Genomic DNA, 57,671 nt, shown 5'->3' with positions numbered 1-57,671 from the left:
CCGGGATGGAGCCGACCCAGCTGTCCGCCAGGACGTTCAACGGCACCAGGGTCGTGACCGTGAGGATGATGCCCGCCAGCATCGCCACCGCGGCGAGGACGCCGGCGATCAGCACGACCGGGTCCTTCCTGAAGCTGAGCACCACGACCGCGCTCGACGCCAGCATCCCCACCACGAACAGCGGTGGCACGAACCGCCCGTAGTCCCGGTTCACCGCCTGCCAGTACGACACGTAGGCGCTCGGGCCCATGGAGGCGACCCCCGGGTTGAACGCGATGCCGAAGCACAACCCGGCGTACAGCCCGGTGGCGAGCAGCGACAGCACGATGGAGATCGCGTAGATCGACTTCACCCCGGGCACCTTCCTCTCGGACCCGTCCAGTCCACTACAGGATGGCGATCCCGGCGACCGCATGGATCACCGCCAGCACCGCGCCGCCGCCCATCAGCCCCTTCTCCTTGCGCCAGACGCCGATGCCGACGTCGATCAGCTGGATCGCGGCGGCGACGAAGAGCAACCAGGCGACCCCGCTCCCCCGCTCGAACCAGGGCAGGACCGCGGCGACGAGGCCGAGCGGCACGGCGCGCGCCGCGTACATGTAGGCGTAGAACCGCTCGGCGGCCGAGGTGGTCGTGGAGCCGCTCATGGACGCCGGCCGGGCTCCTGCCGCCGCGGCGAACCCCACGCTGAGCAGCGCGGCCAGTGTGTTCAACACGAGTAGGACGGTCATTGTGTCACCCCTGAATTGTGTACTCACTCAACTGTTGAGCGATGCTACAGTACCGACATGGAAGCGACAACGCACCCGGAAGGGCGACTCTCCGACTCGGTGGCCTTTCGGCTGACCGTGCTCGGAGCGGTCGTGCAGAAGGAGTTCGCGCTGCACCTCAAGGAGGCGGGGCTGACGCCGAAGCAGCTCGGTGTGCTCGACGTCGTCGACCGCGGGCTGGCCCGCACGCAGGACGACGTCGCCACGCTCATGCAGGTCACGCCCGGCATGGTCGTGCGCCTGGTCGATCACCTGGAGCAGCGCGAACTGCTCCGGCGCAGGCGGGACCCGATCAACCGGCGACGGCACATCCTCACCGTCACCGAGGGCGGCACCCGGGTCCTCGCCGAAGCCACCGCCTTCGCCGCCACCGTGGACGCCCGCCTGGTCGCCACCACCGGCCCGGCCCTGGCCGGCCGGCTCGACGAGGCCCTGACCGCGCTGATGCGCCCCCTCACCGGCGACGGCTGACGTCGGTGAGGGGGCGGCGGTCACCCACCGGGGGACCTCCCCCGGGACAGGTCGCGTATTTCCGCATGACGATCGGCGGTCGTCATTGTTCTCGAGCGGTTATCAGGAACCGGCGGTTCCCACCGAATTCCCGTCGCGTCCTCCGCGTGGGAGAAGACCGCGTCAGGCCAATTGGGTGATGACGATGTCGGCGGGGCCGCCGGAACTGGTGACGCCTTCCGGCGTCAAGCACTGCTGCGGCGTGGTGTTGAGCACCACCGCGTTCATGACGACCAGGGCTCCCGTGAACCGGCCCGCGGTCACCCTGCCCTGGTACACGACGACGGTCTCGTTGGCCGGACGCAGCACCACCACGCCGGCCGCGGCCACGGTGGTGGTCTCGCCGGTGTTCCAGGTGATGGTCACCATGATCGAGACGCTCCCGGCCAGGCAGGAGATCAGCCCGGTCACGACGACGTCGTACCCGCCGGACGTGATCGCCGGCGACCCGCTGGACACGCACGGGCCGTAGTCCGCGCGCGAGGTGATCGTGACGGGCCTGATCTGCGCGGTCACGCCGGGCTGGTAGGTGTTGGCGCCGCTGCCCACGCACGACAGCAGCTCGGCGCCCGCCGCCTGGGCCGTAGGTGCGACGGCCACCAGCGCGGTCGCGGCCGTCACCGCGACGACGACGCCCGCGACGGCCCGCCGCAGGTTCGACCAAGAATTCCTGATCCCACCGGTACCCATCGAAGCGCCTCCGCGAACCGGAACGGCAGATGAATCGCCACTCTAACTCCGCGCCACCGCGCCGAAGAGGTGAAATGCCAGGACACTTTCCGTGGGTGTCGCGAGCGGCGGAGCCGCAATTTTCGTTGTCCGCGGTGTCGCCGCCGTGACCGGACCGCGGAATTCCGGTGGCCCGACCGGGTCCTCACCCGGCCGGGCCTCACGGGATCAGGACCGACGGGTGACCGAGTTCGCCACGACGAGCGGGGCGAGTTGGACCCAGTCGACGTTCGGACCCGCACCGGTGGCGTTGCCCAGGGTCAGCGCGCCGCCCGCGGTGGTCAGGTCGAGCGGTGAGGTCTCCGGCCAGAAGCCGTCCCAGGTGTAGTTGTGGCGGTACGGCGCACGGGTCGTGCCGCCACCGGCCTCGGTGGTGTCGAGGAACCTGGTGACCGCGTCGGTGTTGTAGGGGTGGCCGGTGTTCTTCTCGGCTTGGGCGTAGGCCACCGTCAGGTTGTGCCGGCCCGCCTTGCCGACCGCGGCCGGTCGGGGCACGGTCAGGGTGCCGCCGTTGCCGAGCCCGCCGACGTAGGAACCGCCGGAGGCCCACGGGCCGGAGGTGATCGCCGCTCCCCCGCCCAGCTGCCCGCTCTCCGCCTCGACCCGCACCGCGTGCCGGTCGGCGGCGGTGTCGCGGACCTGGGTGAGGGTGCCCAGGACCAGCGGGGTGCGGCCCTCGTTGGAGAGCACGACCTCGGTGACGCCTGCCTTGAGGTGCGCGGTCACCCGGCCCGTCCACGCGCCCGCGCGGTCGGCGGTCAGGTCGCCGCCGGTGACGCGCCGGTCGGACAGGGTCAGGCCCAGCTTGCCGTGGCCGGCGCCGAACCACGTGGTGGACAGCCCGTAGTAGCCGTCCTCCGCGGCCGAGACGTAGGTGGTCACGGTGTCGCCCGACCCCAGGACCACGGCGTTGGGCACGAGCGCCCGCAGTGCCCGGACCCCGCGGTCGACCGAGCCGCCGGTGCGGCGCGAGTCGGTCAGCTGGTAGGTGCTCGTCTCCGGGCCGGTGATCTCGGTGAGGTCGATGCGGTCCAGCGCGATGTCGCCCGGCCGGCCGAGGAAGCCCGTCGGGTCGGTGGTGCGCAGGGAGAGGCGGTGGCGGCCGGCGGTGAGCTGGACCGGCGTGTCGAGCCTGCCGCGGTACTGCCAGTTCAGCGTGGCGGGGAAGGTGAGGGTGGCGTGGTGGGCGTCGTCGACGTAGAGGGCCTGCCTGCCGACGAACCCGCCGGTGCCGTACAGCACGCCGAGCCGGTAGGCGCCGGTGCGCGGGACGTCGACGTCGACGGTGACGCGGGAGCCGGCGTTGTTCATGTAGCCGATGTCCTTGCCGCCGGACGTGGTGTACCGCCAGCCCGACGGGTCCGACTGGTCGACGACCCTGGCGTTCTCCACCAGGCCGGACTCGGCCTCGTGGCGGGCGGTCCACGGCGCGTTCGCGACCGGGGCGGAGGCGAGCCCGGCCGGGGTCACGATCACCTGGTAGGCGGCGAGCGGGTCGCCGCCGGGCACGTTGACGGTGATCTTGCCGTCGGTGACCCGGACGCGTGCGGCGGCCACCACCGGGGGCTGACCGGCGTCGCCCTCGTAGCCGGACCAGGTGGTCTTGGACACGCGCACGTCCACGTGCCCGCCGAAGGTCTTGCGGTCCAGGCCGGTGACGGCGACGTCGACCGCGTTGGCGGTGCCGCCGAGCAGGACGGTCGCCTTGGCGTCGGCGCGGTCGAGCGTGGCCAGGCCCTGGAGGGTGTCACGGGAGCTGGGCTTGGGCGGGGTGACGCGGACGGTGTCGCCGGACAGGTCGGCGTACCACTTGGTCAGCCACCAGCCTCCGTTGGCGCGGGACGTGCGCACGGCGTGGTCGCTCAGGTTGCCGGCGAGCGTCCAGTACGCCATCTGCCCTTCGACCTTGGTGTCCTCCAGCATGGTGAGCCACTGGATCATCTGACCGGGCACGGAGGTGTCGCGGCGGTTGGCGTACTCGGTGATGTTGATCGGGAGGGGACCGATGCCCAGCGACTTCTCGATGGCGCGGTAGTCCTCGTGGTGGGCGCGGTAGTGGTTCAGCGAGTCCGGGCTGAGCTCGTGCCACGTGATGATGTCGGGCAGGACGTCGTTCGCCTTGGCGTAGGTGAGGAAGTCGCGCAACCGGCCCGGGTTGTAACTGGCCTCGCCCGGCCCGTCGATGCGCGCGTCGGGCAGCACGGACTTGACGGTCCGGTAGACCTTGGTCCAGTCGGCGAGGAACTTGTCCTTCTTGGTGGCCCAGTCGCCGTACCAGATCCAGTCCGGCTCGTTGAAGATCGTCCAGACGAACCGGTCGCGGTCCGGCCGTGCGGCGACCTTCTCCAACTGGGGCCGCAACCGGGCGATGTAGTCGTCGATGCCCAGGTCCTGGTAGGGCCAGGCGCTGTAGATGTCCTGCGAGTTGATGTAGACGTCGGCGCCGCCGGAGGTGAAGAGGTCGTCGGCCACGACGAGCGCGTCGCCGTTGGGGTGCTGCTCGCCGTCCGGTGGCTTCTGGGCGACGCTGCAGGGCTTCATGCCGGCGATGAGGTCGTGGGCGGGCACGCCGGGGTCGCCCAGGCCGTAGAGGATGCCGGTGGCACAGCCGCGGAACGCCCCGGTGGAGGCGGCGAGGTCCACGCTCAGGGTCTCGGCGGCGGCGGGTTCGGGTTGGGCGGAGGCGGCCGGGGCCGCCGGTGACAGGGTTGCCACCAGCAGCGCGGCGGCTACCGCGCCAACGGGGATTCGGGATCTTGCCGGTCGGTGTCGCATCGTTGCTCCACAGGGTTTACCGGGGGTGGTGGTTACCGGAACAGGGCGTTGACCTGCTCGTTGGCCTGGGTCAACGAGCCGGGGTCGGCTTGGGAGGACAGCACGGCGTCGATGGCGGGCCCCATCACGGCGGAGATCTCCGGGGCGTGGTCGGTGATCGGGAACAGGTGGGTGGCACCCTCGTCGAGGGGCTTGGTGAAGGCGGTGACGTCCACGCCCTTGGCGGCGAACGCCCGCTCGGCCACGGCGAGGGCCTCGGGCAGGGCGGGGAACACCACGGCCTTCTCGCCCACCGCCTGCTGGCACTCGGCCGAGGCGAGGTGCTTGACCCACTTCCAGGCGCCCTCGCGGTTGTCGGTGCCGGTGTAGACGGAGTCGGCCAGGCCGTTGAAGATGGTGGCGCGCTTGCCGGACGGGCCGGTCGGCGTGGGTGCGACGCCGACTTCGACGCCGTCGTAGCCGAAGTAGCTGTTGATCATCCAGGAGCCGTTGGTGCTCAGCGCGTACTTTCCCGCGCCGAAGCCGTCGTTGACGCTGGTGCCGGAGCGGGCGATGGCCAGGCTGGGCAGGTACCCCTTGTCGATCAGCCCCCGGAACCAGCCCATGGTCTGCTGGAAGCGGGGGTCGTCGTAGTTGAAGCGGCTGCCCCACGGGTTCTTGTCGGTGTAGGTCCAGCCGGTGCTCAGCGCATACATGCTCCACATCTGCTGGCCGACGCCGGCGCCGTTGTTCTCGTCCAGACCGAGGCCGTGGACGGCCACCTTGGACTTGTCGAAACCGGGCTGGTCACCGCGCACGCCGTTGGCGTCGACGGTGAGCCGGGCGATGAGCTTCTCGTAGCTGCCGCCGTCCTGGGGGTTCCAGGTGAGGTTCGCCAGGTCGGACTCGGCGACGCCCGCCTCGGCGAGCATCTTCTTGTTGTAGAACAGCGCGACGGTGTCGAAGTCCTTGGGCAGGCCGTAGCGCTTGCCGTCCTGGGCGGTCCACAGGTCGGCCAAGCCCTCGGGGTAGACGTCGGTGGGCACGCCGTCGCGGGAGACGAACTCGTCCAGCGGCAGCAGCTGGTTCTTGGCCGCGTAGGTCGGGAAGTAGTTGAGGTGGTTGGTGAACACGTCCGGGGCGGTGCCCGCCACGAGGTCGGTGGTCAGCTTGTTCCAGTAGTCGGCCCACCCGAACTGCTCGATCTTCACGGTGGTGCCCGGGTTGGCCTGCTGGAAGGACGTGGCGCACGCCTGGTAGGCGGGCAGCTGGTTGGCGTCCCACAGCCAGTAGGTGATCTCGTCGGAGCCGCTGCCGCCGCTCGGCGCCCCGGCGCAGCCGGCGAGCGCCAACGAGACGGCGGCGACCAGCGCGGCCGGCTTGGACAACTTGTTGTGCACGGTGAAAACTCCTTTGTCCCACCCGTGTCCGGACGGCTACTTGATGCCGGAGAACTGGATGGAGTCGACGATCCGCCGCCCGAAGGCGGCGAACAGCGCGATGACCGGCAGCGCCGCGAGCAGGGTGGCGGCCATGAGGCCGGCCCAGTCGGGACTGCCCTGCGGGGTCTGGGAGCGGAACACGCCCAGCGCCACCGTGAGGACGCGCACGCCCTCACCCTGGCCGACCAGCAGCGGCCAGAAGTACTCGTTCCACGCGGTGACGTAGGCCAGCAGCGCCAGCGTCGCCAACGGTGCCCGGCTCATCGGCAGGATGATCCGGAAGAAGATCCTCGGGTGCCCGGCGCCGTCGATGCGCGCCGCCTCCTCGACCTCGCGGCTGATGCCCAACATGAACTGGCGCATGAAGAACACCGCGAACGGCGTCATGAAGAAGAACGGCAGCACGATCGCCGCGTAGGTGTTGAGCAGCTTCAGGTCGCGCATGAGCACGAAGTTGGGCAGCGCGGTGAAGATCGGCGGGATCATCAGCGCGGTGAGGAAGACGAAGAACACCGCGTCGCGCCCGGGCCAGCGCAGCCGCGCGAACGCGTAGGCGGCCATCGAGCTGAACAGCACCTGACCGGCGGTGATGATCGTCGACGTGAGCACCGAGTTCAGGAGGAAGCGCCCGAAGTCGATCGACGCGCCGGAGCCGCCCTGGGCACGGGCCTGCTCCAGCGAGGCCAGGCCGAGCACGCGCTCGAACGCGCCCAGCGTGAACCCCGCGGGCAGCAGCGAGTCGGCGTTGGCCGCCAGCGCCCGGTTGTCGGACAGGGAGACGCGCAGCATCCAGTAGAACGGGAACAGCGTGACCAGCACCAGCAGGGCCAGCACCGCCCAGCCGAGCGCACGCCGCCACTTCGGGCCGATCGTGGTCGAGGTCATCACCGGCTCCTTCAGTCCAGGTCCGAGCTGCCCGCGCGCAGCAGGCGCAGCTGCGCCACCGCCAAGCCCGCGAGGATCGCGAACAACACGACCGAGAGGGCCGCCGCGTAGCCGAAGTCGAACTGCTGGAACGCCTTCTCGTAGATGTAGAAGTAGATGACGCGCGTGGCGTCGACCGGGCCGCCGCGCGTGGTGACCGCGACGGTGTCGAAGATCTGGAACGACCCGATCATGGTCAGCACGAGCACCATCGCCAGCACCGGCCGCAGCAGCGGCAGCGTGACGCTGCGGAAGACCCGCCACTCCGACGCGCCGTCGATCGCCGCGGCCTCGTACACCGACCTCGGGATGGCCTGGAGCCCGGCGAAGATCAGCAGTGCCGTGTAGCCCATGTGCCGCCACACGTTGACCAGGGCGATGGTCGGGATGGCCGTGGAGGTCTCGCCGAAGAACGCCACCGGGTCGATCCCGACCCACGACAGCAGCGCGTTCACGATGCCGAGCTGGGCGTCGAGCATGTTGTACCAGACCAGCGCCACCACGACGTTGGCGATCAGGTAGGGCAGCAACAGCAGGCCCCGGACGAAGGACGACTTGGTCAACCGGTGCATCAGGACCGCGATGAGCAGCGCCACGACGGTCTGCACGCCGATGTTGACCACGACGTACTCGACCGTGACCAGCAGGGCGTTGCCGAACCTGGCGTCGCCGAGCGCGTCGCGGTAGTTCTGCGCGCCCACCCAGTTCGGTGCGGCCAGCAGGCTGTAGTCGGTGAAGCTCAGGTAGAACGTCTGCACCGCGGGCCAGGCGTAGAACAGGACGAAGCCGAACCCGGCGGGCAGCAGGAACAGCAGGGCCACCCGCAGGTCGCCGCGACGTCGGACCGGGTGGGCGGCGGTCATGCGCGCTCCTCCCGCACCAGGTGCAGCAACAGGGTCTGCTCGGGGTGCAGCGGCGGGATCTGGACGCCCACCTCCGCCAGTTCCAGCCCGGACAGACAGGCCCCGGTGGACAGCCACGGGACCGCGACCAGGGCCGTGGACGGCGGCGGGCCGGCGTGGTCGACGGGCCGGACGGTGAACCGCCGGTCGGGCGGCAGGCCGGGCAGCGTCACCCGTCCCGGCGAGGTGGTAGTCCCCGAGGCCAGCGCGACCACGGCGAACAACGCCTGGGCGTCGTCCTCGGACACGACGCCGTGCACCAGGATCGCCGGGTCCGGCGAGTCCGACCGCACCACCCGCCCGCGGTGCAGCCAGCCGCGGACCCGCCGGTAGAACCCCACCCAGCGCGCCAGCCCGGCCAGCTCCGCCGGATCGGCCGCGGCGAGGTCCCACTCGATGCCCAGGTGGCCGAACAGCGCGGTGGCCGCCCGGAAGTCCAGGTCGTGCACGCGGCCCGTGGTGTGCGACCGGGCGGCGCCGATGTGCGCGCCGATGAGCTCGGGTGGCAGCAACAGGCCCGTCCAGCGCTGGATGCCCTGCCGGTCCAGCGCGTCGATGCAGTCGCTGGCCCACACCCGGTCGGCGCGCTCCAGGATGCCCAGGTCCACCCGCGACCCGCCGGAGGAGCAGGACTCGACCTCCAGCCCGGGGTGGCGGCGGCGCAGCTCGTCGAGCAGGCCGTAGACGGCCAGCGTCTGGGCGTGCACGGCGGCGCGACCGGTGCGCGAGTCACCCGCGTCGACCAGGTCGCGGTTGTGGTCCCACTTGAGGTACGCGATCCGGTACTCGGTCACCAGGGCGTCGAGGCGCTCCAGGAGGTGGGCCCGCACCTCCGGGCGGGTCAGGTCGAGCACGTGCTGGCCGCGCACCAGCGGCGGGCGACGACCGCCCGTGGACAGCACCCAGTCCGGGTGGTTCCGCAGGAGGTCGGAGTCGGCGCTGACCATCTCCGGCTCCACCCACAGGCCGAACTCCATGCCCTGGGCGCGGACGTGGTCGACCAGCGGGTGCAGGCCGTCGGGCCAGACCCGCTCGTCGACGTGCCAGTCGCCCAGCCCGGCGGTGTCGTCGCGCCGGTTGCGGAACCAGCCGTCGTCCAGCACGAACAGCTCCGCGCCCACCTCCGCGCCCCGGTCGGCCAGGGCGCGCAGCCGCTCCAGGTCGTGGTCGAAGTACACCGCCTCCCAGGTGTTGAGCACCACGCGCCGCGGCCCCTTCGGGTGGTGGGGCCTCGACCGCAGGTGGCGGTGGAAGCGGGCCGACAGCTCGTCCAGCCCGTCGCCGCAGGAGCCGAACACCTCGGGGGTCGAGTACGCCTCCCCCGGCTCCAGCCGCACCTCGCCCTCCAGCAGCAGCTCGCCGCCCCCGAGCACGGCTTCGCCGGTGGGCACGCGTTCGGCGTAGGTGCGGTGGTTGCCGCTCCAGGCGACGTGCACCCCCCACACCCGGCCCCGCCGGAAGCCGAAGCCGCTCTCACCCGCCACCAGGACCAGCGTGGCGTCCGAACCGGTCCGACCGCGCCGGCTGTCCCGCACGTGCGCCTCCACGCCGAACGGCCTGCGCTGCGGCGTGCGCTCCCGGCCCCAGCGCCCGGTGAGGTCGAGCAGCTCGGTGGCACGCGGTGGCACGGGCAGCGCGAGCACCACCCCGTCGAGGGTGTAGGCGGTGTCACCGGTGTTGCGCACGGTGGCACGCAGGCGTGCCAGCCCGGAGGGGGTGAGCCCGACCTCCAGGTCCAGGGCGAGACCGGCCTCCGCGTCGACGGCGTGGACCCGGCACGAGTCGCCGTTCTCGACGACCCGTTCGACGGTGAGCAGCGGCGACCAGTCGCGCCCTTCCCGGTGGCCGCGCAGACCGGGCAGCCCCGGCCAGGCGGTCGCGTGCTCCGGCAGCACGGCCACGGCGCCCGGCGTGTCGGTAGCGTTCGGCACCACCGCCGGCACGCTCGTCGCCGCCACCGCGTCCAGACCGGCGTCGGGGCCGAGGTCCGCGCCCCAGTGCAGGACGTGTGGCAACCCGGAGTCCTTGCAGCGCAGCACCAAGCTCACGCCGTCGGCTCGCAAGTGGACGATCCGGCCGACGCCGTCGACGGCCGGCGCGGTGACCGGTGGTGCGGTGGACACACGACCTCCAGGCGGTGGAGCACTCGTCACATTGAACGTTCCATGGAAGATGTCAGCACGATCCGCGGCAGGTCAACGGTGGGGGTGGTAACGAGTAGGCAACATTGAACGTTCAATGCAAGGGGGTCGTCACCTAGGGTGAATGATGTCCCGGTACGAGGAGGTGGACCCGGTGCCCAGAGAGGGTGCGGACCAGGGGAAGCGGCGCGTCGGCATCGTGGACGTGGCCGCCGCCGCGGGCGTGTCGAGGCAGACCGTGTCCAACGTCCTCAACGGGCGCGACGAGTACTACTCCGCCGCGACCCACGAGAAGGTCACCAGCGCGATGCGGGCACTGGGCTACCAGCCCAACCGCGCCGCGCAGACCCTGCGATCCCGGCGGACGATGCAGATCGGCTACCACATCTTCGGCGAGCAGCTGGACCGCGCGCAGGGCTTCACGCTGCACTTCCTGCTCGCCCTGGTGAAGGCCGGCGCCGACGTCGACCACCAGGTGCTCGTCTTCACCCACCACCGCGACGACCCGCTCGGCGTGTTCAAGGACCTCGTCGCCCGGCACGCCGTGGACGCGGTGGTCCTGTCGGAGTCCAGCGTGGAGGACGAGCGGGCCCGCTTCCTGGCCGACAGCGACATCCCCTTCGCCTCCTTCGGCCGCCTCTCCCCCGACCTGCCGCAGCACTGGGTGGACGTGGACAACGTGGCGGGCATGGGCGCGGTGGTGGACCTGCTCGTCGCCGAGGGCCACCAGCGGTTCGCCTACCTCGGCACCGACGGCGACCAGTACTGGAAGGCCGAACGCCTCGACGGCTTCCTGCGGCGGATGTCCCACCACGGCCTCCGCCTGCCCAAGACGTCGGTCTTCCGCGGCCCCGACCAGCGCGTCCGCCGCCGCGCGCACCAGCTGCTCACCGGCAAGAACCCGCCGAGCGCCATCGTGACGGGCAGCGACGCCGTCGCCGCGGTCGTGCTCAGCGTCGCGCACTCGCTGGGCCTGCGGGTCGGCTCGGACGTGGCGATCACCGGCTTCGACGGCGGCGCCGTCGGGCTCGTCACCGAACCCACCCTGACCAGCGCCCGCATCCCCGTCGAGCGCATCTCGCGTGAGCTGGTCGCGCGCTGCCTGCGCCAGGTCGAGCACGGACGTGACGACGAAGCCGGCCTCCTCCTGCCCACCGAACTGGTGCGCGGCGGCAGCGCCTGACCGGGACACGACGCGGGGACGGCCGCTGGGCGCGGCCGTCCCCGGTACAGGTCTTGCGGATGCGGGCACGTGCCCTGTCAGCGGTTCGCCGCTCCGCCGCCAACGGCCGGCTGGACCCGCTCGAACCGCACTCGGTTCAGGCCCCCCGGGAGGTCGCTGAGCGAGTACAGCTCGCCCTTGGCATCGGTGGCGATCGCGGACGGTTGGGTGGGGAGGTGGCCGATCGCGGCCGACTCGTAGGTGCCGTCGAACTTCGGGCGCACGGCGTACACGCGGGTCGAGCAGTAGTCGGCCGCGACGTAGGTCCCCCACGCCTCCGGCGTCCGGGACCCGCGGTACACCACGCCGCCCGTCACCGAGCAGTTGTCGTTGTAGTGGTCGTACTCGAAGACCGGATCGGTGTACCGCCCGCCCGGCTTGCACTGCTGCGGGTCGAACACCGGGGTGCCCTCCTTGCACGACCAGCCGAGGTTCGCCCCGCCCTGCCACGGGCGGATGTGGTTGACCTCCTCGACCAGGCCCTGGCCGACGTCACCGATCCACAGCGAGCCGTCGACCGGGTCGACGGAGAACCGCCACGCGTTGCGCAACCCGTAGAGCCAGATCTCCGGCCGCGCGCCCGACACGCGGACGAACGGGTTGTTGGTGGGCACGCAGTAGGGCTTCGGCCCGCAGGCGCGGTTGACGTCGATCCGCACGATCTTCCCGAGCAGGGTGCCGAGGTCCTGGCCGGACTTGAACGGGTCGTACGCGCCGCCGCCGTCGCCGAGGGACCAGTAGAGGTAACCGTCTCGGCCGAACGCCACCTGGCCGCCGTTGTGGTTGCCGTACTCGGCGTGCTCCTGGGTGAGCAGCACCTGCACGCGGTCAGGAGCGCCGATGGGCACTCGCGCCAGGGTCAGCTCGCCCGCCGGCAGGCTCGTGTACGCCACGTAGAGGATCCCGGTCCGGGCGAAGTTCGGCGCGGGCGTGATGCCGAGGAGCCCGCGCTCGTTGTCCGAGGCGTCGATCCGGGAGGTCAGGTCGAGCACCGGTGCGGCCGCCAGGCCCGTGTCGGGGTGGTAGGCGCGGACGGTGCCCTGCTTCTCGGCGATCAGCATCCGGCCGTCCGGCAGACCGGTGATCGCGATGGGACGCCGCAGGCCGGACGCCACTTGTTCGGACGCCACGGTCAGCTCGGTGAGCGGCGCCGCGCGGGTGTCGGCCGCGGCGCTGCCGTTCACCGACACCGCGGGTAAGAGGAACGCGGACAGGGCCAGAACGAGCAGGCCGGCCGGGAAGGTGACCGGGCGACTACGCCGTCGCAACATGGTTCGGCTCCTAGGGCAGGGGGAAGGCTCATTTCTGGGAGCGCTCCCAACGTACCGCGACTTCTCCGTGACATCCAGTCGCCGTCCAACGGTGCTGCGGGGAGGAATGCGCGCGACGGCCGCGTGGTCGTTTGGAACACTGCGGTGGCGCATGACCCGATGGCGTTCACCGACGCGGAGAACTGGTCCGGCGGCTTCTACGAGCCGGCGTCGGAAATCGGTGACCGCGACGACGAACGCTCCAACGCGCGCTGACCGCGCTGTGGCGGGCAGCCGCCGTCACCGGCTGCTACCCCGGCCGGGACCGGGAACCGGGCGGGCGGCTGAGCTGCACGCCCGCGAACCGCTGACCGATGCACGCGGTCGCTCACGTTCTCGATTCGCCGGCGCCGTTGAGCGTTCGCGCCGGGGCGTTCTTGGCCGAGCACGCCGGCCGGGTCGCCGGTCCGGACGACGATGAATGTCGGGCCGAGATGCGTGCGGCGCTCGGCTATTGCGACGAGCAGGCGCTGGCCGCCTTGCGGTCGGCGCAGCAGCGGTACTCGGGGTTGACCCACCCCGGTCCGCTGCTCGGGAGGATCGTGTTCGGACCCGTCCTCGAAGCGGACACCGGCACCGGTCGCGTCGAGTTCTGGTACGCAATCATGAACGAGCACCCCGACGGCGTGTCCAGCGGCAGCCTGCTCCCGGACGGCACGGTGCTGTTCGGCCTGCTCGACGTGGACCTGCCCGCGTTCCCGTCCCTCGACCACTTCGTGGAGTGCGACGCCCTGCTGGACTTCGCCCACCGCCAGGAACTGCTGTCCGCCGAGCACCCTGAGAGCGTGACGGACCACCCGGCGGAACTCCGCCGTCGCCATCCGTCGCTGCGCAGGCTGGAGCGCGGGTGCCGGACATGAACCGCGCCGGGGCCGTGGTGCGGACCTGGCGCCTGGTCACGCCGCTCACCTGACCCCACAGCGAGGAGCACGGCTCCGGGGCGGTGTCGGTTGATCGACCGATTGACGACGCCGGAGATCGGCGTGCAGGTTGGTGGCCTCACAAGATCAACGCGGGATGGTGGGCACATGAGCACGACGCTGGCGTTCACCCAGGTCACCCCTGGGCAGCTGGACCGGGCGATCAAGGATCCGGAATGGGCGCTGGAGCACCTGCAGGACGAAGACCTGCCCTCCTACTCCCTGGAGAAGTCGTGGGCGGGCATCCAGTTCCTGTTGGACGCCGCCGAGGTGAGGATCGAGCTGCACGAGGACGGCTTCATCATCGACACCGACGGCGTCCTCTCGGGGTGGAGCGACAGCATGGTCGCCGAGGCCGCCACGACGCTGGGTGCGACGCCGTTCGAGGTGTTGGCCGGCCACTACGACCCGCGGCGGCTGAGCGAGCAGGAGGTCTACCCCTGGCGGCAGTTCTGGGACGACGACGGCATCGACGACCTGCGTGACGACTACGTGGACCTCGTCGAGTTCTTCGCGGAGACGGCCGCAGCGGAAGGAGCGCTGATCCGGGTGATCAGCTTCTGATCGCGCTCAGGTCATCGGTGTGGCCTTACCCCAGTGCCCGCAACCGGTCGAGGCTGTCGGCCAGGTAGCGACCGCAGAACGCGAGGTGATCCGGCCCGTAGCCGCGGGGACCGCACTCGATGACGAGCAGCAGGCCCAGGTAGAGCTCGTACAGGGCGAGGCGGTGCCGGAACGCGGGCGTGAAGTCGAGGACGCCGCCGGCTTCGGCGTACCCGGCGACGAGGTCGCTGTCGGGGCCCGCGTCGCCGCCGAAGGCCAGGGAGACCAGTTCGGCCGCCGGATCACCCCAGAACGCCCGCTCGTGGTCGATGAGGCCGACGATCCGGGGCGGCCGGTCCCCGTCGCCGGTGACGTCGACGAAGATGTTGCCCGGCCACAGGTCGAAGTGGACCAGCCGGGGCTCGGTGACCTCGTCGAGGGCGGCTCCGCCCTCCGCCACCAGCGCCCGGATCTCGGCGGGCGTCACGCCCAGCGAGGACTGCCAGCGCGCGGCGTCGTCGAGGAGCGCGTCCACCATGGCGGTGAAGGCCGTCCTCCAGTCCGGCGCGGAGAGCCCGGACTCCGCGGCCGGGTAGCCGAACCGGCCGTCCTCCGGGGCCAGGGTGTGCAGGCGGGCGGTGATCGCGCCCAGTTCGCGGCGCAGCTCACGCCCGGTGGCCGGGGGCACGCGGTCGGCCGCCTTGTCCCACGGTTCGCCGTCCAAGAGGGAGACGGCGAGGAACTCCTGGCCCGCGTAGAGCAGTTCCGGTGTCGGCACACCGCCACCGGGCAGGGCCGCGATCCGCCGGTAGACCATGGCCTCCGTCCCCAGGATGCCGCGCTCGTACCGCAGGACCGGGGCATCGGCCGACGGGGCGACCTTGACGACGGCGAGACGGCCGTCGTCGAGCAGGACGCGGTAGGCGGTGTTGAACCAGCCGTCGGTCAGCTCCGTCTCGAGCCGGCACCCGACGCCGACGGCGCCGGACACGAGGGCATCGAGGTCTTCGGGGGACAGGCGGCGCTTGGTCTGGCTCTGCACGGAGGTCCACTCTCGACGGCGGGATCACGGGAGCGCTCCCACAATGCGGTCCGGTCGCGGTCCAGTCAAGAGCGCCCGGCTCGGCCGGGGCAGGGTGACGACGGATGCCGACAGCCGTTCGCGGCCGCGTGCCGGGAACCCGGCTGCGGGGGGCAGGTGCTGATGTTCGACGGCGTGGAGGAGCAGGACTGGATTGCGGCATCCGCCCCGGGGAGCGACGACGCGCTTCCCCGGGGCGTTACCGGCAGGATCAGCTGCCGCCCTGCTGGACGGCGCTCGCCGCGGGCGTTCCCGGCCGGACCTCCTGGCCCGACTCCGGACCCGTCCGGCCGCCCGCCGGCTCGGCCGGGTCGTCCGCCGGCAGCGTCGGCACGCTCACGCAGTCCGGCGCGGGACCCACGATCAGCGCCGCGGCCAGCGAGACGCTGGTGGGCGACTGCGCCGCCGCCAGCAGCAGCGTGTCGCCCTCGGGGATGCCGTCGGCGTCGAACGACAGCGTGCCGGTGCTGAGCCCGTCCACCTCCTCCACCGTCGAGTTGAGCCCGGTGTCGAAGCGGTCGGTGTCGACCGGCAGGCTGCGCAGGTCGACGCAGCCGTCGCGCATCGGGACCGCGACCGCCCGCACGCCCAGCCTGCGCAGCTCCTCGTTCGCGCCGGTCACGCCGGTGAGGTCGGTGATCGACACCCGCACCACGCCGTCGGCCCCCTTGGTGACCGCGTAGGCGGCCGGCGCCCCGCCGGGGAGCAGCGTGCCGGTCAGCGCGATCACGCCCGCCACGCCCAGCACCGTGCCGCCGATGCCCACCGTTCGGCCGATCGCGCGCCGTCCGGTCGCCGCCCGGTCGGGCACGGTGTCCAGCTCCGCTCCGTGGCTGCGCATCAGGTCTTCGAAGAGCTGGTCCTCGAACTTGGCCATCATCGTTCCCTCCCTGTGGTCTTGCGGAGCTTCGTCCGGGCCCGGAACAGCCGGATGCGCACAGCGCCCGCCGAGACGCCCAACGCCTCGGCGGCTTCCTTCGGGCTCAGGCCGTCGAGGTCCACCAGCTCCACGACCTCGCGGTCGAGCCGGGGCAGTTCGGCCAGTCTGGCGAGCAGCGCGCCCGCCGCCTGCTCGGCGTCGATCCGATCGAGCAGGTCGTCCACCACGTCGGCGTCGAGCGGGCGCTGCCCGGCGATCCGGCGCGTGCTGTCGGCGCGCTGGCTGTGCGCCTCGCAGTGCCGGGCGAACACCCGGCTCGCGATGCCGATCAACCAGGCCCGGGCGCTGCCCTTGACCGGGTCGAAGGTGGCGAACGACGTGATCGCCCGGACGAACGTGTCCGCGGTCAGGTCGGCCACCGTCTGCGGGTCCGCGCTGCGCCGCGCGAAGTAGGCGGTGATCATGCCGACGTTCGCCCGGTAGACCTTCTCGAACTCGGCCGCGGCGCCGGCTCGTCCCCCGGGCGGTGGGTGCTGGAGTGGCTCCACGTGGTCCGCCACCGCGTCTGCCATTGTCTCGGTCACACCACCAGGTTGCCGAGATCCCGCCACACCGTTACGAGGCGTCAGCCGTCCGCCGACTCGTGCCACCGGCCGACCACCCAGCGGGCCAGGGCGCCGAACACCACGAACACCGCGATGCCCAGCGCGCTCGCCAGGATCACCGCGGCGAACATCCGGGCCGACGCGAGCTGGGACCGGTACTGGTCGATCAGCACGCCGAGGCCCGGCTCGCCCTGCCGGAAGAAGAAGTCGCCGACCACGGCGCCGATGACACTCCCGCCCGACGCGATCCGCAACCCGGTGAACATCGCGGGCAGCGCGGCCGGCAGCTGGAGCTTCCACAGCCGCGTCCACCGCCCCGCCCGGTGCAGGTCGAAGAGCTGGTGCTGGGCCGCGGGCACGGACCGGATGCCGAACAACGTGTTGGCCACCAACGGGAACAACGAGAGCAGCACGCACACCAGCACCCGGCTGGAGAACCCGAAGCCGAACCAGAACCCGAACAACGGCACCAGCGCCAGCACCGGGATCGTCTGCACCACCACGACGTAGGGGTAGACCGCGCGCTCCAGCCACCGCGACTGCGCCATCAGCACGGCCAGCCCCACGCCGAGCACCACCGAGATCAGCAGTCCCAACCCCGCCACCCGGCTGGTCAGCGACAACGCCGCGAGCAGCTCGGCGAGGTTGTCGGGATCGGCGAACCCGACCCGCACCACCTCGTCCACCGGCGGCAGCAGGAACCGGCGGCGCGGCGACAGCACGACGTGGCTGACGAACGTCCACGCGCCCAGCACCACCAACAACACGACCAACGGCGGCACCACCGTCCGCGCGACCCGCTTGATCCTCACGAGGCACGCACCACCGTCTCCGACACCGACCCCACCAACGCCGCGTACTCGCCGCTCGACCGCAGTCCCGGCGGGCGCGGGTAGCCGAACGGCACCGCCACCTCGTCCACGATCCGGCCCGGCCGCGGCGACATCACCAGCACCCGGTCCGCCAGGTACACGGCCTCGCTCGCGGAGTGCGTGACGAACAACGCCCCGAACCCGTGCCGGGCGAACAGCCGCAGCAACTCGTCCCCCAGCTCGTGCCGGGTCAGCTCGTCCAGCGCGGCGAACGGCTCGTCGAACAGGAACAGCTCCGGCTCCACCAGCAGCGCCCGCGCCAACGCGACCCGCATTCGCATCCCGCCGGACAGCCGCGCGGGCCGGACGTGGCCGAACTCCTCCAGCCCGACCGCCGCCAGCACCCGGTCGGCGCGGGCGCGGCGCTCGGCCTTGGCCAGGCCGTCCAGCTCGCCGAACAGCTCGACGTTGCGCCGCGTGGTCCGCCAGGGCAGCAGGGTCGGGTCCTGGAAGACGTAGCCGACCCGGTCGGTGCGCCGGGTGACCGTGCCCGACGTCGGGGCGCGCAACCCGGCGGCGACCTGCAACACCGTGCTCTTGCCGCACCCGGAAGGGCCCATCAGCGCGACGATCTCGCCGGCGCGGACGTCCAGGTCCACGCGGTCCACCGCGTGCACCCCGCCGGGGAACGCCACGTCGACCCCGGACAGTGCCAGCAACTCCTCCACCGCCACCTCCCTCCCGGGCAGACTCTCACACCGAAGAACGCAATACGGGAGAACGGCGCACGACCTGGTTCGTCGCTATGCGAAGATGAGCTTCATGGTCTCTGCCCGACGTGCGTCACCACTGCTCGCGCTATCGGTGTTGTTACTGGCGGCGTGCACGACGCCCGATGCCGGCCAGGGCGGTGAGCCGTTGCCCCCTGCCGCCGAGTCGTTGCGCGGGACGTGCCCCGACACCGTCGTGGTGCAGATGAACTGGTTCCCGCAGGCCGAGCACGGCGGCCTGTACCGGCTGCTGGGCAGCGGTTTCACCGTGGACGGTCAGCGCAAGGCCGTCGAGGGGCCGTTGCTGGACGACGGCCGCGACACGGGCGTGCGGCTCCAGGTCCGCGCGGGCGGGCCGGTGACCGGGTTCCAGCGGGTGTCGGCCCTGATGGCGGCGGACCCGTCGATCACGCTGGGCAGCATCGCCACCGACGAGGCGGTGCAGGAGGCGGGGACGTTCCCGACCACGGCGGTGTTCGCGCCGTTGGACAAGAGCCCGCAGATGATCATGTGGTCGAAGGAGCACCACCCGGACTGGGAGTCCATCGCCGACATCGGCCGCACGGACACCACGGTGGTGTACGCCAACGGCGCGTCCTACATGGACTACCTGGTCCAGAGCGGACAGTTGAAGCAGGCGCAGGTGGACGGCTCCTACGACGGCGCGCCGGCGCGGTTCGTCTCGGCCGACGGCGCGATCGCGCAACAGGGGTACGCGACCAACGAGCCGTACCGCTACGAGCGGGAGATCGACGCCTGGAAGCGGCCGGTGGACTTCGCGCTGGTGCACGACAGCGGTTATCCGATCTACCCGGAGACGCTGGCGGTGTCGTCGGCGGAGGTCGAGCGGCTGAGCCCGTGCCTGACGAAGCTCGTGCCGATCCTGCAACGCAGCACGCGTGCCTACTCGGCGGAGCCGAAGGAGACCAACGAGGCGTTGGTGCGGATGGTCAGCGAGCTCAACGCGGGCACCGTGTACAGCGTCGCGCGGGCCGAGTACGCGGGCGAGCAGATCCGCGGCCTGGGGCTGGGCAACGACGGCGTGACGCCGACGGTCGGCGACTTCGACCAAGCCCGGGTGGCGAAGCTCGTCGAGGACCTGAAGCCGTTGCAGGAAGCCAAGCGCCGCGCGGTCCCGGCCGGCCTGAAGGCGGAAGACCTGGTGAGCAACGCGTTCGTCGACCCGACGATCGCCTGGTGACCGCGCACTTCGACATCCTGGCCCGCCGCTACCGACGGTACGCGGAGATCACCGACCTGCTCTACCGGCCGTGGCTGACCGGTGTCGTCGGCGACGGTGCGCGGGCGCTGGACCTGGGGTGCGGCTCGGGCCGGTACAGCGGTCTGCTGGCGGACCGCTACGCCGAAGTCCTCGCGGTGGACGGCGCGGCGCGCGAGATCGCCCTGGCGGAGGCCGACAACGCCCGGCCCAACATCACCTACCAGGCCAGGGACCTGTTCGACGTGACACCGGACCGGGACGGGCGCTTCGACCTGGTGCTGGCGGTGAACACCCTCTTCGCCGTGCGCGACTACGGCCGCGTGCTGCCGCACGTCCGGTCGCTCATCGCGCCGGGCGGCCGGTTGGTGGTGATCGACGTGGTGAACCCGCCGGGACGCCGTCCTTCGTGGCACCGGGCGCAGGCGTTCCGGGTGGCCGCCATGATGGCCGTGCGGCACAGGTCACCCGCCGTGGCGCTGGACGTCCTCCGCCTGCGCCTGCACCCGACGTGGCTGGAGCACGTGACGCGGAACACCCCGCCGACGCGCGACGACTGCCACGCCCACTACCGGCAGGCCTTCCCGGGCGCGCGCTTGGACGACACCCTCGACCGCTACCTGTGCGGCGTGGTCTGGAACGCCCCGGCCTGACTCCGGAGGCGTCAGTCGCGGCGCGCGGCCCAGACGGTGCGCTCGGTGCGCACCACGAGGTCGTCACGGCGCAGGATGCCGTGCGGACTGCCGGTGTCGAGCAGCCGGTCGAGCGCGACGAGGTCCTCCGCCGCGAGCTCCGCGCCGACCGCCTCGCGGAGGCGCTGGAGCACGCCCGAGGCGTAGCGGCCGATCGCGGCGTCGCGGGACCCGTCGATGTCGACCGCCACGGTGAGCTCGCCTTCGACCGCGAAGCCGGCGGCGGTCAACTTCGGTCCCCAGTCCGCGCCGCGGTGGGGCATGTGCTCGGCGTGGCGGCGGTCGGCGGCGGCGTGGAGGCGGCCCTCCAGTCCGGGCCGGTCGGCCGGGGCGTCCTCGGGCAGGAAGCGCGGGAGCCCGGCGAGCTCGACGACGACGAACAGGCCGTCCGGGGCGAGCAGGTCGCGCACGGCGCGCAGGGCGTGGTCCGGGTCGGCCATGTGGTGCAGGGAGGCCGACGCCCACACGAGGTCGGGCGTGCCGAGGTCGGGCCAGGTGGCGTCGTCGAGGTCGGCCGACAGGGTGCGCACGTGCTCGTCCACACCGCGGGCCTGCGCCTTCTCCCGGAGCCGGCGCAGGTGGCCGGGCGAGGCGTCGACGGCGGTGACGTGCGCCTCGGGGAAGCGGTCGAGGAGCGCGAACGTGCCCGCTCCCGTCCCGGAGGCCAGGTCCACGATCCGGCGAGGGCCGCTCTTCACGGGCAGCCACTCGGCGATGGCGGCGATGTGCTCGGCGAGGACTTCCGCGTCCAGGTCGAGGATGTCCGCCTGCCCGCTGTCCGCGCCGCTCTGGTGGTGGTGTCCGTGGTCGTGAATGTGTGTCTGCGGCATACGGCCACGTTAAGCCCATTATGCGTATCAGGCACGACGTCTTGCGCATTGCGCAAGGAACTGGTCCGGCGTGCTGCGGGCCGCGCAAGGTGCGGGCCGCCGGCCTGACTACCGGCCGCCTTGCGCGTCGCCGTTCTCGCGCTGGTCGTCGGTCTCGCGATGTCCACGGCGGGCGTCCCGGTCGAAGATGAACATGATGTCGCAAGGTCGGCCCTCCGCGCCGATGGCGTGCGGCATCATGGTCGGGAACTCGGCGGCCTGGTTGGTCTCGATGCGGAAGCGGCGGTCGCCCAGCATCAGGATCGCGGTGCCGGACAGCACGACGAGCCACTCCCGGCCCGGGTGGGCGCGCATCCGGGACGGGTTGTCGGGTGGCGGCTCGGTCAGCCGCCGACGCATGACGCTCATGGCCGGGTCGCCCTTCATCGGCCAGCTCACGCCGTGGGCGCCGTGGACCATGGGGCGGATGACGACGTCGTCGGCGGCGTTCTCCACGAGTTGATCAAGGGTGGTGTCCAGGGCGCGGGCCAGCGTGACGAGCTGGTCCAGCGCCAGGCGGCGCTGCCCGTTCTCGATGCGGCTCAGCGAGGACTGGCTGAGGTGGGCACGGCCGGCCAGTTCCTCCAGGGACAGGCCCTGGGCCACCCGCAGAGCGCGGATGCGCTTGCGCACGAGGCCGTCCAGCGCACCTTCTTCTTGCGTCATAGGCAACAGGGTATGCCATCGACGCAAGTTCTGCTTACCGTCGGATCCATGAGTACGAACCAGCCCGCGCAGGAACCCACCGCCGGAACCGGCGCACCGGACGCGCGTCAGCTCCGCACCATCCTGATCGCCGTCTCCATCGCGCTGATGGCCGTCATCGCCTCGGTGTCCGGGCTGAACGTCGCCCAGACCCACCTGGCCGTCGAGTTCGGGGCCTCGCAGAACGCCGTCTTGTGGATCATCAACAGCTACACCCTGGCCCTGGCCGCGCTGCTGCTGCCGCTCGGCGCGATCGGTGACCGTTTGGGCCGCAAGCCCGTGCTGATCGCCGGACTCGTCGTCTTCGGCGTCGCCAACGTCGCGGCGGGCCTCGCCCCCACCGCCGAGGTCATGATCGCGACCCGGGTGGCCGCCGGCGTCGGCGCCGCGATGATCATGCCGATCACGCTCGCCGTCATCACCTCCACCTTCCCCGCGGAGCAGCGCGGCAAGGCGATCGGCGTGTGGACCGGCGTCGCGGGAGGCGGCGGCGTCCTGGGCATGTTCCTCTCCGCCCTCCTGGTCGACGTCGCGGACTGGCGCTGGTTGTTCGTGCTGCCGGTGGCCCTGGTCGTCGTGGCACTGGGCCTGACCTCGACTTCAGTGCCCGACTCCCGTGAGCGCTCGGCCCATTCCTTCGACACCGTCGGCGCGCTGGTCTCCACCGTCGCCGTCGTCGGCCTCATCTTCGCCTTGCAGGAAGGGCCCGAACGCGGCTGGGCCGCTCCCGCGACGCTGGTCGGCCTCGTCGTCGGCCTGATCTCCGGCATCGGCTTCGTGGCCTGGGAACTGCACCGCCGCGACGCGTCACTGCTCGACGTCCGGCTGTTCCGGGAGCGCGGCCTGGCCGGCGGCTCGATCACGCTGTCGGCGGTCTTCGGCGTCCAGGCGGGCGTCGCCGTGGTCCTGTTCCCGTTCTTCCAGGCGGTGCTCGGCTGGTCGGGACTGCTGTCGACGGCGGCCATGATGCCGATGGCCGTCATGATGATGGCGACCTCCGGCCTGGCCCCCAAGCTGACCGCCCGCATCGGCTCCCGCCCGACCATCGCGGTGGGCATCGCCCTGGCCGGTGCGGGCCTGGCGCTGATGGCGCTGTTCGTCTCCGTGGACGGCGGCTACCCGGGCATCCTGCCGGGCATGCTCGCCATGGGCATCGGCATGGGCCTGTCCATGACACCCGCCACCGAGGCCATCACCGGATCGCTGCCGCGCGGCAAGCAGGGCGTCGCCTCCGCGCTCAACGACATCACCCGCGAGTTCGGCACCGCGTTGGGCGTCGCCGTGCTGGGCGCGCTCGTGTCCGCCGGCTACCGCAGCGCGATCGACGACCGGCTGCACGGTGTCCCCCAGGCCGCCGCGGACACCGCCCGCGCGGGCATCGCCAACGCCGTCGAGGTCTCGGGCGGCACCGGCTCGCACGAGCGGCAGATCGTCCAGGCCGCCCAGCAGTCCTTCGTCGACGGCTGGCAGCAGGCCATGTGGGCGGGTGTCGCCGTCATGGGCGCGCTGCTCGTCTACATCGTCCTGCGCGGCCCGAAGAACCCCGCGCCGGTGGACGAGGCCGCCGAGACGGTCGGCGCGGGATGACGACCCGCGGCCTCGCGCTCACGCCAGGGTGGAGCCGTGTCCGTAGCGGAACTCCGGCCCGGAACCGTAGGCGGCCATCGCGAACGCCGGGAGGGACTTGTCCCGCTCATCGCGCCGGTCGAACGCCAGGAACTTCTCGTACGCCGGTTCCGGCAGGTGCCGGCGCAGGTCCGTGGCGAGCCGCGTGATGCTGGTGCCCAGCGTCGTGGCGGCGTGGTTGACCGTCGCGAGCACGAAGAGGCTGTTGCGCGGGTCGCCCAGCGTCCGCTCCGCCATCCCCATCCCGACGATGCCGCGGTAGAGAGGCGCCGTCGAGTCGGTCCGCACGGCCATCGTCGCCATCCGCTGACCGAACACGCAGAGCACGCCCGCCGCGCGTGGCCGGATCGCGTCCAGCACCTCCTGCCGCGCGGCGGGCGTCGAGTCGAGGTACCCGGCCACGACCGACTCCACGACGTCGTCCAGCTCGTGCGGCAGCCTGTTCCCTGTGTACCCGTTGAACCGGCGGTCCAGCAGGTGTCCGACCGTAGCCATCGGCCCCCTTGGGTGGCGCTAGTTCGCCTCGCCCGTCAGCGCGAAGGACCGCAGCCGCCGGGTGGCCCCGACCGTACCCGCCACGACGAACACCGACACCATGATCAACGCGGTCGGCACCGACACCGTCGAGGAGATCAGCGGGGTGTCGCCGATCGCGTCCGCGATGGCCGTCGCGTGCTGGCGGATGCTGAACACGCGGGCGCCGTCGACGAACGACACCAGCAGGTTCTCCCACAGCACGATGTAGACGAGGCCGACCGCGACCGGGCGCTTGGTCATCACGCTCAGCGCGAGGAACAGGGCGACGTAGGCCAACGCGCCGAGGGCCGCGCCGACGACCAGGCCGACGGCCAGCGAGCCGGAGCCCGCGATCAGGGCCGCGGCGGCCAGCGGCACGGCGGCGGCCGCGGTGGTCACCGACCAGGCCACCAGCAGCTTCGACAGGATGATCTCCGAGCGCGGCAGCGGCTTGGTGATCAGGTGGGTGATGGTGCCGTCGTCGATCTCCAGGCCGAGCGCGCTGCTGCCGACGATCAGCGCGGTCAGCGGCAGGATCACCGCGAGTCCCAGGTTGGAGAAGACCAGCGGGCCCCAGTCGGACGGGGTCACGTACTCGTCCTCGCTGCTGACGCCCAGCAGGGTCAGCCCGATCAGGATGATCGGCATGGGGAGCAGCAGCAACACGCGCCTGCGGCCGAGCAGCGCCCTCGCCGTGAGGCGGATGATCGTCGGGTTCATGTGGTCACCAGGTAGGAGAAGACCTTCTCGAGGGACTCGTCCGAAGGCAGGATCGTGGTCAGCCGGATGCCCCTGGCCTTGGCGAGCTTGGCCAGGGCACGGGTGAAGGCGCCGTAGTCGCTGGTGTGCACCTGGAGACCCGCCTCGGCGATGCTCACCCCGGAGACCGACGGCTCGGCCATCAGCGCGGTCGCGAGGAGGCGGTCGTCGGAGGAGGCGATGGTGAACACGTGCGGGCGGGTGGTCATCAGCCGCCGGATGTGCCGGTAGTCGCCGGAGGCGGCGAGCCTGCCCGCCACGATCACCTGCACGGTGCCGGAGAGCTGCTCGACCTCCTCCAGGATGTGGGAGCTGAACACGATGGTCCGCCCCGCCGCGGCCATGCCGTCGAGCAGCTCCATCATCTGCATCCGCTGCCGGGGGTCCATGCCGTTGAACGGTTCGTCCAGCAGCAGCACGTCCGGGTCGTGCACGAGCGCCGCGGCGACCCGGCTCCGCTGGCGCATCCCCTTGGAATAGGTGGAGATCCGGCGGTCCTGCGCGTCGCGCAGGTCCACGACGTCCAGCGCGGCGCGGGCGGCGGCCGTCGGGTCGGGGAGCTTGTGCAGCTTGGCACTGGCCAGGACGAACTCCCACGCGGTGAGGAACCCGGGCACGCTCTCGCGCTCGGTGACCAGGCCGAGCTTGCGGTACACGCCGGGGTTGGCCCACGCGGGCTCACCGCCGATCGCGACCTCGCCCTGGGACGGGGCCAGCAGGCCCGCCATCAGGTGCAGCACGGTGGTCTTGCCCGCGCCGTTGGGTCCGAGGAGGCCGGTCAGCCCGGGGCCGATCGACAGGGTCACGTCGTTGACCGCGACCACGTTGCCGTACCAGCGGGAGACGCCCGAGAGTTCGACGGTGTTCATGACTTCATCCCCTTGTACCGCCACACCGCGGCCATCGTGCCCAGCGCGGTCAACGCGACCGCGACCACGCCGTACACCGGTCCGAACGAGCCGATGTCGACGATGTCGAGTTCCAGTCCGAACAGCCACTGGTCCACGCCGTTGAGCAGGCTCGTCGGGTCGAGCAGCCCGGCGAGCAGGCCGATCGTCCCGGAGTCCAGCTCGCTCAGGAGCCCCGAGATCGGGGCGGTGAGCAGGAAGACGCCGATGATCATGCCGGACGCGAACACCCGGCGCCCCGACAGCGACGCGATCGGCAACCCCAGCGCCGCCAGCAGCGCGGCGTGGACGGCCGCCGCCAGGAGGCCGACGAGCAGTCCGCCGAACTCCTCCAACACCCCTGGGACGCCGTTGTCGGTGCCGAAGGCCATGCCGATGAACATGATCAGCATGGGCGCCGCGAACACCAGGAACGTCGCGGTGGCCAGCGCGGCGACCTTGGTCAGCGCGTAGCTCGACCGGCCCAGCGGGCGGGACAAGTAGAGCTGCAACAGGTTCGTGCGCAGGTCCACCGACACCAGCTCGGGCGCGACGACGGCGACGAAGACCGCCGCGGCGAAGGTGAAGGTGGAGGCGATGCCCACGTAGTCGAGGATCGGCTCGGGCACCTGGCTGTTGATGATCACGATGATCAGCGAGGCGATGGAGGCCAGGCCGATCAGCCCGAACGGCAGCACCTTCGCCCACGGGCTGCGGCCGAGGCCGTAGGCGCTGCGAAGGCTGTGCACGTACAGCGCGCGGGCCGAGTAGGCGGGGCCGAGCCTCGGGCCGGTGTAGCGCTGGTAACCGATGTCGTGGATGACGCCGGGTTCAGACATGGGACACCTCCTCGGCCGGGCGGTCGCGGAACAGGTCGGCGACCTGGTGCCGCTGGCGTTCGAGCCGGTGCAGGCAGAGGTCCAGGTCCGCGACGGCGTCGCGGATGAGGTCGTACACCGCGCCGTCGTCCTCGCCGAGGCGGACGGTCAGGACGCGGTTCTCGTGGCGCACGTCCAGGCCTTCGGCGGTGAGCGCGACGGCCAGCCGCTCGGCGCCCTCGTCGATCTCGACGACGAGCAGGTCGTTGTGCTCGGTCATCGACGACAGCGTCGCCGAGCGCAGGAGCGTGCCCGCGTCGATGGCGACCAGCGACGTGCAGATCCGCTCGATCTCGCCGAGCAGGTGGGAGCAGACCACCACCGAGATGCCGAACTCCGTGCCGATGCGGTGCACCAGGTCGAGCATCGCCCGCCTGCCCGCCGGGTCGAGCCCGTTGGTGGGTTCGTCGAGCAGCAGCAGTTCGGGGTCGTGGACCAGCGCTTGGGCGAGCTTGACCCGCTGCTTCATGCCGGTGGAGTAGCCCCCGATCCGGCGGTAGCGCTCCTCGTAGAGGCCCACGTGCCGCAACGTCTCCGACGCCCGCTCCCGCGCCGCCGCCGCGGGCAGGCCGCTGACCTGCGCCATGTGCGTGACGAACTCGGCGGCGACCATGTCCGGAGGCAGGCAGTCGTGCTCGGGCATGTAGCCGACCTTCGCCCGGACCTGCTCCCCGTCGGCGATCGGGTCGAGCCCGAGCACGCGGATCCGGCCGCTGGTGGGCGTGAGCAGCCCCAGCGCGAGCTTGATCAGCGTGGTCTTCCCCGCCCCGTTGACCCCGACCAGACCGACGACCCCGGCCTCGATGTCCAAGGTCAGATCCGCCAGGGCGGTCACTTTGCCGTCGTAGCGCATGCCCAGCGCGGACGTCTCGATGAGTGGCACACGAGGACCCTACGGCCACCCGTCCACCCGCACATCGGGCCGCACCCTGAGTCCGGCGGCCCCACTACCCCTATGGGTCGGCGAGTGCTGGAGGTGGCCACCCGCCGACGCCTTCCGCCGCGCGGCGGAAGGCGTCGTCGTGCCCGGTCCGCGGTCTACGACGGGAGCCGGGCCGCCCGTGGCGCCGCGCCGCAGGTGGGGCGGTACACCACCCGGTTGGCGCAGCTCGCCAGGTTCCAGTTCGTCGCGAGGAACGACCCGGCCGGCGGGGTCGGGTGGAAGTAGTCGTTGACGTTGCAGTCCCAGTAGTAGTCCAGGTTGCCGTTCGGGGACGGGCACACGTTGGAGCGGTAGTTGCCCGAGCGCGGACCGCCGTCCTTGTAGCACATGACGTCGGCGTCGTCGTTGCAGTGACCGGCGCCCGAGCTGTTGGGCGTGTTCGGCAGCACGGCGCCCATCGAGTGCCCCTGCTCGTGCAGCATGTACGTGAAGGGGCACCGCCCGTAGACCACCGCGATGCCGGGCGCGTTGTTGACGCCGTTCTCCACGCCGGGCCGCGTGTCGCCGCTGCCGTAGGCGACGCCGCCGCCGCACCCACCGTCCCCCCAGTACACGACGTTGTCCTGACCGGTGATCCGCTGGCCCTGGCGCGCGACCTCCTGGTCGATGGCGCCGATGTCGCTGTTGTTGTGGCCGCTGCGCATGACCCGGACGGCGGGCCGGCCCGCGGAGTCGCACGCGACGCGCAACGACAGGTCCCCGCCGTACTGCGCGGCGCGGTTGGACACCATGGCGTTGGACTCGGTGAAGTGCTGCCTCATCAACGGCACCATCGTCGACGACGCGTCGGGCGCACCGGCGGGGATCATGTACACGAGCTGGATGCGGTACGAGTCCGTGGCGCAGTGGTGCGAACGCGCGGCCAGGGGCGTGATCGCCGACGAGGTCACCGTGTCCCGCACACCCTTGTGCTCGGCGAGCGGGGCGTCGAAGTGGGTCACGTGGTCGCCGTGGGGCGTGCGCACCTTGAACTCGCCGTTGCCCATCGCGCACACGCGGTCGCCCAGCCCGGCCTTGGGTGTGAACTCATCGGCGTGGTGACAGCGGTCCGCCGCCTGCCTCCCGTGCGAGTGCGGAGCCGCGTCCTCGGCGTGGTCTTCGAGGGTGTGGTCGGCGGCGACGGGAACCGGAGGGCTCGCGGCAGCCGCGCCGGGCAACGACAGGACGGACGCGGCCATCACGCCGGAGGCGATCACCGCGAGGAGCTTCTTCATGGACACTCGGACCTCCAAGGTCGGGCAGGGTCGAGCCGGGTGGCGACGGCGGTCAGTGCGAGGCGGGTCGGCTGCCGGCGGTCGGCAGGGCGGCGATCGCGGCACGCAGATTGGGCAGCGGGCCGATGTTCCCGGTCCCGGGGTTCACCTGCGGGGTTCCGGTGGACTTCAGGACGGCGCGCACCTGGCCGGGGGTGAGGGTGGTGCCCCGCTGCTTGGCGATGCTGGACAGGGAGGCCGCGGCGGCCGCCACGATGGGACCGGCGCTGGACGTCCCGCCGAACGTCGCCGTGTAGTAGGCGTTGGCGCCGCCGCTGTTGTGGAGGCCCCCGTACCCGGTGCTCACCACGCAGTTGCCCCAGCCCTGCACGTCGATGCGGCTGCCGTAGGTGGAGAAGTTCAGCCGGGTGCGGGCGGTGCCGCACCCCGGAGCGGAGCCGGCGCCTTCGATGATGGCGCCGGAGTCGGGCTTGCCGCGCGGGAACCTGCTGCCGAAGCACGGGTTGTCCAGGTTCATCGAGCCGTTGCCCGCCGTCTCGACCACGGTGATGCCCGAGGACGTGGTCGCGACGATCGCGTCGTAGATCGCGGGGACCCACTCGGGGGCGACGTACCCCGTGCAGCCGGCCGGGCCCGACGTCTGCTGCTCGATGAGCAGCACGTCACCGGGCCGAAGGGCGCGGGCCAGCACGATGACGGAGTTCGCGACGTCCCACCCGCGCTCGGCGTTGGCGGCGTTGGTGACGTAGATCGGCGAGTCTGGGACCAACCCGGTCACTCCGCCCGCGTTGACGTCGCCGACGAGGATGCCCGCCACGGCGGTGCCGTGGTTGTTGTCGTCGAACGGGTCCTTCGCGGTGCCGTTGCGGACGAACGCGCCGGGGGCGCGCAGCTTCGACAGGTCCTCGTGGGCGAAGTTCCAGGCGTACTCGATGTCGGCCACGCGCACGTTCGCGCCGGTGCCGCCGGGGATCGTGCGCGCGTAGTCGGCGTCGATGCCGCCGCTCGCCGCGGCGGAGCGGTAGCCCTGGCGAGGGGTGAAGTCCGGCGCGATCGGCGGTGACACGGCGAGCGGTTCGGCGTAGGCGATCTCGACCTCGCGCAGGGCGTTGAGCGCGTCGATCACCGCGGCCGGGTCGGCGCCCGGCCGCAGGTCCAGGCGGTACCACAGGTTCAGGTCGGCTTGCCGGCGGCCCGAGCGTGCCACGGCCTGGTCGGTGAACGTCCGCAACGTCTCCTCGGACGCCGTGAACAGCCGCCGCACCGCCGAGACGGAGCCGGACCCGAGTACGCTCCGGACCGCCGAGAGGTCCGTGCCCGCGGCCGACGTCAGCACGTCGCCACGCAGCCGGACCTGGCTCCCCTCCGCGAACTTCACGTGCACGTGCGCACGGGAGTCGTTCGCCGTGAGGACGGTCGAGACCGGCTTCTCCGTTGCCGCATAACGGTCATCGGAGGTCGGCGAGCCCGGCTCAGCGGCTTGGGCGGGTGTGGTGGACGCGAAGGAGAGCGCCGCCAGGAGACAAAGGACAGTGGTACGAGTCCGGCGTCGGGAACCGGTCGTGCGCAGGTTTGTCAACACGGAGACCTCTTGGTGGAAGCGCAGGGATGAGGCGTGGCGTGAGTGCGACGGCGCGCGGCACCACCGGGCGTGCCCGATCGCGGGTCGCCCGGTGCCCAGCGGTGTTCAGTGCTCAGGCCCGCTGTCAGTGCAGGTAGCTGCCGTACGGGCCGTTGAGGATGGCGCTCTTCCGGCTCTGGTCGAAGTGCGTGTTCGGGTAGATGACCACCCTGGTGAAACGCCTCATCGAATCCTCACATCCTCACGCGAGAGCTGTTCGGTGGGTCCGGAGGCGGCGGAGAAGCATCGTCCACAGAGGACGCATCGACTCGACCACCGGCCCGGCGACCGGCGGCGGGTGCGCTACTCAGCACTGTGGCAGCCGAAAATCCTTTCGGCAATGCTTCCGACCGGCGCCCGTGGTCTTCCGGCGGCACGACCGAAGCACGGCGAACTACAACTCCCGCTCGGCTGATGCCGCCTTGGCGACGACCGCGTTCCGCTCGGCCGTGGTGAACGCGCCGGCGGTGACGAAGGCGTTGGCGAGAGCGGTGACGGCGGCGACGAACCGCCCGTGGGTGGCGAAGGGGGCCTGGTCCCAGAGCAGGTCCAGGAAGGTCGGGCCGTCGTCGCCGGGCGAGGTGACGCCGTCGACGGGGACGTCGTAGCGCGGGAGGCCGTCGTCGCGCTTGCGGTTGGGCACGCCGGTGTCGAGGGAGCCGAAGACGACCGTCGGTTCGACCCGGCGGAAGTACGAGGACGCCGCCTGGGTGTCACTGATGTAGTAGGGCCGGAGCGTGAAGCCGCCCGCGGTGAACGTGAGGTCACCGGCAGGCGTGCGCGGGCCGGCGGTGATCGCGGCGCGGTCGTAGTCCCCGTCCCGCTTGAGGTGCCGGTACAGCGACAGCTCGGGGAACGCCCCGCCGTCCGGGTCACCCATGATCTGCAGCAGCAGCGGGCCCCAGAAGACGGCCTGGGTGTCGGGGCGGTCGATGGCCCGTTCGATCCGGACGCTGAACGGCATCCGGATCTCCACCACGTCGCCGCGGTTCCAGTCGCGGCTCAGTGTCACGTGAGTGCCGGGCCGCGCGTCCAGCTCCTGCGGCAGACCGTTGACGGTCACGTGGAACCCGCGTTGCGCCCACGCGGGGACCCGCAGCTTGAGGTCCAGGCTGCCGTTGCCGTCGACGGTGAGCTTCGTGTGGTCCTGGCGAGGGAAGGAGGTCTGCTGCGTGACGGTGAAGCCCTTCTCGGGCCACGTGAGCGTGGCGGGCGCGTAGAGGTTGACCCACAGCGTGCTGTCGTCGGCGGACCGGAGGAAGACCGTCTCCTGGTACTTCGTGTGGTTCTCCAGGCCGGTGCCGCCGCAGCACGTCCCCGTGTTGCCGTAACCGCGCACGGCGCCCGGTCCGACCGGTTGGAAGTAGGTCACCTGCGGGTCGTGGGTGGCGTCGGTGTCGGCCCGCGACCCGGTGATCATGTTGAGCAGGCCGCGCTCGTAGTAGTCCAGGTACGCCGGGTCGTGCTCGTGCAGGAACAGGTTGCGGGCCAGCTTGAGCAGGTTGTAGGTGGTGCAGGTCTCCGCGCCGCTGGTGGCGACGGCGTTGGCGACGTTGCCGCGGTTCTGGAACAGCTCGAGGTTGTTGTTCGAGCCGGGGTAGTTGCCGCCCACGCCGCCGTGGGCGAACATGCGGTGCGGGACGAGCATGCCGAAGAAGTTCTTCGCCGCGGTGAAGTACTCCTCGCCGCCGCCACGCTCGTAGACGCTGAGGTAGCCGACGAACTGCGGCACGTGGGTGTTGGCGTGCAACCGCTCGGGACGACGGCGGCCGGGGCGGTTCCGCGGGGTGACGACGAGGATGTCCCGGTCCTCCACGCAGGCGCCGAACAGCGACTCGCGGTTGTCGAAGCACTTGGCGGTCGCCAGGTGCTTCGCGTCGCCGGTGAGGTGGCCGATCTCGGGGAAGACCTCGTTCGCGCCGCCGAACTCGCCGCCGATGTAGAGGTCCCACATGTGGTCGAGGTCGTCGCGGGTCAGCGGGCCCGCGTAGTCGGGGTGGTTCTTGTCGCCGACGGTGAGCGCGAGGTGGGCCCAGTCCGCCATCTTCGTCACCACGTCGAGCGCCTGGGCGTTGTCGGTGTGGTAGTACGCGTCGAGCAGGCCGCGCATGATCTTGTGCTGGGTGTACCAGGGCGCCCACGTGTTCGTGCCGGCGTTGCCGCCGTAGACCGCCCAGCGCGGCGGACCCAGCCGCAGCACCGCGTCCTCCGGGATCGCCCCGAGGTAGCCGGGGAACGTCGGGACCCAGTCCGCCGGCCCGTCCGACGAGGCCACCACGACACCGGCGTCGCGGTCGTTCGGCGAGGCGTCCTCCAGCCTCGTGCCGTCGGTCTCGTCGAACCGGTACCAGGCGATGCTCCCGCCACCGGTGGTGCCGGCCGGTGAGTCCAGCAGCGACCGCACCTCGGCCCCGGTCAGCGCCCGGTCGAAGACGTGGAACTCGTCGATCGCCGCGTCCAGGTACGGGTCGCCGTACTGGGACCGGCCGATCCACCGGTTCCCGGGGTTGCCCAGGTGCGACGGGTTCAGCGTCATGGCATTGTTGGCGCCCACGGGTCGGCCGTCGACGTAAAGGGTGCCGGTCGAGCCCGCCAACGTCACCGCGACGTGCACCCACCGGCCGGTGGGCAGGGCCGAGGCGCCGTCGATCCGCTGCTCCCGGCCCGAGCCGCCGGTGGTGATCGCGAACCGCGGCGCGTTGCCCGCCACACCGGCCCGCGGGGTCAGGAACATGGTGACCGTCGTGCTCTGGCCGAAGTCGAACAGCCTGCTCCAACTACCCGTGGAGGCGAGGTTGACCCACGTGGCGATGCTGAAGTCGGTGAGCTGGTTGACCGCCTCCTGCGGCAACGTGCAGTACTGCGCCGCGCTCGGCCCGTTGAGCCTCAGCGCGCTGCCGAACCGCCCGGCCACCCGGCCGACCGACGGCACGGGCCGGTCCCCGCCGCCGGGCTCGGAGTCCAGGCGAGCGGTGATCGCCGACTGGCACGCCGCCAGCTCGGCCACCACCCAGTCCGACTTGGACTTGTAGACCTGCTCCCCGCCGTCGGCGTAGGCCTGGGCGAGCGCGGTCAGGTAGTGCCCCGCCCAGTGGCCGCTGAGCAGCCCTCCGTCCTCCCAACCGCCCGGCACCGCGACACCGGGCGGGTTCGGCCTGCCCGCCTGGTCGTTGAACAGCACGAGGAACCGCCGCTCGTCGTACGCACGCAGGAACGCCTTGACGCGGTCCCGCTTCTCCTGCAGCAGACCCGCACCCAACCGCACGTCACGCAGCGGGAACGGCCGCACCGGCGCCGTCCCGCCCGGACCGGCCTGCGGCGACCCGCCCGGCACGGCGGCGACAGCCGAGTGGGGGCCGAACAGCCCCGCGCCGGCGACGGTGGCGGTGCCGAGGGCGGAGGTCCGGAGGAACAGGCGTCGAGTGAACTGACCCTGGTGAGCTTCGGCCACTGGGGATGGTCCCTTCCCGAGGAGTTCTTCTTGTCCGGCAGGACGAGGGGTCGGTCAGGCGGGTCGCCGGGCGGCCCACTCCTCGATGCCCGCCGCGTCGATCGGCAGCGCGCCCGACAGGACCTCGTTGCCGGAGGCGGTGACCAGGAGGTCGTCCTCCAGGCGCACGCCGATGCCGCGCAGCTCCGGCGGGGCCGTCTCGTCGTGGGCGTGGAAGTACAGGCCCGGCTCGACCGTGAGCACCATGCCCGGCCGCAGCGGCGCGCCCTGGTACCGCTCGTAGCCCGACGAGCCGCAGTCGTGCACGTCCAGGCCGAGGTGGTGGCCGATGCCGCACACCAGGTAGCGGCGGTGCTGCTGGCCCTCCGGGGCGAGCGCCTCGTCGACCGACACCGGCAGCAGGCCCCAGTCGTGCAGGCCCCGGGCGAGGACCTCCATCGCGGCGAAGTGGAAGTCGCTGAAGGTGTTGCCGGGGCGCACCCGGTCCATGCCCGCTCGGTGCGCGGCCTCGACCAGGTCGTGCACGGACCGCTGGGCCGGGGTGAACGCGCCGCCGACCGGGATGGTGCGGGTGACGTCGGCGGTGTAGAGCGAGCGGGCCTCCACGCCCATGTCCAGCAACAACGCCTCGCCGGGCAGGACGGGGCCGTCGCAGCGCACCCAGTGCAGGATCGGGGCGTGCTCGCCCGAGCCGACGATCGTGCTGTACCCGGGGCCGTTGCCGAAGGTGCGGGCGTGCCGGTCGAAGGTGCCCTGCAACCACCGCTCGCCCCAGCCCCGCGACACCGCACGGGGGACCTCGTCGGCGACGGTGGCGAAACCGGCGACGGTCTGGTCGACGGCCTCGCGCAGCTGCCCGACCTCCCACTCGTCCTTGACCATCCGCAGGTCGGAGAGCACGGTGCGCAGGCGCTCCGGGTCGTCGGCCTCCCGACCGTCGTAGTCGGCCACCGGCCGCACGGGCAGGTCCAGCGCGGTCGACCAGGCGGCGAGCCCGGCGGACGGGCCGACCCACAGCTCGCCGCGCGCGGCGCCGGCGTGGAAGTCCCGCTCCGCGGGACCGGCGGGCGGGGGCAGGTAGAGCACCGGGTCGTGGCCGCCGGGGCGCGGGGTCATCACCAGCACGCCGCCCTCGACCTGGCAGGAGGTGGCCCACACGAAGTCGCTGTCGGCGCGGAACGCGTAGTCCGCGTCACCGTTGCGGCGCGGGGCGTGGCCGGCGGCCAGGACGACGGTGCGCTGCGGCAGGGCGGCGCTGAGCCGGGCGCGGTGCTCGGCGGCGGCACGTGCGGCGGCGACGTCGACCGGGGCTCGGACCTCGCGGTCGGCCCAGCCCTGCCCGATGCGGGCCAGGAAGCCCGGGCTGTCCTCGGCCAGGCGAGGTGGTCTGGTCCCGGTGTGCGGTGGGACGGTCGCCCCGGTCATCGCCTCTCCCCTCCGCGGTCGCGGACCATCTCCCGCAACCTGCGCAGCACGCGGCCGTCGCCGATGCCGTCGTGCTCGTACTCGTTGGTCACCCACGCCCGCGCGTTGCCGAGCCTGCCGAGGGTGTCGTGCTGCAGTCCCGCGTCGACGAACAGGTCGTCGTGGTAGACGACGGCGGCGAACGGCACGTCGTTGGCCGCCAGCCGCTCCGGGTCGTAGAGCCGGCTCCACACCTCGACGCCCGCCGGCTCCTCCACCACGGGCGCGAACGGCCGCAGGGCCCGGATCTCCCGGAACATCCAGGGGAAGGTCATCTCGGCGGTGAGCAGCAGCGGCCGGCGGTCCTCGGCGAACCGCGGCCGTCGGTCCCGCTCGCGCTGCGCGGACCAGCGGAACGGGCCGTTCGCGCCGTCACCGTAGATCGACTCCTGGAGCACCCAGAACAGCGGGTTGCCCGCGTAGGACGTCTTGACCGCCACCGTCTCCAGGAACTGGTCGGTGAACCGGCCGTCGCGGCGCAGCGCCTCGGACACCAACCAGTGCAGCCGCTGGTGCCCGGTGGTGAAGCCGAGGTCGCCCCCGAGTAGCTGGAAACGGCGAACGGACAGCGGCGAGCCGTCCGGCAGCTCCACGCCGCCCTCGGCGAGCCGGTCGGCGATCGCGGTGACGGCGTCGACGTCCTGCGGGTAGCGGCGGTAGAAGTCGGCGGTCTTGGCCTCGGCCCGGGTGAAGGTGCGCCGGTAGACCTCGTCGGGGTCGGGCGGGGTGCCGGGCACACCGCCGCACACGTAGCACGCGGCGAGCGCGTGCGGTGCGTGCGAGAGGTAGGCCAGCGTGATCCAGCCGCCGAAGCTCTGCCCGAGCGTGGCCCACGTCTTCCCGCCGTAGCAGCGGGTGCGGACGTGCTCCAGGTCGCGCACGATCGAGTCGGCGCGGAACCGCAACAGGTGCTCGGCCGCGGCGCGCGCGTCCGGGACACCCGCGACGACCGTGCCGTCGACGGGGCTGCTGCGGCCGGTGCCGCGCTGGTCGACCAGCACCACGCGGTAGTGCCGGAGCGCCTCGGCCAGCCAGCCGTCGAGCACGGCGGGACGCGGGTTGGCCCCGCCGGGACCGCCCTGGAGGTAGGTCAGCAGCGGCAGCTCGTCGTGCCTGCGGTCGGGATCGGCGAACTCCCGCACGAACAGCTCGACGGTCTCGTCGCCGGGGGCCGACCAGTCCAGGGGCGCCTCGACGGTGAACTCGCGCACCCACGCGCCGGGCACGGCGTACTCGACGGGGTTCACCCGCACACCCCGCCGGCGCTCGGCGTGGCAAGAGCCCGGAGCACGCTGTCGGACGATCCGCTCGCCGGCTCGCTCATGCGGTGATCCCGTCGTCGGTCCGGTCGCGCGCGACGGCGTCGGCCGGGTCGTGCCGCTTGGCGGCGTTGCGCAGCCGTGCCCGCTCCCAGTCGGGGCGGATGCGCGGCACGGCGGCCAGCAGGGCGCGCGTGTACTCGTGCCGCGGGTCGTCGAAGACCGCGTCCCGCTCCCCCGCCTCCACGACCCGGCCTCCCGTCATCACCGCGACGCTCGTGGCGATCTGCCGGACCACCGCCAGGTCGTGGGCGATGAACAGGCACCCGAAGCCCTCCTCGCGCTGGAGGTCGCGCAGCAGGCCGATGATCTGCGCCTGCACCGAGACGTCCAGCGCGGACACGGCCTCGTCGCACACCAGCACGCGGGGGTTCACGGCGAGCGCGCGGGCGATGCCGATGCGCTGCGCCTGCCCGCCGGAGAACTGCGCGGGGTAGCGGCCGACGTGGTCGGGTGCCAGCCCGACGCGCTCCAGGAGCCCTTGGGCGAACGCCTTGGCCCCGCCGGGGATCGGCCGCTTCTGGTAGCGCAGCGGGGCCGTGACGATCCGCTCCACGGTGTGCCGGGGGTTGAGCGAGGAGAACGGGTCCTGGAACACCACCTGGACCTGGCGGCGCACCTCCAGCAGCTCCTGGCCGGTCGCGGTGGTGATGTCGCGGCCGGCCAGGTGCACCGTGCCGGAGGTGACGTCGACCAGCCGGGTGGCCAGCCGCGCGGTGGTGGACTTGCCGGAGCCGGACTCGCCGACCAGCGCCAGCGTCCGGCCCGCGTGCAGGTCGAAGGACACGTCGTCGACCGCGCGGAACCTGCGCGCGGGCCGCAGCAGGCCCGCGGTGCCCGCGACCGGGAACTCCTTGACCAGGTTGCGGGCGCTCAGCAGCGGTTCCGGGCTCATGACCCTCCTCCTGCCGCGCCCTGGCCCGACGTGGCCTGAGCCGTCGTCGGCGGGGCGTCGATGCGCGGCACGGCGTCCAGCAATGCCTGCGTGTACGGGTGTTGCGGGTCGGAGAAGACCTGCTCGGCCGTTCCCGCCTCGACCACCTTGCCCCCGCGCATGACGACCAGGTCGTCGGCGACCTCGCTGACCACCGCGAGGTCGTGCGTGACCAGGACGAGCGCGGCACCGGTCTCCCGGCGGACCTCGGTCAGCAGGTCGAGGATCTGCGCCTGCACGGTGACGTCCAGCGCGGTGGTCGGTTCGTCCGCGATGATCAGCTCCGGTTCGGCGCCGAGCGCCATCGCGATCATGACGCGCTGGCGCATGCCCCCGGAGAACTGGTGGGGGTAGTCGTCCACGCGCCTGCCCGCCTCGCGGATGTGCACCCGTTCCATCGCCTCGACGGCGGCGGCGCGGGCCGCGCGGCGGGAGACGCCGGGACGGTGCGCGCGGTAGGCCTCGGCGATCTGCGCGCCCACCGTGTAGTAGGGGTTCAGCGAGGACAGCGGATCCTGGAACACCATCGCGATCCGGTCGCCCCGCACCGCCCGCATGCGCCGCTCGGACAGCGCCGTGAGCTCCTGGCCGCCGAACGAGATCGAGCCGGACCGGCTCGCCTCCGGCGGCAGCAGGCCCATGATCGCCAGGCTCGCCATCGACTTGCCCGAGCCGGACTCGCCGACGATGCCGAGCGCACCGCCGGTCGGCACGGAGAAGTCGATCGCGTCGACCGCCGGGCCGCCGTTGAACGACACGGTCAGCCCGCGGACCGCCAGCAGCTCGCTCATGCCGCGGCCCCCACCCGGACCCTGGGGTCGATCACCGGGTACAGCAGGTCGACCACCACGTTGCCGACCACGACGAAGAACGCGGCCAGCAGCGTGACGGCCATGATGACCGGCTGGTCGTTCTTGGTGATGGAGTCCGCCGCGAGCTTGCCGACGCCGTTGATCCCGAACACGGTCTCGGTGATCAGGGCGCCGCCGAGCAGTCCCGCGAAGTCCATGCCCGCGATGGTGACCACCGGGGTCAGCGCCGGGCGCAGCGCGTGCCGCCGCCAGACCAGCGCGGGCGGCAGGCCCTTGGCCCGCGCGGTGCGCACGTAGTCCTCGCGGAGCGTGTCGAGGACGTTCGCGCGGGTGAGCCTGGTGTAGGACGAGGCGTAGCCGATCGCCAGGACCGTCCAGGGCAGCACGAAGTTGAGGAACCACTGGACGGGGTCGTCGGCGAACGGCACCGCCTGCGGGAACGGCAGCCACCGCAACCAGATCACGAAGACGTACTGCAACGCGAGCGCGAGCACGTAGTTCGGGATCGACATCCCGCCCAGGGTGAGCGCGGTGATGAACCGGTCCGCGAACCGGCCCTCCCGCACGGCGCTGACCAGACCGCCGGCCACGCCCATGAGCAGCCACAGGACGGCCGCGCCGATCGCGACGACGGCGGTGACCGGCAGCCGCTGCACGATCATGTCGGTGACGAGCTGCGAGGTCTGGAACGAGTAGCCGAGGCACGGCGCGTGGCACTCGACCAGGGACGGGCCGCTGCCGTAGGTCCGGCCGGCGACCAGCCCGCCGAGGAAGGCCGCGAACCGGGTGAGGAACGGCGCGTCCAGCCCCAGGTTGGCCCGGATCTGGTCGATGCGCTCGGGCGTGCAGTTCTTGCCGCAGATCTGCACCGCCGGGTCGGGCGATAGCGCGAAGAACACCAGGTAGGTGAACAGGCACACCAGGAACAGCACCACGATCATGCCGAACAGGCGGTTCACGACGTGGCGGGTCACCGGTTGCCCCCGGGGTCGAGCGCCGCCCGCACGCGGTCGCCCAGGACCATGAAGGACAGCACCAGCAGGGCCAGGAACGTGCCGGGCACGAGGAAGTACGTGGGCACGACCGAGTACCAGCCCACCGAGCTGGAGATCATCTGCCCCCAGGAGGGCGTGGGCGGCACGACGCCCACCCCCAGGAACGACAGGCCCGCCTCCGTGCCGATGTAACCGGGCACCGCCAACGTCACCATGACCAGCAGGGTCGAGCGCAGGTTCGGCAGGATCTCGGCGAACACGATGGTGGCGCGCGAGGCGCCGGAGGCTCGGGCGGCCTCGACGAACTCGCGCTCCTTGAGCGACAGGGTCTGCGCTCGCACGATCCGCGCCAGGTAGGGCCAGCCGAACAGGGCGATCACGGCGACCAGCAGGTACTGGCGGTCGTCGGCGGGCAGCGCGGACAGCACCGCGATCATGAAGATGAGGGCGGGGAACGCCATCAGGAACTCCATGAGCCGCGAGACCACCATGTCGACGCGACCGCCGAAGTAGCCGGCGAGCAGGCCGAGCAGCACGCCCAGCGCGGTGGTGAGGGTGGTGGCGGCGAGTGCGATGAGCATGGACGTGCGCGCGCCGTAGACGATCCGGGCGAAGATGTCCCGGCCGGTGCCGGGCTCGACGCCGAGCCAGTGCGACGAGGAGATGCCGCCCCACGAGCCGAGCGGCACGCCGCCGAGGTCGGGGTCGATGGCGGTCTGGTCGAACGTGTAAGGGTCCCAGCCGCCGACCTTCACGATCAGCGGCGCGAACACGGCCATCAGCAGCACGAGGGCGATGTAGGCGAGGCAGGCCACCGCCGAGGGTTGGCGCAGGAGCGTTCGGGTGACGCTCCAGCGCGCGTCCGGCGTGGTTCCGACGGTGTCCTGCTCGGCCGCCGCCTGCGCTTGGAGGGCGGGAGGCGTGATGGTCATCCTCAGCTCTTCCCCGCGTCCTTCAGGCCGAGGATGCTGTAGTCGATGTCGCCGCCGGGCGCGTGGAAGCCGGTGATGTTGGTGCCCGGCAGGAAGATGCGGTTCTCGACGTTCAGCGGCACGATCGGGGCCAGCTCCATGATCTTCCTGTCCAGCTCGCCCCACGCGGTGTCGGCCTTGGCCAGGTCGGTCTCGGCGATGCCCGCGTCGATGGCGGCGTTGACGGCGGGGTCGTCGAGCTGGGCGAGGTTCTGGTTGCCCTTCTGGGCGATCTTGCGCCCGTCGAACAGCGGTGGCAGGAAGGTCGAGGCGCTGGAGGCCCAGTCGGGGCACCAGCCCGTGATGGCCGCGTCGTGCTGGACCGCCGGGGTGGCGATGGTCTCGTAGTAGGTCGACACGTCGATCACGTTCAGCCCGACCTCGATGCCCACCCGTCCCAGGGACTGCTGGACGGCCTCGGCCTGGCGCTGGGCGACGGCGTTCGAGCGCACGTCCAGGGTCAGGGCGAAGCCGTCCGCGTGGCCGGCCTCGGCCAGCAACCGCTTGGCCTTGTCGACGTCGCCCGCGTGGTCCTTGCTCGGGTACAGGTCGTACTCGGTGTGCCCGGAGACCGACGTCGGCAGGATGGTGGTGGAGATCGTGGCGAACTGGTTGCCGCCGGTGGCGTTGAGCACCGCGCTCTTGTCCACGGCGTAGTTGATCGCCTGGCGCACCCGCACGTCGCCCAGCGGGCCCTTGGTGGTGTTCAAGCCGATGTAGGTGAGGCAGGTCGAGGGCACCTTGACGGTGCGCTGCTTGAGCTGCGGTGTCTGGATCCGGGCGATGGTCGCGGTCTGCACCTGGCCCGCGACGGCGTTGACGTCGGCGCCCTGGCCGGCGATGAGGCGCTCGTCGATGGTCGCGCCGTCGACGCCGATGGTGAAGTTCCAGGCGTCCGGATAGGCCTTGCGGACGCTGTCGGTGGCCGCGTCCCAGTTCGGGTTGCGGGTCAGCTCGATGCGGCTGCCGGGCGTGAACGACTTCACGTCGTACGGGCCCGAGGCGACGACGTCGTTGATGAACGCGTCACCGCCGCCGGAGCCGACCGGGAACGGGGTGCCGCTCGGCATGGACAGCACCGCGTCGAACTCCGGGAACGGCGCCTTGAGGTGGAAGACGATCGTCCGCTCGTCGGGCGTCTCGATCGTGTCGAGCTCGCCGGAGCGGTAGGGGCCCTGGTAGTCGGCGGGCGCGTCGACGAGCTGCTTGAGGTAGGGCGCGCCGATGCCGATCTCGGGGTCCCAGCCGCGCGTGATGCCGAACTTGACGTCCCGTGCGGTGATCGGCGCGCCGGTGTCGAACTTGATGCCGTCCTTGAGCTTGTAGGTCCACGTCAGGCCGTCCGCCGACGGGGTGCCGAGGCTCTCGGCGAGGTCGGGGATCATCGCGTTGGGGTTCTCGGCGTCGCCGGCCGCCTTGGTGACCAGCTGGCGGTAGACCAAGCGGTAGAAGGCGTTGACGCCGCCGTCGAAACCCCGCGCCGGGTCGAGGTAGGAGAAATCGCTCGTCTGCAGGACGTCGACCGTCCCGCCCTTGGCGGGCGTGCCGCCCGTGCCACCGCCGGTGGTGGCGGCCTGGTCCGTTCCCGAGCACGCCGACAGGGCGAGCGCGCCGGCCGTGAACCCGGCGATCGCCAGGGTGGTGGTTCTCCTCACGGGGTCCTACCTTCCGTCGGGTGCGGTCCGGCGGGCCGTCGCCAGGGGTGGCGGACGGCCTGGTGGAGGCGGCGACTGAGAGAGGCGTCGAGGTCAGGCGCACCCGGGGGAGCGTCGGCGCGCGGTGGGCCGTGGAAGCACAGCGTCGGTCGGTCACGCGGGAGAGGAAGCAGTGACCGGGATCACCGACAGGACCGACAGTAGTATGTCACACCTCGCACCTGAAGACGCCGGCGCGATATTTTTCCGGCCGGGGTGATCCGCCCGGGACGCAGTCACGCGGGGTCGGCCCGCAACGGCCCGATGAAGCCCTTCGAACGGGGACTGCACGACGAGCCCGCCGTGCGCCGGCCAGGTTCAGTGGGCGGACCTGGGCTCGGCGGACCTGGGCTCGGCGGACCTGGGCTCGGCGGACCTGGGCTCGGCGGACCTGGGCTCGGCGGACCTGGGCTCGGCGGACCTGGGCTCGGCGGGCAGGTTCGGCGGGGAACCCGGGCGGACCCGGCTGGCGGACCCCGTGCGGGACCCGGTGGGCGGACCCGGCGCACCCGGTGGGCGCGGCTTGGCGGGCGGGACTTGGTGCGGGGCTTGGTGGGTGGCGCTGGGTGGGCGCGGCTCGGCCGGCGAGGCCTGGTCGGCAGGCGCGGCTTGGCAGGGGCGGTTCGGCCGACCCTGCGGGCGGACTTGGTCTCAGTCCTCGGAGTTGCCGCTCCACCAGCCGAGGACGTGGCCGATGTGGTCCGTCAGCAGGGCTTCCGCGCCCCGCCCGTCCCTGGCCTCCAACAGGTCCACCAGGCTGTGGTGCTCGGCCGCGGACCTGGCCAGTTCGGTCGTGCCGACCATGCCGGCCAGCCCGACCATCCGGGTCTGCTGGCGCAGGTCCTTCACGATCGCGATGAGCCTGCGGTTGCCGTGCAGCTCCAGCAGCCGCAGGTGGAAGTCCAGGTCGGCGGCCAGGTATGCGGCCAGGTCCGCCGCCGCGGCGGCGTCCACGATGGCCTGGGCCTTGACCCGCAGCTCGGCCACCGTCGAGGGCTGCATCGTCCTGGCGATCTCGCGCATCGGCGGCCCCTCCAACTGCTGGCGCAGCCGCACGATCTCCCAGAGGTCCTGCTCGCTGACGTCGGTGATGCGGAAGCCCTTGTTGCGCACCACGTCGACGAACCCGCGCTTCTGCAGGTTGAGCATCGCCTCCCGCACGGGTGTCGCGGACACGCCGAAGCGGGCGGCCAGCGTCGGCGCCGTGACCAGGGTGCCCGGCGCCAGCTCGCCCGAGACGATGGCGGCGGCGACCGCGTCCTCCACCGTGCCGCGCAGGCTCGCGCCCACGGCCAACGGGTTGATGGTCGACGGACTCACCTCTGCGGCCTCCCGCTGTCGTGGGGCACGGCCCCGCACTGCAATGTCACACAGCGCTGACCTTACCGGTATGGAGTTGCCGAGTATCCCACCTCCGTGCCCGCGTGTTCGCGAGTCGGTCCTGAGTGCCCGGTCCGGCGGACACCCCTCAGAACTCGAAACCCGCCGGGTACGGGTCGGTCGGGTCGAGCAGGTACTGGCCGACCCCGGTGATCCAGGCGCGCCCGGTGACGGTCGGCAGCACCGCGAGCCGCCCGCCGACGGTCGTCTCCCCCACCAGGCGGCCGGTGAACCGGCTGCCGATGAAGGACTCGTTGACGAAGTCCTGCCCCAGTGGCAGCTCGCCGCGCGCGTGCAGCTCGGCCATCCGCGCGGACGTGCCCGTGCCGCACGGCGAGCGGTCGAACCAACCGGGGTGGATCGCCATCGCGTGCCGCGAGAACCGCGCGTCCGAGCCGGGCGCGATGAACTCCACGTGGTGGCAGTGGTCGACGCCCTCGATCTCCGGGTGCTCCGGCGGCGCGGAGGTGTTGACCGCGTCCATGATCGCCAGCCCGGCCGCGAGGATCTCGCCCTTGCGGGCGCGGTCGAACGGCAGCCCGACCTGGTCGAGGTCGACCATCGCGTAGAAGTTGCCGCCGAACGCCAGGCTGTAGCGGATCGCGCCCCACCCCGGCACGTCCACCACCTCGTCGAGCCGGTCGCAGTACGACGGGACGTTGCGCAGGGTCACGCCGTCGGCGTGCCCGTCGCGGACGGCCACCTCGGCCACCACCAGCCCCGCCGGGGTGTCCAGCCGGATCGTGGTCACCGGCTCGGTCACCTCGACCATGCCGGTCTCGACCAGGACCGTGGCGACCCCGATGGTGCCGTGCCCGCACATGGGCAGGCAGCCGGACACCTCGATGTAGAGCACCCCGAAGTCCGCGTCGGGACGCGTGGGCGGTTGCAGGATCGCGCCGCTCATCGCCGAGTGGCCGCGCGGCTCGTTGACCAGCAGCCGTCGCACGTGGTCGAGGTGCTCGACGAAGTGCAGCCGCCGTTCGTTCATCGTGGCGCCGGGCACGACCCCCACGCCGCCGGTCACCACGCGGGTCGGCATGCCCTCGGTGTGCGAGTCGACCGCGGCGAACATCCGGGAGGCGCGCACCTCAGGCCACCCCCGCCACGCGCAACCCCTCGATGCCGGCGACCGCCCGGTGCACGTCCGCGCGCACCCTCGCGGCGTGCTCGGCGGTGAGGGGTCCGCGCGGTGGGCGACACGGTCCGCCGTAGCGGCCGACCTCGTCCATGCCGAGCTTGATGGCCTGCACGAACTCGGTGCGCGAGTCCCAGCGGAACAGCGCGACCACGTGCTTGTACAGCTCCCTGGCCTCGGTGAGGCGACCCGCGAGCAGGTGCTCGTAGAGGGCGACCGATTCAGTGGGCAGGGCGTTGGGGAAGCCCGCGAACCAGCCGACCGCGCCGTCGGCCATCAGCTCGAAGAGCACGTCGTCGGCGCCCACGACCACGTCGATGTCGCACAGCTCGGCGATCTCGAAGAGCCTGCGCACGTCGCCGCTGAACTCCTTGATGGCGGACACGTTGGGCAGCTCGGCGAGCTCGGCGACCAAGTCGGGCACGAGGTCGACCCTGGTGTCGATCGGGTTGTTGTAGACCATGATCGGCAGGCCGACCTCGTCGATCCTGGTGTAGTGCTCGACCACCTGCTCGCGGCCGGCCCGGTACATGGTGGGCGGCAGGGCGAGCACGCCGTGCGCGCCGTCCTCGGCGGCCAGCTCCGCCCAGTGCCTGGCCTGGTGCCAGCCGGGGCCGTGCACGCCCGCCACGACGACGCCCCGGTCGCCGACCACCTCGACCGCGACCCGGACGACCTGGCGGCGCTCGGCGTCGGTCAGCGCGGAGTACTCGCCGAGCGAGCCGTTGGGGCCGACGCCGTGGCACCCGTTGGCCATCAGCCAGTCGCAGTGCTCGGCGTAGCGGTCGTAGTCGACCGCCAGACCGGCGGGCGCGGAGGGGTCCTCCTTGAACGGCAGGGCGGTGGCGACGATGACCCCGCGCAGGGAAGCCGGTCCGGAACTCATGGGACGTCCTCTCGGTTGCTGGTGCGGCCGTGGTCGGCGAGCTCACCGAGGCGCAGCGGCACGGCGACGGGGCGGTGGGCGGTGCGGCCGGGGTCGAGCACGCCGGTGAGCAGGTCCTCGACCGCCGGGCCGCAGGTGCGGCCCTGGCACAGGCCGAGGCCCGCGCGGGTGGTGAGCTTGAGCGAGCGCAGTCCCCTGGAGCCGGTCGTCTCGGCCGCCCGGCGCAGGGCTCCGGCGGTGACGTCCTCGCAGCGGCAGACCACGGTGGCGTCGTCCACCCAGGACCGCCAGCCCGGCCGGACGGCGTGGGCGGCGTCGATCCGGGTGGCGAACCCGCGGAGGACCGTGCGGCGGCGCAGGGCGGCGGGCGCGGGCTCTCCCCCGGCGGCGACGGCACCGGCGACCAGGCCCTCGGCGAGCGCGAGGTCGGCACCGCCGATGCCGGTCAGCTCACCCGCGGTGAGGACGCCGGGCACGGACGTGCGCTGCCGGTCGTCGACCTCGACGGCGCCGCCCCCGCCGAGCGCGCAGCCGGCCGCGATGGCGAGTTCGGCGCGCGGGACGAAGCCGTGGCTGACGCAGACGGCGTCGACCTCGACGCGTCGCCCGGTGCCGGGGACCGGCGACCAGTCGGGGGTCAGCCGCGCGACGGTGACGGACTCGACCCGGTCGGCGCCGTGGGCGGCGACGACGCCCGCGCCCAGCCGGCAGGGGACGCGGTGGGCGGCGAGGACCCGCAGGTAGCCCGCCAGCTCGACGGCCTTGCCGCCGGTGGCCGTCAGTCGCCACGGCTTGGCGCCCCAGCCCTTCGCGAGCCGCGCGGGGCCGGATGCCTCGACCACGCCGACGACCTGCGCGCCCACGCGGATCAGGCCGGCCACGGCGGGCAGCAGGAACGGGCCGGAGCCCGCGACGAGGACCCGACGGCCGACCGCCACCCGCTCGCCCTTGGCCAACGCCTGCGCGGCGCCCGCGGTGTAGACACCGGGCAGGTCCCAGCCGGGGAACGGCAGGGTGCGCTCGTGCGCGCCGGTGGCGAGGACGAGCGCGCCCGGGTCGAAGGTGCGCGCCGCGCGGCTCTGCCCGTCGGCCTCGCCGACGAGGGCGTGCACGAGCGGGGGCCTGCCGTCGCGGCGGTCGACGGACCACACGTGGGCGTTCGTGACGACCTCGCAGCCGGGGTCGCGCAGCAGGGCGGCGCGCAGGTCGAGGAAGCGGCGCCAGCCGTGGTGCCACTCCCCCTCGTCGGGGTCGGAGCGCCGGGCGGGCAGGTGCCGCCAGTACTGGCCGCCGACGTCGTCGCCCGCTTCGATGAGGACGACCCGCTGCGCGCCGGTGCGGCGGGCGGCGAGCGCGGTGGCCATCCCCGCGGGTCCGCCCCCGACCACGACGACGTCAGGCACGGTCGTCCTCCTGCACCTCGACCCGGTCGCCATCAGCGGCACGGCGCTGACAAGCCCGCACGTCGCGCAGGCCGTTGACAGTGACCACACAGTCGAAGCACGTGCCGATGCCGCAGAACACGCCACGCGGACGGCCCGCGCGGGTGCGGCGCCAGGACGTGCGGCCGGTGGCGAGCAGGAGCGCGGCGATGCTCTGCCCCGCCACGCCCTCGACCAGGGCGCCGTCGACCTCGATGCGGATCCGCGTCATCAGGCGACCCTTCCGAGGTGTGGGAGCAGGGTCGGGCGGTCCAGGCGGAACTCGGCGGCCAGCGGGTCGTCGCCGTGCCCGCCGCGCAGGACCTGGTCGCGGAGGAGCTCGGCGGTGGCCAGGCTCAGGCCGATGCCCGCACCCTCGTGGCCGGTGGCGTGCCACAGGCCGGGCAGCCGGTGGTCGGGGCCGATCACGGGCAGGTGGTCGGGCACGAACGGGCGGAAGCCGCCGTAGGCGCGCATGACCTGGACGTCGGCCAGGAACGGGAACAGCAGCAGCGCCTTGGCGGCGAGCGCGGAGAGCACCCGGGACTCGATCCGCTCGTCGAACCCGCGCCGCTCGCGGGAGGAGCCGATGAGGACGGTGCCCGCCGCGGTCGACTCGACCACGCCGGAGACCTGGAGGTCGGCCGCGCCGGAGCCGACCGCGCCCACGTAGTCGGCGTCGTAGACCTTGTGCCACACGCGTTGGGGCATCCGAGAGGTGACCAGCACCGTGCCACGTCGGGGCGCGACCGGCAGCACGACCCCGAGCCGCTCGGCGACCGCGCCGGACCAGGGACCGGCGGCGAGCACGACCGCGTCGGCGGTCAGCACGCCGTCCGCGGTGTCGACCCCGACGAGCCTGCCCCGGTCGAGCACCGGCCCGGTGACCTCGATGCCCTGGAGCACCCGGGCGCCTTGGCGGCGGGCGGCGGCGAGCAGCGCTTCGGTGGCGACGACGGGCTGCACCTGCATGTCCTCGGGGTAGAGCACCGCGGCGGTGCGGTTCGGGGTGAGGTCGGGTTCGAGGTCGCGGACGCGGTCGTCGCCGAGCTCCTCGGCCCGGACCCCGGCGGCGCGCTGGGCGTCGGCGAAATCCCGGAGCGCCACCGCGCCCGCCTCGGTGGTGGCGACGACGAGGCCGCCCTTGCGCTCCAGCTCCAGGCCGGGGAAGCCGGGTGGCAGCTCGTCGCGCAACTCGTCCTCGACGCCCAGCCAGGACGTGAGCGAGCGCTGCGCGAGCCGGAGCTCGGGACCGGGTTCCTTGTCGGAGACGAGGAGGTTCCCCTCGCCACTGGCGGACGTGCCGCCCGCGCCGGCACCGCGGTCGACGACGGTGACCGCGCAGTCCTCGCGGGCCAGTGCCCGGGCGATCGCCGCGCCGATGATGCCCGCACCCACCACGACTGCCCGAAGAGGAGTGGACACGCCAGTACCATGTCACATGGTGCGCGGAGTTGGGAAGGGTCACAGGTTTCGGGCTCGGGTTCACCTCTCTTCGCGGCAGTGACATTGCACCATGGGGTTCAGCGCGCCGGACGGAACAGCTAGCGGATCACTCCGCACCGAACTGGAGGCTCCAGGCGTCGATCAGGCCGCCGCTGTGGCCGGTCACCACGTCCCGAACCCGCAACGCCCACGCGCCGTCGGCGGGCTCGGCCGAGGCGTCCACCCAGTACGTCTGCCGCACGTCGTCGCCGGTGTCGCCGTCGGGCACGTCCTCCAACGGGTAGGCGGTGCCGTCCGGCGCGACCAGGTCCAGGGTGAGGTCGCCCCGGTTGGGGTGCTTGACGTTCACCACGACGCGCAGGGTCGTGGGGGCGTTGCCGGTCCGGCCCTCGACGGCGATCACGCTCGTGGCCGGTGAGCCGTTGTCGGCGATCGCGACGTCGCCGGGGTTGTGGTACTTGGTCGGCGCGGGGAACGTGAGGCTCCACGAGTCGATCACCCCGACGTCGCCCAGCGCGGTGTCGGCCACGCGCAGCCGCCACGTGCCGTTGGCCGGTTCGGCCGAGGCGTTGACGCCGTAGTCCTCGACCACGTCGTCGGCGTCGCCCGCGCCGGTGAGGTCTTCGAGCGGGTACACCGTGCCGTCGGGCGCCACCAAGTCCAGCTTCAGGTCGCCCTGCTGGGCGTGCCGGACCACCACCCCCACCCGCAGCCCCGACGGCACCGAGCCGGTGATGCCCGCGATCGACACCGTCGACTCCGCCGTGCCGTTGTCCGGCACCGGCACGTCGGCGGTGTTCTCGAACCGCGTGCCCGGCGCCACGGCCCGCAGGCCGGCCAGGTGCAGGCTCCAGCCGTCGATCGTGCCCGCGTTGCCGGGCACGCCGTCGAGCACGCGCAGCCGCCAGGAGCCGTTGGCGGCCTCGGCCGAGCCGTTGACCACGTAGTTCTTGAACACGTTGTCGCCGGTGTCGGCGTTGACGAAGTCCTCGAGCAGGTAGGCGGTGCCGTCCGGGGCGACGAGGTGCAGCACGAGGTCGCCGCGGTTGGGGTGCTTGACGTCGACCGAGACGCGCAGGTTCGCCGGCGCGGTGCCGGGGACGCCGGCGACCTGGACGTAGCTCTCCGTCGCGGTCCAGCCGTCGTCCTGCAACGCCACGTCGGCGCCGTTGGCGAACTTCGTCTGCGGGCCCGGCGCGGTCGGCACCTGGTTCACCGGCGACCACAGGCTCCACCCGGTGATGTCCACCGTCCCGCTGGAGCTGTTGCGCTGCACCGACAACTTCCACACACCGTTGGCCACCTCCGCCGAGGCGTCCACCGTGAACGACCGCGCCAAACTCGAACCCCGATCGTGCACCGCATACGACGTGCCGTCCGGAGCGACCAACGCGACCTTCAGCTCACTCACCCAGTAGTACGACGTGTCCAACGTCAACCGCAGGTCGGACGGGGCGTTGCCCGGTATTCCCGCCACCCGGACCGACCCGGTGGCGGTCGCGCCCGTGGTGGTGCCGTCGACCTTGAACGGGGCGCCGGACACCTTGGGCCACGCCACGGCCGGGACGGGTGTGCCGGTGGGCGCGGCGGCCAGGCTCCAGGAGTCGACGTGGCCGGTGTCGCCCCACACACCGTCCCGGACCCGCAGCTTCCACGTGCCGTTGGCGGCTTCGCCGGAGGCGTTGACCGTGTAGATCTTGACGAGCGCTTCCGCGTCGCCCGTGCCGGTGAAGTCCTCCAGCGGGTAGGCCGTGCCGTCCGGCGCGACGAGGTGCAGCGCCAGGTCGCCGCGGTAGGTGTGGCTCAGCGCCACGGCGACCCGCCAGTCCTTCGGCGCCATCCCGGTCAGCCCGGTCACGGTGATCGGCGACTCGACGGTGGCGTAGTCGGCGATCGGGGTGTCCGTGCCGTTCTCGACGCGCCAGTCCGCGGGCAGCACGACCTGAGGGCTGGGCAGCACCTGGAGGCTCCAGCCGTCGATGGTCCCGGTGTTGCCGGTTCTGGTGTCGGTGACGATGAGTTCCCACGAGCCGTTGGCGATCTGCGCGACGCCCGGCACGGTGTAGGTGGCGAACACGTCGTCGCCGGTGTCCTGGTCGGGCACGTCCTCCAGCAGGTAGGTCGCCGCCGATCCGGGTGAGCGCAGTTGGAGCTTCAGGTCGCCGCGGTTGGGGTGCTTGACGTCCACGGCCACCCGCACGTCGTTCGCGGCGGCGCCGACGATGCCGGACACCTCGGTGTAACCGCTGGTCGACGACCAGCCATCGTCGACAACGGCCTTGTCGTCGCCGTTGGCGAACTTCGTCCTCGGCCCCGGCGCGGTGGCCTGCTGGTTGACCGAGGACCACAGGCTCCACCCGGTGATGTCCACGGTCCCACTGGAACTGTTGCGCTGCACCGACAACTTCCACACACCGTTGGCCACCTCCGCCGAGGCGTCCACGGTGAACGTCCGCGCCAACGTCGCACCCCGATCGTGCACCGTGTACGACGTGCCGTCCGGGGCGACCAGCGCGACCTTCAGCTCACTGACCCAGTAGTACGACGTGTCCAACGTCAACCGCAGGTCGAGCGGGGCGTTGCCCGGTATCCCGGTCACCCGCTTGGACCCGGTGGCGGTCGCGCCCGTAGCGGTGCCGTCGACCTTGAACGCCGACCCGCGCTGGTCCGGCCACGCCACCGCGGGGGCCAGCACGAGGCCCCACGAGTCGATCGACCCCGCCTCGCCGGTCACCGCGTCCTGCACGCGCAGCTTCCACGTGCCGGCGAACGCGACGGCCGAGGCGTCGAGCCGGAACGCCTTGGGCAGCACCGGTTTGCGGTCGTGCAGCGGGAACGTCGTCGTCCCGTCCGGCGCGACCAGCGTGACGACCAGCTGCTCGGGCTTGGCGTGCGTGATGCCCGCGCGGACGTGCACGCCGTTGGGCACGGCGCCGGTCACGCCGGTCACGGTCAGCGGGCTCTCCGCGGTCTGGAGGTCGGCCACCGGCACCCGCACGTCGGTGTTCGCGCCGCCGAACGAGGGCGAGGACAGGCTCCACGAGTCGATGAACCCGGTGTCGCCCCACACGGCGTCGCGGACCCTGAGCTTCCACACCCCGTTCGCGATCTCGCCGTGGGCGTTGGCGTGGTAGGTCTTGGCGTGGTCGTCGGCGTCCTCGGTGGTGGTGAGGTCCTCCAGCAGGTACCCGGTGCCGTCCGGCGCTTCCAGGTACAGCGCCAGGTCGCCGCGGTGCGTGTGCCTGATCGCGACGTCCACCCGCCACACCGCGGGCGCCATGCCGGTCAACCCGGTGACGGTGACCGGCGACTCGGTCCAGCCGTCGTCGGTGATCGGCACGTCCGCGGTGTTCTCCGCCTTCCACCCGGCGGGCAGCGTCGACTGCGCGCTGGGCAGCACCTGGACGCTCCACTCGTTGAGGTGGGCGACCCAGTCGTTGCGGTTGTCGGTGATCCGCAGGGTCCAGTGCCCGATGGGCAGCTGCGCGGAACCCGCCACGGTGTAGGTCTTGAGCACGTTGTCGCCGGTGTCGTCGTCGGCGAAGTCCTCCAGCAGGTAGGTCGCCGCGCCGTCCGGCGCGACGAGTTCCAGCTCCAGGTCGCCCCGGTCGGGGTGTCGGACGTCGACGGCGACGCGCACGTCGTTGGCGGCCGTGCCGGGCAGGCCGCAGGCGTAGGCCGAGCTGGTCGTCTGCCAGTTCTCGATCGGCGTGTCCGTGGCGTTGGCGAACTTCGTGTTCGGCGCGGCGGTCGAGGCCACGAAGTTGATCGGCGACCACAGCTGCCACGCGGTGACCGTGGGCGCGCCGGTGGCGCTGGTGTGCTTGAACCGCAGTTTCCACACGCCGTTCGCGGGCGCGCTCATCACGTTCACCACGTAGTGGCTCTTGAGGCCGTACGGGTCGACGGCCGGACCGCACGGGTTGGCGGACGCGGGTGGCGCGGGCGCCGCCGGGTCGTGCAGCACGTGCTCCTTGCCGTCCGGCGAGATCAGGCTGAGCTTGGTGTCCGCCGCCGAGGAGTAGGTCTTGTCGATGGTGACGTTCAGGTTGGTCGGCGCCTTGCCGGGGATGTCGGACACGGTCACCGAGCGCTCGGTCGTGGTGTTGCCGCCGACCGTGAACCCGGCGCCGTTGATCCGCCGCCACGGCGCGGAGTGGGCGGGGGCGTCGCTCACGGGCGCGCTCAAGCCCCAGCTGGTGATCGAGCCGGTGTCACCGAGGACCTTGTCCTCGACCCGCAGCTTCCAGTCGCCGTTGACCATCTCGCCGGAGGCGTTGAACGGGTACCTCTTGTCGAAGTCGTCCACGTCGCCGGTGCCGGTCAGGTCTTCGAGCAGGTACTCGGTGCCGTCCGGGGAGATCAGGCGCAGCACGAGGTCGCCGAGGTAGGTGTGCTTGAGCTTGACCGACACCTCCAGCGTGCTCGCCATGTCCGGCGTCAGGCCGATGACGGTGACGACGCTCTCCGCCGTCGCCAGGTCCGCCACGGGCTTGGGCGAGTTGTTGTACGCGACCGGCACGCCGAGGCCGCTGAGCCCGAACACCTGCGTCGGCTTCGCCGCCGCGGCGCTCACCTCCACGTCGTCGACCGTGCCCGACAGGTGGTCGATCGACCCGGCCGCGCCCTGCGCCCGGCCGACCACCAGGCCCCGGTCAGAGCGGACGCCCCCGACGTGGGGCGCGGTGCGCTGGAGCCTGCCGTTGACGAAGATCTGGAGCTGGTCGTCGACGGCGTTGTGGACGCCCGCGACGTGCGTCCACTCCCCCAGCCTGGGCGTGGTCGTGGCCAGGACCGCGCCGTCGGGCACCGTGCCGCCCGTCGCGGTGTCGCCCGCGACCGTGAACGCCCAGGCCCTGGCGTCCTTGTCGTAGTGCAGGCGGAAGCCGCTGCCGTTCGCGCCGTCCTGGCTGATCACGGTCTGGTGGCGGTCGAGTGCGTCCAGCTTCACCCAGGCGGACGCGGTGAAGCTCGCGTCCGTGCCGATCACGGGTCCGGCCGTGTAGGCGTGCCCGGACGTGCCGTCGAAGCGCAGCCCGCCGCTGCCCTCCTTCCGGCCGGAGGCCCAGGACGCGCCGGGCCACAGCGCGAGGGTGTGACCGTGGCCGGTCGCGTCGGCCGTGCTGTCGTCGAGGGCCCACTTGCCGCCCTGGTCGATCCGCTCCGGCGCTTGCGCCAAGGCCCTGACCTCGCCCGCGGCCAAGGCGCCGGGCACGATCCGGACGTCGTCGACCTGCCCCGGCCAGAAGTCGGTGTGCCAGCCGTCGTTCTTCGCGCGCCCCACTTGCAGCGCGCCACCGGCGTACCAGGTGCTGCGGTGCGGCTTGGACGCCGCCTGCCTGCCGTTGACGTACAGCGTGAGCGTGCCCGCGGCGTGGTCGTAGACGCCGGTGAGGTGGGTCCACACGCCGAGCTGCGGCGCCGCCGGTGCGATCACGTAGCCGTCGCCCCCGCTGCCGTCCGCGTCGACGGCGCTCATGCCGAAGCCCCAGCCGCGCGGGTAGTGCGAGTAGCCCAGGACGAAACCGCTGTCGCGCACCCCGTCCTGGCTGACCGCCCACGCCCAGTCGGTCGGGTCGTCCAGCTTGACCCACGCGGAGGCGGTGAAGCTGTCGAACGCGCCCTCCGGCGACCGCGCGGCCACCGGACCGCCCGCGTGGGCGTGCCCGTCGCGCCCGTCGAAGCGCAGCGAGGACTTGCCGGTCCGGTCCGGCGCCCACGACGTGCCGCCCTGCAACGCCAGCACGTGGCCGCTGTCGCGATCGGTGGCGGTCGGGCCGGCGCCCTCGTCCAGCGCCCACTTCGCGGTCGACCCCAGCGCCGGGCCCGCCATCCGCTGCCGCACCTCGAACTCCGACGCGGCCCACGGCAGCAGCTGCAGCTCGTCCAGGTCGCCCGGCCAGAAGTCCTCCGCCTGGCCGCCGTAGCGGGCCCGGCCGAGCGCGGTGGGCCCGGAGGCGTACCACGTGCTGCGGAACCCGGTCCGCGCGGCGAGCTGCCCGTTGACGTAGAGGGAGACCGTGCCCGCGGCGTGGTCGTAGACACCCGCCAGGTGCGTCCACACCCCCAATTGCGGCGAGGCGATCGACGTGGCGCTCACCGGTGCCCGCTCGGCGGTGTCCGAACCGTCCATCTCGAACTGCCACGACCGCGGGTAGGAGTTGTACTTCAGCGCGAACCCGCTCTGGAGGTCGCCGTCCTGGCTGATCACCGCCGCCCACTCCGACGGCCGGTCCAGCTTCACCCAGGCCGCGGCCGTGAAGCTGCCGAACGTGCCCTCAGGGGTCCGCGGCGCCACCGGGGCGCTGGTCACGGCGTGGGCCGCCGTGCCGTCGAGGCGCACCGCGCCGGCGAGCTTGTTGGCGCGGTCCTTGGTCGACGTGACGGCGCCGGAGATCGTGGCGTCGAACCTCGGCTGCCCGGCCAGCTCCTTGGTGTCGACCAGCTTGCCGCCGGACACCGAGTCCGCCTTCCAGTTCCCGTAGGGGGTGCCGGCCGTGGTGGCGATGCCGACCATGAACTGGTAGGTGGTGCTCTTCGCGGACCTGTTGCCCGCCCGGTCGACGCTCTTCACCGAGACGACGTAGGAGCTGAAGGACGACGTGGCCGGGATGTCGGGGGTGAACGCGACGGTGGCGCGGCCACCAGGGGCATCCGCGTCGACCTTGCGGTTCTCCACGGCCGAGATGTACCCGATGCCGTACTCGAAGGAGACCACGTCCGGGTCGCCTCCCGCGTCGAACGTCAGCTGTCCCGCGGTGAAGACGGGCGGGCCCGGCGCCGGCTTCGGCGGGAACTGCGCCGACGAGACCGCGGGCGGCGCGCCGGGTCTGGCGGTGTCCACGGTGAACCGGCACAACGCCTGCCCGGCACTGCTGTCGACCTTGTCGTCGGCCACGGCGGCGAGGGTGTAGGTCGTGCCGTGGCGCAACGCCTTCTCCGGTGGCACCACCGCCTTGCTCCGGCCCGGACCGCTGTAGGAGCCTGCCACGCTCGCCGCGTCCGACGGCGTGGCGCCGGTGCCCTCCCACCACCGGTACACCGCGCGGATCTGCTGGCCCGCCCCGGCGTCCGCGTCGGCGACCGTGGCGGCGAACTCCGGTGTCGGCGTGTTCACCACGACGGGGTCGGCTCCCGTGCAGGGCTGGTTCGCCACGGTCACGTCGGTCGCGGCCTCGGGCACCGTGTTGTAGGTCGCGGCGATGGACAGCAGCGGGTTGCTCTCGCTCCCCAGTCCCAGCTCGGGCACCGGTCGGTTGAGGAACTCCTTGGCGGCGTACGAGGTCGCGTCCTCGCGGGCCTTCAGCGCCAGCGTGGTGGTGGGCCACCGGTTCTCCGCGGCCTCGGCCATCAGGTCCTTGATGTCGAACCCGATCTGCTGGTGCTCGCACCCGGCGTCGTAGCCGTGGGCGGAGGCCACCTCGGCGGCCTTGCGGTGGAACGGGGTCGCGTCGCCCCAGGTCGTGGTGGGGCTGATCGCGCCGATGTGCCACAGCTCCACCGGCTGCGGTTGGCAGGACTCGGCCCACCACTCGAAGATCCGGAACGTCGCGGTCTTGACCCGCTTGCCCGCGAGCCACGCGCTGTCCATCTCGAAGTACGACCGCCAGCGGGTGTCGTCGCCACGGGCGCGACCCACCCGCGGGAGGTGCGAGGAGTCCCAGTACGCCGCCTTCGCGCCGGTGGTGGGGTTGTGGGACAACAGCACCCAATGCCGGTTGCGGCCCCAGTCCGGGCCGTTCACCGACAGCGGGTAGGTCGTGGTCGGGTCGGACAGCTGCGCCTCGTCCAGGCGCAGGGTGACGGCGTCGTCGGTGACGTCCCACCGCGCGGGCGCGGTGGTGTCACCGGCCGACTTCCAGGCCTGCTCGCCGGCCGCCGCGGGTTCGGGGGTGATCTCCTCGGCGGCCACCGCCGTGGCGGCGGGCGCACCGTCGCCGTGCAGGCCGAACCTCAGCTCCCGCAGCCGCGGGTCGCGCACGGCCGCGGGGTCGCGCACGACCACCGATTCGGAGAACCCGGTGGACGTGGCGGTCAGCGCCAGGTCCACGCCGGGCAGGAGGTCGCGGTAGGTGGCGGTGGGGCCGTCGAGCACCGGCGGCGGCAGCGGCGCCGCCCAGTCCAGCCCGGTGACCTCCTCGCCCGCGCCGGTCCTGGCCAGCGGCGCCGAGCCGCCGCCGGAGAACGCGACCGGCACGGCCGCGACCTTCGGCCCGACCGTCCCGTCCGGGCGGGTGACCAGCGTGGTGTCGACCGGCGCCCAGCCGGTCGCGGTGTGCGCCCGGACCGGCTGGTCGTAGGCGGTGGCGGTGAAGTCGCCCTCGGGGTTGGCGACCACCTCCACGTTTTCCGTGCCCAGGGCGTCGACCTCGACCGGCTCGCCGGTCGCGCGCGCCTTCGCCGACGCCGATTCCTCGGCGGACACCGGCGCGGCGGCCTCCGCCCGCGGCGCCTCGGGGCGGACCGCCCCGGTGACGCAGGTCAGCAGCAGCACCGCCACCGCGACGACCGCACGTGCGCGAGGTCGGGCGGCGTCGTGGGGGGGGGGGGCGGGGGGGGGGGGGGCCCCCCCCCCCCCCGGGCCCCCCCCGGGGGGGGGGGGGGGCGGCCCGGCCCGGGCGAGTGGGCCCCCCCCCCGGGGGGGCCACGACGCGAGCCGGGTTGGGCCGCACCGGTGGCGGAGACCATCGCCGGTGCCCTCACTTCTTCTTGGCGGAGCTCTTCGAGCTGCTCTTGGTCTTGGTCGACTTGCCCGACTTGCCCTTGGACGAGTGGGCGGGCCCCGCCTTGCTGTTGGTCTTGGAGCCGCTCTTGGACGTGTAGAGCCCGGGCGGGCTGTAGCCCTCGACCTTGCCCGGCTTGGTGTCGCACGGGTTCCACGGCTTGCACAGGTCGTACTCCCAGTACTCGCGCTCCTCCATGTCCCAGGCCACGTTGTCGAACTCGCCGACCTCGTAGTCGTCGCTCACCGGCCCGAACGGGGCACCCCCGCCGCCCCAGCCGGTGCCGATCGCGTACCCGCCGCCGTAGGACGGCGACTTGACCGGGGTGTAGTGGCAGGTGCGCACGGCGCCGTCGGTCCGGCAGTCCACCCGCCACGAGCCCTCGCCCGGGCTGTGCACCGGGTAGCCGTCGGGCGTCGTGTACCCCGTCGGGTTGGCCGCGGGCGTGGTGGGGATCGGCGGCAGGTTCCCGCTCGGCGGCGGCGTGCTGTAGCCCGGCGGGACCTTCGGCGACCACCCGCCGCGGCTCTCCAGGATCTCCCTGATGACCTCGCCGACGTCACCGGACGCGCCCCGGGTCTCCAGCGCGCCCGCGGTCGGGTGCGGTGTGTAGAGCAGGCGGGTCCCGGCCACGTCGTCGTTCCAGCGGAACGCGGTCAGCGCGCTGTCCCACGTGATCGGCTCGGTCTGCGGCGCGAGCAGGAGCCGCGCGGTGAGACCGGTGGGGTCGGCGTGGCTGACCGGTGAGTTGCCCGCGTAGGCGTAGCCCTGCAACTGCTGCGGGTCCTCGGCG

46 protein-coding genes (2 of these 46 running past the window's edge) are annotated in these 57,671 nt (G+C 72.3%); 7 read left to right on the top strand and 39 right to left on the bottom strand.

Annotated elements, in window-relative coordinates:
• Both LNK82_RS02495 and LNK82_RS02490 read right to left on the bottom strand, forming a co-directional pair.
• On the bottom strand, nt 1-352 hold the 5' portion of the coding sequence (locus tag LNK82_RS02495; RefSeq protein ID WP_230565251.1) for an anthrone oxygenase family protein. 113 nt of this gene lie to the left of the window's left edge; 352 of the gene's 465 nt are visible here — the first part of the coding sequence; the start codon lies at nt 350-352; its stop codon lies off the left edge, out of view.
• Between the two features lie 34 nt (nt 353-386).
• Nucleotides 387-716 (bottom strand): hypothetical protein, encoded by a 330-nt coding sequence (locus LNK82_RS02490; protein ID WP_230565250.1) that lies wholly within the window; start codon nt 714-716, stop codon nt 387-389.
• Between the two features lie 72 nt (nt 717-788).
• Here LNK82_RS02490 and LNK82_RS02485 point away from each other — a divergent pair, with 72 nt between their 5' ends.
• The gene (locus LNK82_RS02485) at nt 789-1,241 is read left to right on the top strand and encodes a MarR family transcriptional regulator (protein WP_230565249.1); all 453 of its coding nucleotides are present in this window, start codon (nt 789-791) and stop codon (nt 1,239-1,241) included.
• 162 nt (nt 1,242-1,403) lie between these two features.
• On the opposite strand, the gene LNK82_RS02480 is transcribed toward LNK82_RS02485, so the two are convergent.
• The 6 genes from LNK82_RS02480 to LNK82_RS02455 form a co-directional block, all read right to left on the bottom strand.
• Nucleotides 1,404-1,970 carry a hypothetical protein gene (locus LNK82_RS02480; protein ID WP_230565248.1) on the bottom strand — a complete coding sequence of 189 codons (567 nt, stop codon included), beginning with the start codon at nt 1,968-1,970 and terminating at the stop codon, nt 1,404-1,406.
• A gap of 207 nt (nt 1,971-2,177) precedes the next feature.
• Nucleotides 2,178-4,784: a carbohydrate-binding protein gene (locus tag LNK82_RS02475; RefSeq protein WP_230565247.1), complete on the bottom strand. Its 2,607-nt coding sequence runs from the start codon at nt 4,782-4,784 to the stop codon at nt 2,178-2,180.
• A 32-nt stretch (nt 4,785-4,816) separates the two neighbouring features.
• Complete coding sequence (locus LNK82_RS02470) at nt 4,817-6,163, bottom strand: ABC transporter substrate-binding protein (protein WP_230565246.1); 1,347 nt, start codon at nt 6,161-6,163, stop codon at nt 4,817-4,819.
• Between the two features lie 36 nt (nt 6,164-6,199).
• Nucleotides 6,200-7,090, bottom strand: coding sequence for a carbohydrate ABC transporter permease (locus tag LNK82_RS02465; protein WP_230565245.1), 891 nt, complete (start codon nt 7,088-7,090; stop codon nt 6,200-6,202).
• 11 nt (nt 7,091-7,101) lie between these two features.
• Entirely contained in the window at nt 7,102-7,992 is an 891-nt protein-coding gene (locus tag LNK82_RS02460; RefSeq protein ID WP_230565244.1) for a carbohydrate ABC transporter permease, read from the bottom strand.
• The gene (locus LNK82_RS02455) at nt 7,989-10,154 is read right to left on the bottom strand and encodes an alpha-galactosidase (RefSeq protein ID WP_230565243.1); all 2,166 of its coding nucleotides are present in this window, start codon (nt 10,152-10,154) and stop codon (nt 7,989-7,991) included. The genes LNK82_RS02460 and LNK82_RS02455 overlap by 4 nt, the downstream gene beginning before the upstream one ends.
• 172 nt (nt 10,155-10,326) lie before the next feature.
• Between LNK82_RS02455 and LNK82_RS02450 the strand changes: the two genes are divergently transcribed.
• Complete coding sequence (locus LNK82_RS02450) at nt 10,327-11,355, top strand: LacI family DNA-binding transcriptional regulator (protein WP_230565242.1); 1,029 nt, start codon at nt 10,327-10,329, stop codon at nt 11,353-11,355.
• Nucleotides 11,356-11,432: 77 nt separating this feature from the next.
• Here the strand turns inward: LNK82_RS02450 and LNK82_RS02445 are convergent, their stop codons facing one another.
• The gene (locus LNK82_RS02445; protein ID WP_230565241.1) at nt 11,433-12,665 is read right to left on the bottom strand and encodes a PQQ-dependent sugar dehydrogenase; all 1,233 of its coding nucleotides are present in this window, start codon (nt 12,663-12,665) and stop codon (nt 11,433-11,435) included.
• Between the two features lie 392 nt (nt 12,666-13,057).
• Between LNK82_RS02445 and LNK82_RS02440 the strand changes: the two genes are divergently transcribed.
• The gene (locus LNK82_RS02440) at nt 13,058-13,564 is read left to right on the top strand and encodes a hypothetical protein (RefSeq protein WP_230565240.1); all 507 of its coding nucleotides are present in this window, start codon (nt 13,058-13,060) and stop codon (nt 13,562-13,564) included.
• 168 nt (nt 13,565-13,732) lie between these two features.
• Nucleotides 13,733-14,188 carry a DUF1877 family protein gene (locus LNK82_RS02435; RefSeq protein ID WP_230565239.1) on the top strand — a complete coding sequence of 152 codons (456 nt, stop codon included), beginning with the start codon at nt 13,733-13,735 and terminating at the stop codon, nt 14,186-14,188.
• A 25-nt stretch (nt 14,189-14,213) separates the two neighbouring features.
• Here LNK82_RS02435 and LNK82_RS02430 read toward each other — a convergent pair whose 3' ends face one another.
• The 5 genes from LNK82_RS02430 to LNK82_RS02410 form a co-directional block, all read right to left on the bottom strand.
• The gene (locus LNK82_RS02430; RefSeq protein ID WP_230565238.1) at nt 14,214-15,209 is read right to left on the bottom strand and encodes a phosphotransferase family protein; all 996 of its coding nucleotides are present in this window, start codon (nt 15,207-15,209) and stop codon (nt 14,214-14,216) included.
• A gap of 250 nt (nt 15,210-15,459) precedes the next feature.
• The gene (locus LNK82_RS02425) at nt 15,460-16,128 is read right to left on the bottom strand and encodes a hypothetical protein (protein ID WP_230565237.1); all 669 of its coding nucleotides are present in this window, start codon (nt 16,126-16,128) and stop codon (nt 15,460-15,462) included.
• Nucleotides 16,125-16,712 carry an RNA polymerase sigma factor gene (locus LNK82_RS02420; RefSeq protein WP_230565236.1) on the bottom strand — a complete coding sequence of 196 codons (588 nt, stop codon included), beginning with the start codon at nt 16,710-16,712 and terminating at the stop codon, nt 16,125-16,127. Before LNK82_RS02420 ends, LNK82_RS02425 begins: the two co-directional genes overlap by 4 nt.
• Nucleotides 16,713-16,753: 41 nt before the next feature.
• Nucleotides 16,754-17,545, bottom strand: coding sequence for an ABC transporter permease (locus tag LNK82_RS02415; protein ID WP_230565235.1), 792 nt, complete (start codon nt 17,543-17,545; stop codon nt 16,754-16,756).
• The gene (locus LNK82_RS02410) at nt 17,542-18,273 is read right to left on the bottom strand and encodes an ABC transporter ATP-binding protein (protein ID WP_230565234.1); all 732 of its coding nucleotides are present in this window, start codon (nt 18,271-18,273) and stop codon (nt 17,542-17,544) included. The genes LNK82_RS02415 and LNK82_RS02410 overlap by 4 nt, the downstream gene beginning before the upstream one ends.
• 94 nt (nt 18,274-18,367) lie before the next feature.
• On the opposite strand from LNK82_RS02410, the gene LNK82_RS02405 reads away from it, so the two are divergent.
• Together LNK82_RS02405 and LNK82_RS02400 are read left to right on the top strand one after the other, a co-directional pair.
• The gene (locus LNK82_RS02405) at nt 18,368-19,516 is read left to right on the top strand and encodes an ABC transporter substrate-binding protein (RefSeq protein WP_230565233.1); all 1,149 of its coding nucleotides are present in this window, start codon (nt 18,368-18,370) and stop codon (nt 19,514-19,516) included.
• Nucleotides 19,513-20,187 carry a class I SAM-dependent methyltransferase gene (locus LNK82_RS02400; RefSeq protein ID WP_230565232.1) on the top strand — a complete coding sequence of 225 codons (675 nt, stop codon included), beginning with the start codon at nt 19,513-19,515 and terminating at the stop codon, nt 20,185-20,187. The genes LNK82_RS02405 and LNK82_RS02400 overlap by 4 nt, the downstream gene beginning before the upstream one ends.
• An 11-nt stretch (nt 20,188-20,198) precedes the next feature.
• Here the strand turns inward: LNK82_RS02400 and LNK82_RS02395 are convergent, their stop codons facing one another.
• Nucleotides 20,199-21,056 (bottom strand): class I SAM-dependent methyltransferase, encoded by an 858-nt coding sequence (locus LNK82_RS02395; protein WP_230565231.1) that lies wholly within the window; start codon nt 21,054-21,056, stop codon nt 20,199-20,201.
• Nucleotides 21,057-21,164: 108 nt separating this feature from the next.
• Nucleotides 21,165-21,761, bottom strand: a complete 597-nt coding sequence (locus tag LNK82_RS02390; protein ID WP_230565230.1) for an XRE family transcriptional regulator — start codon at nt 21,759-21,761, stop codon at nt 21,165-21,167.
• A 48-nt stretch (nt 21,762-21,809) separates the two neighbouring features.
• Here LNK82_RS02390 and LNK82_RS02385 point away from each other — a divergent pair, with 48 nt between their 5' ends.
• Nucleotides 21,810-23,387, top strand: a complete 1,578-nt coding sequence (locus tag LNK82_RS02385; RefSeq protein WP_230565229.1) for an MFS transporter — start codon at nt 21,810-21,812, stop codon at nt 23,385-23,387.
• A gap of 18 nt (nt 23,388-23,405) precedes the next feature.
• Here LNK82_RS02385 and LNK82_RS02380 read toward each other — a convergent pair whose 3' ends face one another.
• From LNK82_RS02380 to LNK82_RS02260, 23 genes are all read right to left on the bottom strand, one after another.
• Nucleotides 23,406-23,921, bottom strand: a complete 516-nt coding sequence (locus tag LNK82_RS02380) for a hypothetical protein (RefSeq protein ID WP_230565228.1) — start codon at nt 23,919-23,921, stop codon at nt 23,406-23,408.
• A gap of 18 nt (nt 23,922-23,939) precedes the next feature.
• Nucleotides 23,940-24,662, bottom strand: coding sequence for an ABC transporter permease (locus tag LNK82_RS02375; RefSeq protein WP_230565227.1), 723 nt, complete (start codon nt 24,660-24,662; stop codon nt 23,940-23,942).
• Nucleotides 24,659-25,570, bottom strand: coding sequence for an ABC transporter ATP-binding protein (locus LNK82_RS02370; RefSeq protein ID WP_230565226.1), 912 nt, complete (start codon nt 25,568-25,570; stop codon nt 24,659-24,661). Before LNK82_RS02370 ends, LNK82_RS02375 begins: the two co-directional genes overlap by 4 nt.
• Entirely contained in the window at nt 25,567-26,427 is an 861-nt protein-coding gene (locus LNK82_RS02365; RefSeq protein ID WP_230565225.1) for a hypothetical protein, read from the bottom strand. Before LNK82_RS02365 ends, LNK82_RS02370 begins: the two co-directional genes overlap by 4 nt.
• The gene (locus tag LNK82_RS02360) at nt 26,420-27,349 is read right to left on the bottom strand and encodes an ABC transporter ATP-binding protein (protein ID WP_230565224.1); all 930 of its coding nucleotides are present in this window, start codon (nt 27,347-27,349) and stop codon (nt 26,420-26,422) included. Before LNK82_RS02360 ends, LNK82_RS02365 begins: the two co-directional genes overlap by 8 nt.
• A gap of 155 nt (nt 27,350-27,504) precedes the next feature.
• Nucleotides 27,505-28,623 carry a hypothetical protein gene (locus tag LNK82_RS02355; RefSeq protein ID WP_230565223.1) on the bottom strand — a complete coding sequence of 373 codons (1,119 nt, stop codon included), beginning with the start codon at nt 28,621-28,623 and terminating at the stop codon, nt 27,505-27,507.
• Nucleotides 28,624-28,675: 52 nt separating this feature from the next.
• Complete coding sequence (locus LNK82_RS02350) at nt 28,676-30,007, bottom strand: S8 family serine peptidase (RefSeq protein ID WP_230565222.1); 1,332 nt, start codon at nt 30,005-30,007, stop codon at nt 28,676-28,678.
• Nucleotides 30,008-30,638: 631 nt separating this feature from the next.
• On the bottom strand, nt 30,639-33,695 hold the full coding sequence (locus LNK82_RS02345; RefSeq protein ID WP_230565221.1) for a beta-L-arabinofuranosidase domain-containing protein: 3,057 nt from the start codon (nt 33,693-33,695) through the stop codon (nt 30,639-30,641).
• A gap of 54 nt (nt 33,696-33,749) precedes the next feature.
• Nucleotides 33,750-35,120, bottom strand: coding sequence for an aminopeptidase P family protein (locus LNK82_RS02340; protein WP_230565220.1), 1,371 nt, complete (start codon nt 35,118-35,120; stop codon nt 33,750-33,752).
• Nucleotides 35,117-36,406, bottom strand: a complete 1,290-nt coding sequence (locus LNK82_RS02335; protein ID WP_230565219.1) for an alpha/beta fold hydrolase — start codon at nt 36,404-36,406, stop codon at nt 35,117-35,119. Before LNK82_RS02335 ends, LNK82_RS02340 begins: the two co-directional genes overlap by 4 nt.
• 73 nt (nt 36,407-36,479) lie before the next feature.
• Nucleotides 36,480-37,373 carry an ATP-binding cassette domain-containing protein gene (locus tag LNK82_RS46545; RefSeq protein ID WP_268995665.1) on the bottom strand — a complete coding sequence of 298 codons (894 nt, stop codon included), beginning with the start codon at nt 37,371-37,373 and terminating at the stop codon, nt 36,480-36,482.
• Entirely contained in the window at nt 37,370-38,203 is an 834-nt protein-coding gene (locus tag LNK82_RS02315; protein WP_230565218.1) for an ABC transporter ATP-binding protein, read from the bottom strand. The genes LNK82_RS46545 and LNK82_RS02315 overlap by 4 nt, the downstream gene beginning before the upstream one ends.
• A complete protein-coding gene (locus tag LNK82_RS47550; RefSeq protein WP_230565217.1) occupies nt 38,200-39,198 on the bottom strand; it encodes an ABC transporter permease in 999 nt (332 codons plus the stop codon). Before LNK82_RS47550 ends, LNK82_RS02315 begins: the two co-directional genes overlap by 4 nt.
• Nucleotides 39,195-40,151, bottom strand: coding sequence for an ABC transporter permease (locus tag LNK82_RS02305; protein ID WP_230565216.1), 957 nt, complete (start codon nt 40,149-40,151; stop codon nt 39,195-39,197). The genes LNK82_RS47550 and LNK82_RS02305 overlap by 4 nt, the downstream gene beginning before the upstream one ends.
• 2 nt (nt 40,152-40,153) lie before the next feature.
• Nucleotides 40,154-41,845 carry an ABC transporter substrate-binding protein gene (locus tag LNK82_RS02300; protein ID WP_230565215.1) on the bottom strand — a complete coding sequence of 564 codons (1,692 nt, stop codon included), beginning with the start codon at nt 41,843-41,845 and terminating at the stop codon, nt 40,154-40,156.
• A gap of 690 nt (nt 41,846-42,535) precedes the next feature.
• The gene (locus LNK82_RS02295) at nt 42,536-43,204 is read right to left on the bottom strand and encodes a GntR family transcriptional regulator (RefSeq protein ID WP_230565214.1); all 669 of its coding nucleotides are present in this window, start codon (nt 43,202-43,204) and stop codon (nt 42,536-42,538) included.
• A 148-nt stretch (nt 43,205-43,352) separates the two neighbouring features.
• A complete protein-coding gene (locus LNK82_RS02290) occupies nt 43,353-44,354 on the bottom strand; it encodes a proline racemase family protein (RefSeq protein ID WP_230565213.1) in 1,002 nt (333 codons plus the stop codon).
• A 1-nt stretch (nt 44,355) separates the two neighbouring features.
• A complete protein-coding gene (locus LNK82_RS02285) occupies nt 44,356-45,288 on the bottom strand; it encodes a dihydrodipicolinate synthase family protein (protein WP_230565212.1) in 933 nt (310 codons plus the stop codon).
• Nucleotides 45,285-46,691: an NAD(P)/FAD-dependent oxidoreductase gene (locus LNK82_RS02280; protein WP_230565211.1), complete on the bottom strand. Its 1,407-nt coding sequence runs from the start codon at nt 46,689-46,691 to the stop codon at nt 45,285-45,287. The genes LNK82_RS02285 and LNK82_RS02280 overlap by 4 nt, the downstream gene beginning before the upstream one ends.
• Nucleotides 46,684-46,941, bottom strand: coding sequence for a (2Fe-2S)-binding protein (locus tag LNK82_RS02275; RefSeq protein WP_230565210.1), 258 nt, complete (start codon nt 46,939-46,941; stop codon nt 46,684-46,686). Before LNK82_RS02275 ends, LNK82_RS02280 begins: the two co-directional genes overlap by 8 nt.
• Nucleotides 46,941-48,134: an NAD(P)/FAD-dependent oxidoreductase gene (locus LNK82_RS02270; RefSeq protein ID WP_230565209.1), complete on the bottom strand. Its 1,194-nt coding sequence runs from the start codon at nt 48,132-48,134 to the stop codon at nt 46,941-46,943. The genes LNK82_RS02275 and LNK82_RS02270 overlap by 1 nt, the downstream gene beginning before the upstream one ends.
• A 127-nt stretch (nt 48,135-48,261) precedes the next feature.
• Entirely contained in the window at nt 48,262-56,655 is an 8,394-nt protein-coding gene (locus LNK82_RS02265) for a proprotein convertase P-domain-containing protein (RefSeq protein ID WP_230565208.1), read from the bottom strand.
• 199 nt (nt 56,656-56,854) lie between these two features.
• Nucleotides 56,855-57,671 carry the final stretch of an RHS repeat domain-containing protein gene (locus tag LNK82_RS02260; RefSeq protein WP_230565207.1) on the bottom strand. Its footprint extends 5,060 nt past the window's final position, so 817 of the gene's 5,877 nt are visible here — the last part of the coding sequence; its start codon lies beyond the right edge, outside the window — the gene reads right to left on this strand; the stop codon is at nt 56,855-56,857.

Origin of the sequence: Saccharothrix luteola (genome assembly GCF_020859565.1) — a bacterium.
Lineage (GTDB): Bacteria > Actinomycetota > Actinomycetes > Mycobacteriales > Pseudonocardiaceae > Actinosynnema > Actinosynnema luteola.
The sequence above is the reverse complement of the archived record's forward strand: the minus strand, read 5'-3'. Positions and strand labels throughout refer to the sequence as shown.

Bases quoted from the DNA above. Each gene is read 5' to 3' on its own strand.
- LNK82_RS02485 (WP_230565249.1), top strand. From the start codon at position 789: ATGGAAGCGACAACGCACCCGGAAGGGCGACTCTCCGACTCGGTGGCC.
- LNK82_RS02480 (WP_230565248.1), bottom strand. From the start codon at position 1,970: ATGGGTACCGGTGGGATCAGGAATTCTTGGTCGAACCTGCGGCGGGCC.
- LNK82_RS02475 (WP_230565247.1), bottom strand. From the start codon at position 4,784: ATGCGACACCGACCGGCAAGATCCCGAATCCCCGTTGGCGCGGTAGCC.
- LNK82_RS02465 (WP_230565245.1), bottom strand. From the start codon at position 7,090: ATGACCTCGACCACGATCGGCCCGAAGTGGCGGCGTGCGCTCGGCTGG.
- LNK82_RS02460 (WP_230565244.1), bottom strand. From the start codon at position 7,992: ATGACCGCCGCCCACCCGGTCCGACGTCGCGGCGACCTGCGGGTGGCC.
- LNK82_RS02445 (WP_230565241.1), bottom strand. From the start codon at position 12,665: ATGTTGCGACGGCGTAGTCGCCCGGTCACCTTCCCGGCCGGCCTGCTC.
- LNK82_RS02435 (WP_230565239.1), top strand. From the start codon at position 13,733: ATGAGCACGACGCTGGCGTTCACCCAGGTCACCCCTGGGCAGCTGGAC.
- LNK82_RS02425 (WP_230565237.1), bottom strand. From the start codon at position 16,128: ATGATGGCCAAGTTCGAGGACCAGCTCTTCGAAGACCTGATGCGCAGC.
- LNK82_RS02405 (WP_230565233.1), top strand. From the start codon at position 18,368: ATGGTCTCTGCCCGACGTGCGTCACCACTGCTCGCGCTATCGGTGTTG.
- LNK82_RS02395 (WP_230565231.1), bottom strand. From the start codon at position 21,056: ATGCCGCAGACACACATTCACGACCACGGACACCACCACCAGAGCGGC.
- LNK82_RS02390 (WP_230565230.1), bottom strand. From the start codon at position 21,761: ATGACGCAAGAAGAAGGTGCGCTGGACGGCCTCGTGCGCAAGCGCATC.
- LNK82_RS02385 (WP_230565229.1), top strand. From the start codon at position 21,810: ATGAGTACGAACCAGCCCGCGCAGGAACCCACCGCCGGAACCGGCGCA.
- LNK82_RS02380 (WP_230565228.1), bottom strand. From the start codon at position 23,921: ATGGCTACGGTCGGACACCTGCTGGACCGCCGGTTCAACGGGTACACA.
- LNK82_RS02375 (WP_230565227.1), bottom strand. From the start codon at position 24,662: ATGAACCCGACGATCATCCGCCTCACGGCGAGGGCGCTGCTCGGCCGC.
- LNK82_RS02370 (WP_230565226.1), bottom strand. From the start codon at position 25,570: ATGAACACCGTCGAACTCTCGGGCGTCTCCCGCTGGTACGGCAACGTG.
- LNK82_RS02365 (WP_230565225.1), bottom strand. From the start codon at position 26,427: ATGTCTGAACCCGGCGTCATCCACGACATCGGTTACCAGCGCTACACC.
- LNK82_RS02355 (WP_230565223.1), bottom strand. From the start codon at position 28,623: ATGAAGAAGCTCCTCGCGGTGATCGCCTCCGGCGTGATGGCCGCGTCC.
- LNK82_RS02340 (WP_230565220.1), bottom strand. From the start codon at position 35,120: ATGACCGGGGCGACCGTCCCACCGCACACCGGGACCAGACCACCTCGC.
- LNK82_RS46545 (WP_268995665.1), bottom strand. From the start codon at position 37,373: ATGAGCCCGGAACCGCTGCTGAGCGCCCGCAACCTGGTCAAGGAGTTC.
- LNK82_RS02315 (WP_230565218.1), bottom strand. From the start codon at position 38,203: ATGAGCGAGCTGCTGGCGGTCCGCGGGCTGACCGTGTCGTTCAACGGC.
- LNK82_RS02305 (WP_230565216.1), bottom strand. From the start codon at position 40,151: ATGACCATCACGCCTCCCGCCCTCCAAGCGCAGGCGGCGGCCGAGCAG.
- LNK82_RS02285 (WP_230565212.1), bottom strand. From the start codon at position 45,288: ATGAGTTCCGGACCGGCTTCCCTGCGCGGGGTCATCGTCGCCACCGCC.
- LNK82_RS02275 (WP_230565210.1), bottom strand. From the start codon at position 46,941: ATGACGCGGATCCGCATCGAGGTCGACGGCGCCCTGGTCGAGGGCGTG.